38 protein-coding genes and 1 tRNA gene are annotated in these 46473 nt (G+C 72.8%); 17 read left to right on the top strand and 22 right to left on the bottom strand.

Annotated elements, in window-relative coordinates; genetic code table 11:
• Window positions 1-135: 135 nt before the first annotated feature.
• Window positions 136-1740 (bottom strand): protein kinase, encoded by a 1605-nt coding sequence (locus tag ACFVFR_RS28485; protein ID WP_383706835.1) that lies wholly within the window; start codon window positions 1738-1740, stop codon window positions 136-138.
• Window positions 1741-2047: 307 nt separating this feature from the next.
• Between ACFVFR_RS28485 and ACFVFR_RS28480 the strand changes: the two genes are divergently transcribed.
• Window positions 2048-3703 carry a protein kinase gene (locus tag ACFVFR_RS28480; protein WP_383706833.1) on the top strand — a complete coding sequence of 552 codons (1656 nt, stop codon included), beginning with the start codon at window positions 2048-2050 and terminating at the stop codon, window positions 3701-3703.
• Window positions 3704-4028: 325 nt separating this feature from the next.
• Here the strand turns inward: ACFVFR_RS28480 and ACFVFR_RS28475 are convergent, their stop codons facing one another.
• The 9 genes from ACFVFR_RS28475 to pdhA all read right to left on the bottom strand — a co-directional run bounded on the left by ACFVFR_RS28475 (window position 4029) and on the right by pdhA (window position 19760).
• Window positions 4029-4586 carry a bacterial proteasome activator family protein gene (locus ACFVFR_RS28475; protein WP_383706831.1) on the bottom strand — a complete coding sequence of 186 codons (558 nt, stop codon included), beginning with the start codon at window positions 4584-4586 and terminating at the stop codon, window positions 4029-4031.
• Window positions 4587-4652: 66 nt separating this feature from the next.
• A complete protein-coding gene (locus ACFVFR_RS28470; protein ID WP_383706829.1) occupies window positions 4653-5600 on the bottom strand; it encodes a hypothetical protein in 948 nt (315 codons plus the stop codon).
• A gap of 2078 nt (window positions 5601-7678) precedes the next feature.
• Window positions 7679-8659, bottom strand: coding sequence for an NAD(P)H-quinone oxidoreductase (locus ACFVFR_RS28465; RefSeq protein WP_383706827.1), 981 nt, complete (start codon window positions 8657-8659; stop codon window positions 7679-7681).
• A gap of 87 nt (window positions 8660-8746) precedes the next feature.
• Window positions 8747-9802 carry a potassium channel family protein gene (locus ACFVFR_RS28460; RefSeq protein WP_383706825.1) on the bottom strand — a complete coding sequence of 352 codons (1056 nt, stop codon included), beginning with the start codon at window positions 9800-9802 and terminating at the stop codon, window positions 8747-8749.
• Entirely contained in the window at window positions 9799-13080 is a 3282-nt protein-coding gene (locus ACFVFR_RS28455) for a molybdopterin-binding protein (RefSeq protein WP_383706823.1), read from the bottom strand. Before ACFVFR_RS28455 ends, ACFVFR_RS28460 begins: the two co-directional genes overlap by 4 nt.
• Before the next feature lie 1541 nt (window positions 13081-14621).
• Window positions 14622-15563 (bottom strand): NTP transferase domain-containing protein, encoded by a 942-nt coding sequence (locus ACFVFR_RS28450; RefSeq protein ID WP_383706821.1) that lies wholly within the window; start codon window positions 15561-15563, stop codon window positions 14622-14624.
• Window positions 15564-15868: 305 nt separating this feature from the next.
• On the bottom strand, window positions 15869-17542 hold the full coding sequence (locus ACFVFR_RS28445; RefSeq protein ID WP_383706819.1) for a dihydrolipoamide acetyltransferase family protein: 1674 nt from the start codon (window positions 17540-17542) through the stop codon (window positions 15869-15871).
• Complete coding sequence (locus tag ACFVFR_RS28440; RefSeq protein WP_383706817.1) at window positions 17542-18624, bottom strand: alpha-ketoacid dehydrogenase subunit beta; 1083 nt, start codon at window positions 18622-18624, stop codon at window positions 17542-17544. Before ACFVFR_RS28440 ends, ACFVFR_RS28445 begins: the two co-directional genes overlap by 1 nt.
• The gene (gene pdhA, locus ACFVFR_RS28435; protein ID WP_383706815.1) at window positions 18621-19760 is read right to left on the bottom strand and encodes a pyruvate dehydrogenase (acetyl-transferring) E1 component subunit alpha; all 1140 of its coding nucleotides are present in this window, start codon (window positions 19758-19760) and stop codon (window positions 18621-18623) included. Before pdhA ends, ACFVFR_RS28440 begins: the two co-directional genes overlap by 4 nt.
• A gap of 174 nt (window positions 19761-19934) precedes the next feature.
• Between pdhA and ACFVFR_RS28430 the strand changes: the two genes are divergently transcribed.
• On the top strand, window positions 19935-20429 hold the full coding sequence (locus tag ACFVFR_RS28430) for an Lrp/AsnC family transcriptional regulator (RefSeq protein ID WP_383706813.1): 495 nt from the start codon (window positions 19935-19937) through the stop codon (window positions 20427-20429).
• Between the two features lie 151 nt (window positions 20430-20580).
• Here ACFVFR_RS28430 and ACFVFR_RS28425 read toward each other — a convergent pair whose 3' ends face one another.
• On the bottom strand, window positions 20581-21168 hold the full coding sequence (locus ACFVFR_RS28425; protein WP_383706811.1) for a TetR/AcrR family transcriptional regulator: 588 nt from the start codon (window positions 21166-21168) through the stop codon (window positions 20581-20583).
• A gap of 2 nt (window positions 21169-21170) precedes the next feature.
• Window positions 21171-22793, bottom strand: coding sequence for a 3-hydroxyacyl-CoA dehydrogenase (locus ACFVFR_RS28420; RefSeq protein WP_383706809.1), 1623 nt, complete (start codon window positions 22791-22793; stop codon window positions 21171-21173).
• 173 nt (window positions 22794-22966) lie between these two features.
• Here ACFVFR_RS28420 and paaN point away from each other — a divergent pair, with 173 nt between their 5' ends.
• Window positions 22967-24688, top strand: coding sequence for a phenylacetic acid degradation protein PaaN (paaN, locus tag ACFVFR_RS28415; RefSeq protein ID WP_383706807.1), 1722 nt, complete (start codon window positions 22967-22969; stop codon window positions 24686-24688).
• Between the two features lie 210 nt (window positions 24689-24898).
• Here paaN and ACFVFR_RS28410 read toward each other — a convergent pair whose 3' ends face one another.
• Window positions 24899-25327: a MarR family winged helix-turn-helix transcriptional regulator gene (locus ACFVFR_RS28410; RefSeq protein WP_383706805.1), complete on the bottom strand. Its 429-nt coding sequence runs from the start codon at window positions 25325-25327 to the stop codon at window positions 24899-24901.
• A gap of 194 nt (window positions 25328-25521) precedes the next feature.
• On the opposite strand from ACFVFR_RS28410, the gene ACFVFR_RS28405 reads away from it, so the two are divergent.
• Both ACFVFR_RS28405 and ACFVFR_RS28400 read left to right on the top strand, forming a co-directional pair.
• Window positions 25522-25926, top strand: a complete 405-nt coding sequence (locus tag ACFVFR_RS28405) for a DMT family transporter (protein WP_383706803.1) — start codon at window positions 25522-25524, stop codon at window positions 25924-25926.
• A gap of 20 nt (window positions 25927-25946) precedes the next feature.
• Window positions 25947-26267 carry a DMT family transporter gene (locus ACFVFR_RS28400; RefSeq protein ID WP_383706801.1) on the top strand — a complete coding sequence of 107 codons (321 nt, stop codon included), beginning with the start codon at window positions 25947-25949 and terminating at the stop codon, window positions 26265-26267.
• Window positions 26268-26309: 42 nt separating this feature from the next.
• On the opposite strand, the gene ACFVFR_RS28395 is transcribed toward ACFVFR_RS28400, so the two are convergent.
• From ACFVFR_RS28395 to ACFVFR_RS28385, 3 genes are read right to left on the bottom strand one after another with little or no spacing between them, the layout of a single operon-like run.
• A complete protein-coding gene (locus tag ACFVFR_RS28395) occupies window positions 26310-27005 on the bottom strand; it encodes a TrmH family RNA methyltransferase (RefSeq protein WP_383706799.1) in 696 nt (231 codons plus the stop codon).
• A complete protein-coding gene (locus ACFVFR_RS28390) occupies window positions 27002-28477 on the bottom strand; it encodes an HTTM domain-containing protein (RefSeq protein WP_383706797.1) in 1476 nt (491 codons plus the stop codon). Before ACFVFR_RS28390 ends, ACFVFR_RS28395 begins: the two co-directional genes overlap by 4 nt.
• Window positions 28474-29172: a DUF5819 family protein gene (locus ACFVFR_RS28385; protein ID WP_383706795.1), complete on the bottom strand. Its 699-nt coding sequence runs from the start codon at window positions 29170-29172 to the stop codon at window positions 28474-28476. The genes ACFVFR_RS28390 and ACFVFR_RS28385 overlap by 4 nt, the downstream gene beginning before the upstream one ends.
• A gap of 630 nt (window positions 29173-29802) precedes the next feature.
• Between ACFVFR_RS28385 and paaA the strand changes: the two genes are divergently transcribed.
• Genes paaA through ACFVFR_RS28360 form a run of 5 tightly spaced genes read left to right on the top strand, consistent with a single transcriptional unit; the run spans window position 29803 to window position 33458 of the window.
• The gene (gene paaA / locus ACFVFR_RS28380; RefSeq protein ID WP_383706793.1) at window positions 29803-30828 is read left to right on the top strand and encodes a 1,2-phenylacetyl-CoA epoxidase subunit PaaA; all 1026 of its coding nucleotides are present in this window, start codon (window positions 29803-29805) and stop codon (window positions 30826-30828) included.
• Window positions 30825-31112, top strand: coding sequence for a 1,2-phenylacetyl-CoA epoxidase subunit PaaB (paaB, locus tag ACFVFR_RS28375; RefSeq protein WP_383706791.1), 288 nt, complete (start codon window positions 30825-30827; stop codon window positions 31110-31112). Before paaA ends, paaB begins: the two co-directional genes overlap by 4 nt.
• Window positions 31109-31825, top strand: a complete 717-nt coding sequence (paaC, locus tag ACFVFR_RS28370; RefSeq protein WP_383706789.1) for a 1,2-phenylacetyl-CoA epoxidase subunit PaaC — start codon at window positions 31109-31111, stop codon at window positions 31823-31825. Before paaB ends, paaC begins: the two co-directional genes overlap by 4 nt.
• Window positions 31819-32340: a 1,2-phenylacetyl-CoA epoxidase subunit PaaD gene (paaD, locus tag ACFVFR_RS28365; protein ID WP_383706787.1), complete on the top strand. Its 522-nt coding sequence runs from the start codon at window positions 31819-31821 to the stop codon at window positions 32338-32340. The genes paaC and paaD overlap by 7 nt, the downstream gene beginning before the upstream one ends.
• The gene (locus ACFVFR_RS28360; RefSeq protein ID WP_383706785.1) at window positions 32337-33458 is read left to right on the top strand and encodes a 2Fe-2S iron-sulfur cluster-binding protein; all 1122 of its coding nucleotides are present in this window, start codon (window positions 32337-32339) and stop codon (window positions 33456-33458) included. The genes paaD and ACFVFR_RS28360 overlap by 4 nt, the downstream gene beginning before the upstream one ends.
• A 114-nt stretch (window positions 33459-33572) precedes the next feature.
• On the opposite strand, the gene ACFVFR_RS28355 is transcribed toward ACFVFR_RS28360, so the two are convergent.
• The 3 genes from ACFVFR_RS28355 to ACFVFR_RS28345 all read right to left on the bottom strand — a co-directional run bounded on the left by ACFVFR_RS28355 (window position 33573) and on the right by ACFVFR_RS28345 (window position 36777).
• Window positions 33573-33917, bottom strand: coding sequence for a rhodanese-like domain-containing protein (locus ACFVFR_RS28355; RefSeq protein ID WP_383706783.1), 345 nt, complete (start codon window positions 33915-33917; stop codon window positions 33573-33575).
• 326 nt (window positions 33918-34243) lie between these two features.
• On the bottom strand, window positions 34244-35089 hold the full coding sequence (locus ACFVFR_RS28350; protein WP_383706781.1) for a hypothetical protein: 846 nt from the start codon (window positions 35087-35089) through the stop codon (window positions 34244-34246).
• A 44-nt stretch (window positions 35090-35133) separates the two neighbouring features.
• Complete coding sequence (locus ACFVFR_RS28345; RefSeq protein ID WP_383706779.1) at window positions 35134-36777, bottom strand: DUF2252 domain-containing protein; 1644 nt, start codon at window positions 36775-36777, stop codon at window positions 35134-35136.
• A gap of 293 nt (window positions 36778-37070) precedes the next feature.
• On the opposite strand from ACFVFR_RS28345, the gene ACFVFR_RS28340 reads away from it, so the two are divergent.
• Entirely contained in the window at window positions 37071-37463 is a 393-nt protein-coding gene (locus ACFVFR_RS28340; RefSeq protein WP_383706839.1) for a MarR family winged helix-turn-helix transcriptional regulator, read from the top strand.
• 951 nt (window positions 37464-38414) lie between these two features.
• Here ACFVFR_RS28340 and ACFVFR_RS28335 read toward each other — a convergent pair.
• Complete coding sequence (locus tag ACFVFR_RS28335) at window positions 38415-38786, bottom strand: winged helix-turn-helix transcriptional regulator (protein WP_383706777.1); 372 nt, start codon at window positions 38784-38786, stop codon at window positions 38415-38417.
• Window positions 38787-38977: 191 nt separating this feature from the next.
• On the opposite strand from ACFVFR_RS28335, the gene ACFVFR_RS28330 reads away from it, so the two are divergent.
• Window positions 38978-39628 (top strand): FMN-dependent NADH-azoreductase, encoded by a 651-nt coding sequence (locus tag ACFVFR_RS28330; protein WP_383706775.1) that lies wholly within the window; start codon window positions 38978-38980, stop codon window positions 39626-39628.
• A gap of 84 nt (window positions 39629-39712) precedes the next feature.
• Here the strand turns inward: ACFVFR_RS28330 and ACFVFR_RS28325 are convergent, their stop codons facing one another.
• Window positions 39713-39916 carry a hypothetical protein gene (locus ACFVFR_RS28325; RefSeq protein ID WP_383706774.1) on the bottom strand — a complete coding sequence of 68 codons (204 nt, stop codon included), beginning with the start codon at window positions 39914-39916 and terminating at the stop codon, window positions 39713-39715.
• A 49-nt stretch (window positions 39917-39965) separates the two neighbouring features.
• Window positions 39966-40049, bottom strand: a tRNA-Leu gene (locus ACFVFR_RS28320).
• Between the two features lie 382 nt (window positions 40050-40431).
• Between ACFVFR_RS28320 and ACFVFR_RS28315 the strand changes: the two genes are divergently transcribed.
• The 5 genes from ACFVFR_RS28315 to ACFVFR_RS28295 are packed head-to-tail and all read left to right on the top strand — an operon-like array spanning window position 40432 to window position 46344.
• Window positions 40432-41304, top strand: coding sequence for an FhaA domain-containing protein (locus ACFVFR_RS28315; RefSeq protein ID WP_383706772.1), 873 nt, complete (start codon window positions 40432-40434; stop codon window positions 41302-41304).
• Window positions 41305-41314: 10 nt separating this feature from the next.
• Window positions 41315-41830 carry an FHA domain-containing protein gene (locus ACFVFR_RS28310; RefSeq protein WP_383706770.1) on the top strand — a complete coding sequence of 172 codons (516 nt, stop codon included), beginning with the start codon at window positions 41315-41317 and terminating at the stop codon, window positions 41828-41830.
• Between the two features lie 36 nt (window positions 41831-41866).
• The gene (locus tag ACFVFR_RS28305; protein WP_383706837.1) at window positions 41867-43444 is read left to right on the top strand and encodes a Stp1/IreP family PP2C-type Ser/Thr phosphatase; all 1578 of its coding nucleotides are present in this window, start codon (window positions 41867-41869) and stop codon (window positions 43442-43444) included.
• Between the two features lie 21 nt (window positions 43445-43465).
• Window positions 43466-44881 (top strand): FtsW/RodA/SpoVE family cell cycle protein, encoded by a 1416-nt coding sequence (locus ACFVFR_RS28300; RefSeq protein WP_383706768.1) that lies wholly within the window; start codon window positions 43466-43468, stop codon window positions 44879-44881.
• Complete coding sequence (locus ACFVFR_RS28295) at window positions 44878-46344, top strand: peptidoglycan D,D-transpeptidase FtsI family protein (protein ID WP_383706766.1); 1467 nt, start codon at window positions 44878-44880, stop codon at window positions 46342-46344. Before ACFVFR_RS28300 ends, ACFVFR_RS28295 begins: the two co-directional genes overlap by 4 nt.
• The last annotated feature ends 129 nt before the right edge of the window (window positions 46345-46473 follow it).

Here is a 46473-nt window from a genome sequence, read left to right as displayed (position 1 = left end):
GGGGCCCCCCCCCCCCGCCCCCCCCGCGGGGGGGGCCGCCGCCCCCCCGCCGCGAGGATGCCGGTGGCCGGGCCGGCCGGTCGAGGGCCGAGACGAAGGCCGGAGCCGGGGGTGCCGGCCGGTCGGGGGCGTCGGCTACACGCCGCCCTCGCCACCGCCGGGGCTGCCCTCGCCCTCGCCCGGGTCGCCCGTCGGGTCGGTGCCGCCGGTCGCCGGGTCGGTGGTCGGCGTCGTCGGCGGGTTGGGGTCGTCCGTGGTCGGGGTGTCCGTCGGCTCGGTCGCGCCGTCGGTGGGCTCGGTCGTCGGGTTCTGCGTCTGCGGCGGCGTCGTCGGGTTCTGGGTCTTCGGCGGCGTCGTCGGGTTGCGCGTCGGCGGCGGGGTCCAGCCGCCGGTGCCGCCCGTGGAGGTGTCGTCGGTGGCCGTCGGCTCCGTCGGCTCCTTGGTGGGCTTCTTCGTCGGCTCCTGCGACTTCTTCTCGGTGGCCGACGGCGACACCGTCGTACCCGGCGTCTTGTCGCCCCCGTCGCCACCGCTCAGGTTGACCGCGACGACGATGCCCACCACGACGGCGATCAGCGCGAGCGCCGCGAGCAGCCAGGTCCGGTTGCGCCGGCCACCGCGCGGGCCACCGTCGAACCCGCCGTCGTCGTCCCGGCCGGGGCCGATGAACACCGGCTGCTGCGAGGTCTCGCCGTGCCCCGGGTGCGGCATCGCGGAGGCGCCGGGCGAGCCCATGGCGGGCGTGGCGGCGCCGAGGTGGCTGACGGGACCGGTGTTCCAGGTGCCGGTGTAGCCGCCCTCCTCGTGCAGCATCTGGAGCGCGTACTGCACCAGGCCGCGCATCTCCTCGGCGCTCTGGAACCGGTCGTCCGGGTCCTTGGCCAGCGAGCGCATCACCAGCCCGTCCAGCTCCGGCGGCACCCCTTCGGTCACCTCGGACGGCGGGACCGGGGCGTCCTGGACGTGCTGGTAGACCACCGAGAGCGGGGTCTCGCCGGTGAACGGGGGACGCAGCGCGAGCAGCTCGTACAGCAGGCAGCCGGTGGCGTACAGGTCGGAGCGGTGGTCGACGGCCTTGCCGAGCGCCTGCTCGGGCGAGAGGTACTGCGGGGTGCCCATGACCATGCCGGTCTGCGTCATGGTGCTGGCCGCGCCGTGCAGCGCGCGGGCGATGCCGAAGTCCATGACCTTGACGGCGCCGCCGTTGGTGATGATGACGTTGGCCGGCTTGATGTCACGGTGCACGATGCCGTGCTGGTGGCTGTACGCGAGCGCCTCCAGCACACCGGAGACGATGATCAGCGCCTGGTCGGGCGGCGGCGCCTCCGCGTTGAGCAGGAGTTCGCGGATGGTGTGGCCCTCGACCAGTTCCATCACGATGTAGGGGACCACGTGCTGTCGGCCGCCGGCGCCGACCAGGTCCTCGCCCGAGTCGTACACCGCGACCACCGCGTGGTGGTTCAGGCCCGCGACGGACTGTGCCTCACGCGTGAAGCGCGCCTTGGAGACCGGGTCCTCGGCGAGGTCGGCCCGCAGGAGCTTGACGGCCACCGTGCGCCCCAGGCGCACGTCCTCGGCGGCGAACACCTCGGCCATGCCGCCCCGGCCGAGCTTGTGCGTCAGCCGGTACCGTCCGTCGCCGATCAACCCACCGTTGCCCCAAAACTCCGGCGAATCGGACATTCCAATTCCAGTGGCGTCAGAATCGGAGGGCCCCTGAGCGCCCTGGGTCTGTGCCATCAGTCCTCGCCGTCGTTTCTATCCACTCGCACGGGCTAGGGTTCCCCAGGCCAGCGGCCGGGGGTCGTACTTCGCTAGGGCACGCTACAGGCTCCGGGCGGTCCACCGGTTCGTGATGGACCGGCCATCAAACCCGTTTCGGGCGGAGCCTGGCAAATCACGTGACGGCTTCTTGCGCATCCGGTCACGGAACGGGCACGCGGCTTGACGTGTCGCCCCCCTGGGGCAGACTTGGCCGAGATCTAGGGATCACTACGCAGGTGAAAAGCCAAAAGGCAAGGGCAGTGCGCCAAGGGGGAAGTACACGATGAGCCAGCACGGCGCACAGGGCCGGTACCAAGGCCACTCCATCGCCGGCGGGCGCTACCAGCTTCAGGACCTCCTGGGCGAGGGCGGAATGGCCTCCGTGCACCTGGCCTACGACGCCGCCCTGGACCGCCAGGTCGCCATCAAAACCCTGCACACCGAACTCGGCCGAGAGCAGTCGTTCCGCGAACGTTTCCGTCGCGAGGCCCAAGCCGTCGCCAAGCTGTCACACACCAACATCGTCTCGGTCTTCGACACCGGCGAGGACGAGTTGGACGGCGGCCTCATGCCGTACATCGTCATGGAGTACGTCGAGGGCCAGCCGCTGCGCTCGGTACTCGACGCGGACGTGCGGCAGTACGGCGCGATGCCCGCCGACAAGGCCCTGAAGATCACCGCGGACGTGCTCGCCGCGCTTGAGGTCAGCCACGAGATGGGCCTGGTGCACCGCGACATCAAGCCCGGCAACGTGATGATGACCAAGCGCAACGTGGTCAAGGTCATGGACTTCGGCATCGCCCGCGCCATGCAGTCGGGCGTCACCTCGATGACCCAGACCGGCATGGTCGTCGGCACCCCGCAGTACCTCTCCCCCGAGCAGGCCCTGGGCCGTGGCGTGGACGCCCGCTCCGACCTGTACTCGGTGGGCATCATGCTCTTCGAGCTGGCCACCGGGCGCCTCCCGTTCGACGCGGACTCGCCGCTGGCCATCGCGTACGCGCACGTACAGGAGGAGCCGGTCGCGCCGTCGAGCGTCAACCGCTCGCTCACCCCGGCCATGGACGCGCTCGTGGCCCGCGCGCTGAAGAAGAACCCGAACGAGCGCTTCCCCACCGCGGAGGCCATGCGCGACGAGTGCGCGCGCATCCTGGGCAGCGGCCAGTCCGGCGCCGCCCCCGCCGTGATCACCGGGGGTGGCCCCCAGCGCAGCGGCGCCGGTGTCGGCTCGGCCGTCTTCCCGCCGGTGGACCAGCGGGCGGCGCCGCCCGCCCAGCCCAGCGTCCAGACCCCGTACCAGCCCCCGCAGGCCGGCTACCAGAGCGGCGGCTTCGGCCCCAGCACGCCGCCCCCCAGCCCGTACGCGCCGCACCAGCCCCAGCAGGGCGGTTACGTCACTCCCGCCTACGCCACCGGCGGCCACGGTGCCCCGGCGCCCGCCCCGGCCCCGTACGTCACCCCGCAGAACCACGCGAGCGGTGGCGGTCAGGGCGGCGACGGCGGTGGCAGCAAGAAGGTCGTCATCAGCTCGGCCGTGGTGGCCGCGGTCGCGGTCATCGCCGTGGTCGCCGCCTTCGCGCTCAAGGGCGGCGGCGGGGGCGACGGCAAGGAGGAGAAGGCGAAGCCGACGGAGACGACCGTCGCGGCCGACTTCAAGGAGGGCGACACGTCCAAGACGATCGACCCGGAGAAGTGCACCGACGCCTACGAGGCGCCGGACAAGCCGGGCTCGTTCATCATGCCGGAGTTCCAGTACCTCTACATCGACTCGGTGAAGGACTGCCTGAAGAAGGCGGGTTGGAAGTACGAGGTCGTCCCCATGAACGAGAACACCTGGGGCAAGGGCACCGTCATGGAGTACACCTTCGACCAGCGCGAGCCCTTCAACCCGGACGAGGACAAGGTCGAACTGAAGGTCTCGACGGGCAACCCGGAGTAGGCCCGCGCCGACCGGCGCCGCGCGCCACACCCGAAGCGGTCCCCCCGACCCACGACGGTCGCGGGGACCGATCCGTTTCCCGGGGACGTCGCGCCCCGCGGGTCACGTGATCGGCGCGCCGCGTACGGGCGGGTGGGCGCGGCCGGCGCGGGCCGGGTGCGCGGGCACGCACGCACGCGTGACGGACCGGGCGGACACCACGGCCCGGCCCGGCGCACGGGGCCGGGCCGAACGGCGGTACGCGTCGTCGGCGGGCCGCGACGGGCGAGCGGTGCGCCGCGCGCCACCTGGTCGGGGCGCGGGCGTCGGCGGCCGGGCGGAGGGGTCAGAGGTAGGGGCCGGAGCGGGCGCCGCCGGGCGGCTGGGTGCCGTCGTCCTCGTCGCCGCCGCCCATGCCCGGCGGCAGCGCCCTGCGCATCTGCTCCAACTGCGCGCGGGCCGCCATCTGCTGGGCGAACAGCGCGGTCTGGATGCCGTGGAAGAGCCCCTCCAGCCAGCCGACCAGCTGCGCCTGGGCGATCCGCAGTTCGGCTTCGGTGGGAATCGTCTCGTCGGTGAAGGGCAGCGAGATCCGCTCCAGCTCCTCGATCAGCTCCGGCGCGAGACCGTCCTCCAGCTCCTTCACGGAGCTGGAGTGGATCTCCTTCAGCCGGACCCGGCTCGCCTCGTCCAGCGGGGCCGCCCTGACCTCCTCCAGAAGCTGCTTGATCATGCTGCCGATGCGCATGACCTTCGCGGGCTGCTCGACCATGTCCGTCACGGGCACCTCGCGCGACTCGTCGCCGCTCTCGCTCGAGCCGGTACCGCCCAGAGCCATCCCGTCCGGACCGACGACCAGGACGTGCGGGCTCTCCTGCGACCGTTCGTTCATCGGCTGGTTCATGGCTCCCATTGTTCCGTACGTCACGCCGACCGCCCGGTGCGGGGGCGTCGTCCGGCCACCGCGCGCTCAGTGCCGGCGCAGCCGCAGCCCGAAGTAGGCCAGGCCAAGGCCCGTGAGGGCCATTCCGGTGCCGAGGGGGAGGACGCGCAGCACCCGGTCGTCACCTGACGCCGTGGCCCGCTGACCGCCCCCGGCCGCCCCCTGGCCGTCCCCCGCCGTGCCCGGCGGGGCCGACGGCAGCAACGGCACCGGCGGGCCGCCCGGCAGCTCCCAGCCCGTCAGCGGCCGGCCCGCCTCCGCGTGGTCGCGCGAACCACCCCAGGGTGGCCGGCCCTCGGGCGCGAGGGGCGCGATGGAGGGCTGGTCGGAGCCCGGCTCCCGGCGCGCGTCCCGGGAGTCGGGAGGCTCGGAGGAGTCCGCGCCCGGCCCCGTGGACGGGCCGGGGGAGACGCCCGTGGGCGGCCGCCCGTCCAGGGGTGCCGTGGACGCGTCGGCGTCACCCGCGTCCGCACGGCCGTGGCCGTCACCCTCGGGGGCCAGGCCGTGGTCCCGGTCGCGGTTCTCATCCTGGTCCTGGCCGTGGTCGCGGTCGTGGTCACGGTCGTGGTCGCGGTCCCGTTCGCCGTCGTGGTCGCGGCCCTGGTCACGGTCGCCGTCGAGGATGCCGTCGTGGTCGGTCCGGCCGGCTGACCCGGGCTCGTCCGGGCCGGTGCCGGGTTCCCGCGCGGGCCACGCGTCGGTGTCCCCGGGCCGCCGCTCACCGAACGGATCGGCCTGGTCCGGGCGCGGCGTCGAGGTGGGCCCGGTCGGTCGGCCCGGCCGCGCCGAACCGTCACCCGTCACGGCGTACGGCGCCAACCGCCCGGGATGCGCCCGCCCCTCCCCCGCCCCACTCCCCGCCAGCCGCGCCCCCGACGGCTCCGGCGGCCCCACCGGCACGGCGTACCCCGGCCCCGCCACCACGAGCACCAACACCCACACCCCACCCAACAGCCACCCAAGACGCTCGCCCACATGGCGGTTACTCCCCCGAGGTCCCTCGGGCCGGGTGGCCTTGACGAGACCCCCGGGCCGGGTGGCCTTGACGAGACCCTCAGGCCGGGTGGCCTTGGGGAGGCCCTCAGGCTGGGTGGCCTTGGGGAGGGGGACTTTGGGGGCTGGGCCCCTGTGTCGGGCCTCGGGGTGGAGGGCCTTGCAGCGGGGGCTTTGCGGAGCTGGGCCCCTGTGCTGGGCCTCGGGCCGGGAGCCTTCAGGCCGGGTGGCCTCGGGGAGGGGGGCCTCGGGGAGGGGGGCCCTGGGGAAGGGCCTCTCTCGGTGGGTGGGCTGGGGGTGAGTGGCTTCGGGGGGCGCGCCCTCGGAGTGGGGTTCAGGTCGGGTGGCCCCGGGGTGAGTGGCTTCAGCGGCTGCGGTCCCGGGCCGGGCCTCGCCTTGGGCGGCCTCGGGGGCTGCGGTCTCGGGCCCTGCCTCGCCTTGGGCGGCCTTGGGGTGGCGGCTCTCGGGGGGCGTGCCCTCGGGGGCTGGGCTCTTGTGCCGGGCCTCGGGGCGAGTGGCCTCGGGGGCCGCGCCTTCGGGGTGGGGCTCGCGGTGGGGCACACCAGGGTGAGTGGTCTCGGGGGCTGTGGTCTCGGGCCGGGCGGTCTCGGGGCGAGGCGCCTTGGGGTGGCGGCTCTCGGGGGCCGCGCTCTTGGAGTGGGGCTCGCGGTGTGAGGCCCCGGGGTGGGAGCTGCCTGTGGGCGGTGTGTCCCTGGGGGCTGTGCTCCTGGGGTGGGTTGGTGTGGCCCGGGTGGGGGGCGGGTTGGTTGCGGTGGAGGGGGTGTGGCGGGGTGGGGTGGGTGGTCTGGCTGGGGTGGGAACGTCTGGTCGGGGAGCGTTCTCGTGACGCGAACGGTGCCGGTGTGCTGAGACCACGGCCGTGTCCCTTCGGTCCCGTCATCCATCGACTGACGGCCTCAGCGTCACACGGGGGCAAAGGCTCGGCATCTCGGGTCGCCGGTACGCGGAGGGCTCGTCACCCCGGCCCGTCGGCGCGGTTCGCGGCGCCGGAGAGGGCCCTGGGCAGCGGAGAGTTGGGGCGCCGACGGCGTGGGAGGGGAGACGTACGGCGGGGCCTCGCACGAGGGCGTGCGGGGGGCGTACGGGGACGGGGGGATCACGGAGGGCGGGCGGGGGTGTCTCGCGTGGGGCGTACGGGCGGGGGCGGCGGCTCGCGTGGTGGTGGCGTATCGGCGCGGTGGGATGTCCACGGCGGTTGGCCGGTGGACCACGTGGCGGTTGGCCGGTGGCCCACGTGGCGGTGGGTGGTGGCGTACCGGCGGTGGGTGGTGGCGTTACCGGCGGTGGGTGGTGGCGTACGTGGTGGTGGGTGGTGGCGTTACCGGCGGTGGGTGGTGGTGCGCGGCAGTGGTGGCGCGCATGGCGGTGGGTGATGGTGCGCGCGGGGGCGGCGCGCGTCTGGTGGGGCGGTGTGGACGACGGGGGGGGTGGTTCGCTGACTCGTCGCGTGCCCCGCGAGTGGGGGCGTACGAGGTGGGTGGTGGGTGTGCCGCGAGGTGACGCGTGCGCGAGGTGGCGGGTGGTTCTCGGCGGGGCCACGCGTCGCGCTTCGGGGTGGGATGTCGCTGGTCAGGGGCCGGGAGCGGGGGCCGAGGGGGCCGCGCCCTCCCCCGGGCCGCCAGACCGCCAGGCGAGAGGCCCGGGGGCGAGGGGGCCGGCGGCCCGGGGGCATGGGATCGGGGGCCGGGGCACGGGGGCATACTCCCCGGGGCACGAGGTCGAGAGGCCCGAAGCGCGGCGGCTCGTACTCCCCGGGGCACGGAAACACGTACTCCCCGGGGCACGGCATCTCGTACTCCCGAGGGTGCGAGGGCACGCACTCCCGGGAGCACAAGCTCACGTGCTCCCGAGGGCACGAGGTCTCGGGGCCGGGGCTGGCAGGGCCCCGAAGGCACCGGGCCACAGGGCCAGAACGCCACGGGGCCCGGGGGCCGGGGGCCGGGCCACAAGGCCAGGAGGCCACAAGGCCAAGAAGCCAAGAAGCCAGGGGGTCAGGGGGTCAGGGGGTCAGGGGGTCAGGGGGTCAGGGGGTCAGGGGGTCAGGGGGTCAGGAGGATCTTGCCTACGTGGGTGCTGCCCTCTACTACGCGGTGGGCCTCGGGGGCCTGGTGCATCGGGAGCGTGCGGTCGACCACGGCCCGGACCCGGCCGCTCTCGATCAGCGGCCACACGTGTTCCCGGACCGCCGCGACGATCGCCGCCTTCTCGGCCAGCGGGCGTCCGCGTAGCGACGTGGCGGTGACCGCGCCCCGCTTGCCGAGCAGCGCGCCCAGGTTCAGTTCGCCCTTCGCCCCGCCCTGGAGGCCGATGATCGCGAGCCGGCCGTTGACGGCGAGCGCGCGGACGTTCGCGTCCAGGTACTTGGCCCCGACGATGTCGAGGATGACATCCGCGCCCGCACCGCCCGTCGCGGCGCGCACCTCGGTCACGAAGTCCTGCTCCCGGTAGTTGATCAGTACGTCGGCGCCCAGTTCCGCGCACGCGGCCAGCTTCTCCGCGCTACCGGCCGTCACCGCGACCCGCGCGCCGACCGCCTTCGCGAGTTGGACGGCCATCGTGCCGATGCCGCTGGAGCCGCCGTGTACCAGCAACGTCTCACCGGGACGAAGGTGAGAAATCATGAAGACGTTGGACCAAACGGTGGACACGACCTCGGGCAGGGCCGCCGCCGTCGCCACGTCCATCCCGGCCGGCACGGGCAGTACCTGCCCGCTCGGCACCGCCACCTTCTCGGCGTACCCGCCGCCGCTCAGCAGCGCGCACACCTCGTCGCCGACCGCCCAGCCGCCGCCCGCGCCCGGCCCGACGGCGACGATCCGGCCCGCGCACTCCAGGCCCGGATACGGTGACGAGCCGGGCGGCGGGTCGTAGAAGCCCTGCCGTTGCAGCACGTCGGCGCGGTTGACGGCGCTGGCCGCCACCTCGATGAGGACCTCGCCCTCGGCGGGCTCGGGGTCGGGGACCTCGGCCCAGACGAGGGCCTCGGGTCCGCCTGGCTCTGGGATCGTGATCGCACGCATGCTCGCGAGGCTACCCGCGCGGCCCACTCCCACTCGGGGCCGCGCCACGGCCTCCCCCGGTAGGGGCCCGAGGCTGGTCGGTGAGGGTTACTCGGCCGGTGGCCGGGCGCGTACGACCACGATCAACCGGTCGGTGGCCTGCAACGGGCTCGCCTCCGGGTTGTCGTAACCCAGCAGTCGGTGGCCGCGCAGCACCGTCACCACCAGGTCGTCCGTCTCCCGCACCTGCTTGCCGACCTCCGACTTGACCACCGGCCGCTCCACCAGGTCGAGGCCGCTGCCCTGCTGGATCAGGTCCTCCATCACGGCGCCGGCGCTCGGGCTGTGCACGGAGAGGCCGAGCAGCCGGCCGGCCGCGCTGGCGCTGGTGATCACCGCGTCGGCGCCGGACTGCTTCAGCAGCGGCGCGTTCTCCTCCTCGCGGACGGCGGCGACGATGTTGGCGCCCTTGTTCAACTGCCGCGCCGTGAGCGTGACCAGCACCGCCGTGTCGTCGCGCTGGGTGGCGATGACGAACTGGCTGGCCCGCTGCCCCTCCGCGCGCAACAGCACGTCGCTGCGGGTCGCGTCGCCGACGACACCCGCGAACCCCTCGGCGTTGGCCGTCTCGATCACCTTGTGGTTCGGGTCCACCACCACGACCTGCTCCTTGCGCAGCCCGGTCGCGCACAGCGTCTGTACGGCGGAACGCCCCTTGGTGCCGAAACCGACGACGATGGTGTGGTCGCGCAAGGCGCTCCTCCAACGGTTGAGACGGAACTGCTCGCGGGTGCGCTCGGTGAGCACCTCCAGCGTCGTACCGACCAGGATGATCAGGAACAGCACGCGCAGCGGCGTGATCAGCAACACGTTGGTGAGCCTGGCGCCGTCACTGTGCGGCACGATGTCGCCGTACCCCGTGGTCGAGAGGGTGACGGTCGAGTAGTAGACGGAGTCGAGGAAGTCGACGGAGCCGTCGGCGTTGTCGTGGTACCCCTCGCGGTCCAGGTACACCAGCAACACCGTCACGACCATCACGAGCAGCGCGACCAACAGCCGCCGCCCGACCTGCCGCAGCGGCCCCGCGGGGAAGCGCGGCAGCTGTACGTGGTGGGAGACGGGTTCCTGGTTACGCGCCACCGCGTCGTGCGAGGGCAGCTTCACTCGGTTCCTCCGGGCGGCCGTACATCGGGGGTGCTGGTGCTTCCGGGACGCGGGGCGAGCGGTGAGCCGACACCCCACGCGTCCGAGGTGAACCCACCCGGCCACCCACCCGGAGCCCCCAACGTAGCCGAGCCCGTGACCGCGCCAAACGCCCCGGTGGCGAATCGCCCCCCGCCAGCCCCCACCCACGGGTGGCGGGCCCTGACGAGCCCGGGGCGAGTGGGAGCGGGGTGGCCCACGGAGGGGCCCGGCTGGGTGGGAGTGGGGTGGCTCGCGGAGAGGCCCGGCTGGGTGGGGGTGGGGTGGCCCGTGGTGAGGCCAGGCTGGGTGGGAGTGGGGTGACCCACGGAGGAGCCCGGCTGAGCGGGAGCGGGGTGACCCACGGAGGAGCCTGGCTGAGCGGGAGTGGGGTGACCCACCGGGGGCCCGGGTTGTGTGGCAGCGGGGTGCGGGCCGGGGGCGGGGTGTTCCACGGAGGAGCCCGGCTGAGCGGGAGCGGGGTGGCTCGCGGAGGGGCCCGGCTGGGTAGGCCCCGGCTGACCAGGGGTGAGTTGTCCGGGGGTGGCGGCCGGTTGGTCGCGTACCGGCGCGGTGCCGGGAAGGGGGTGCCCAGCCCCGGGCTCCGGCCAGCCGGCGTTGAGTTGCTCGGGGGCGGGGGCGAGTGTCGGGCCGGAGGCGAGGTGCCCGGAAACGCGTCCCGGACGCGTGCGCGCGGGGTGCCCGAGGTCGGGTGGGCCGGCGAGCGTCGACCGCCCGGGAGCGGATGGCCCGGGGGCGGGAGCCGGCTGCCCCGGGGCGGATGGGTCGGCGAACTTCGGCTGGTCGGGAGTGGGAGGCTCCGGCATGGGTGGGGCCGAGGGCGTCGGCTGGCCAGGTGCCGGCGAAGCGCCGGAAGCGGGGGCCCCAGCCGCGACCCCCGACTGCTCGCCAGCGGGTCGTCCGGCCCCCCACCCCGCCGGGTTACCACCGCCGGATTGCCCTCCCCCGGGCCCCGGCTGACCTGGGGTGGGGCGCCCTGAAGCGAGCGGGTTCACAGAGGTGGGGCACCCGACGAAAGACCCCGACTGCCCAAGCGAAAAGTGCCCCGGGCCCAGCGGGTCAGCGACTGCGAGGTCGCCGAAAGCAGGCGGGTTCACGGAAGTGGGGTACCCGACGAAAGGCACCGCCTGCCCGGACGGAGAGTGCCCCGGGCCCAGCGGGTCAGACGCTGCGAGGTCGCCGGAAGCAGGCGGGTTCACGGGGGTGGGGTACCCGACGAAAGGCACCGCCTGCCCGGACGGAAAGTGCCCCGGGCCCAGCGGGTCAGACGCTGCGAGGTCGCCGGAAGCAGGCGGGTTCACGGAAGTGGGGCACCCGACGAAAGACCCCGACTGCCCGGACGAAAAGTGCCCCGGGCCCAGCGGGTCAGCGACTGCGAGGTCGCCGGAAGCAGGCGGGTTCGCGGGGGTGGGTGGCTCGGGGGTGGGTTGCTCGGCGGGCGGGGTGTTGGTCGGCCTGGGTTGCTCGGCGGGTGACCCCGACCGGTCGTACGCCGGCGGGTTGGTGGCCGTGGGCCCGCGCGGCGTCGGCGTCTCGGAGGTGGGGTGGGCGCCCACCCGCGTCGCGCCGCCGGTTGGGTCTTCCATCGGGCTCGTGATGCCGGGCCAGTGGCCGACACCACCGGCGTCCGCCCACGGCAGGCCCAGCACCTCGACCTCGTCGCCGCGCGCCACGCCACCGGGCGGGATGACGGCCATGCCGTCCGCGACGGACACCCCCCGCAACATCGCCGGCCCGCTGAAGTGCAGCGGCACCGCCGCTCCGGCCCGCCGACGTACCGGCACCAGCCGCGTGTCACGCGGGTGCCAGGGAACCTCGTCCGCCAACGGCATCCACGTCGACGGGCCACCCGACCCGACGACCCGTCCCGGCCGCCCGCCCGACCCGCGACGCTCGGCCGGAGCCCCGGAGGCCGACCCCGTGAACCGACCGCCCTCCTCGCCCACCGGCAGCCGCCGAGTGGCCGCCCACCCGTCGGAGTCACGCCGGCCCGCACCCCGTCGGTCAGAATCCCGCTGATCCCCGCCCCAGTGCGGGGACACGTCACGGTCGGCGCCCCGACCATCGGCGGCGTACGCCCCACCACTCCGCGCGCCCCCCGCGCCCGCTCCCTCCGACCGCGTACGCCCGGGCGCCGGATCGTCGGGCCGTGGGCGGGCGGCGAGCGTGCGCAGCAGCGGCTCGGCGAACGTGAGCAACCCGGACACCGCGGCCAACGGGTTGCCCGGCAGGCCCACCAGGTGTCGGCGCTCGTCCAACCGGGCCAGCACCATGGGGTGGCCGGGGCGGACCGCGACCCCGTCGACCAGCAGACGTGCGCCGAGCCGCCGCAGCACGGGGTGGACGTGGTCCACCGGCCCACCCGCCGTACCACCCGTGGTGATCACCAGGTCGGCGGGAGAGTTCCCGATCGCGGCGTGCAACGCCTCCGCGTCGTCCCCCAACCAGCGGGTGGCCAGCACGTCCGCGCCGAGCGCCTGGAGCCAGGGCCCGAGCATCGGGCCGAGCGCGTCGCGGATGAGCCCGTCGTGCGGCAGCCCCGAACGCAACAACTCGTCGCCCAGCACCAGCACTTCGGCCCGTGGCCTGCGTACGGTCAGCAACGCGTCGTACCCCGCCGCCGCCGCGAGCCCCACGACGGCCGGCGTCACCAGTGTCCCGGCCGGCAACAACCGGTCGCCCCGACCACACTCCTGGCCTCGCGGCCGGATGTCCTGCCCGGGTTGCACGGGGTGCGCGGGCGACGCGTACAGCCAACCGTCCGCGCCCCCGGGCCGACCGCTCGCGCCGGACCCGGGCCCCGTCGTGGGCGCGGGCGCGCTCGCGGACTCGGTCGCGGGCTTCGTTTCGGAGGCGCCCCTCGCGCCGGGCTCGGCCCCGGGGTCGACCTCCGTACCGTGTTCGCTGCGCAGTACGGCGGTGGCCCCCGGCGGCGTCCTGGCCCCGGTCGCGATCCGCACCGCCTGGCCGTCCGCCAGCGGCTCCGGGCGCGCGTGTCCGGCCAGTACGCCCCGGCCGCGCGCCGGCAACCGCCAGGGGCCGGGGCCCGCGAGCGCCCAGCCGTCCATGGCCGAGGTATCGAAGGGTGGCAGGTCGGTCAGCGCGGTCAACGGCTCGGCCAGCACCCGGCCCAGCGCCGCGCCCAACGGGGTCGCCGTCGCGGCCAACGGCGCGCTCACCGCACGCGCCGCGATCGTACGAGCCTCGGGCCAACTCGCGGCGGCCCCACCGTGCCCCACCCGACCCGCGCCACCCGGTACGTCGACGTGCCCCGCGCCACCGGTGTGCCCGGCTCCGCCCACGTCGGTGGCCTCACACGGATGAACGGACCGGTCCGAACCAGCCGCGCCACTAACGGGGTTGGCCGCACCGACGGGGCCACTCGCGGTGCCCGGCCGACGCGTGCCGCCCCGTCCGTCGCCAGCACCACGCCCGTCGCCGGCACCGCCACCGTCGACCGAGCCGAAACCGGCCGGGCTGACCGAGCGTCCTACGCCGCCCGACCCCGCGATGTCGCCGGAACCCACCGCCGGGTACGGCGCGCCACCGTCACCGTCCCGAACGCCACTGGCGTCACCCGCGCCAGGACTGGCCTGGTCAACCGGGTCACGCGCCTCGTCCGAACACCACGAAGCGCCGCGACCACCGCGCGCCTCGCCGCCGCTACCCGCCCCCGGTCCGACCGTGCTGACCAGGCCGCCACCGACGCCCGAGCCGTCAGAATCGCCTGCCCCACCCGAAGAACGCGGGCCACCACACCCATCGTGCACACCCCCCGGGCTGGCTGGGCTGGCTGGGCTGGCTGGGCTGGCTGGGCTGGCTGGGCTGGCTGGGCTGGCTGCCGAGCCTGACACGGGGGCGGTACCCGGAGCGTCGCCCCCGCGCGAATCCGTACCACCGACAAGACCAACACCATCGCCAGCCCCGGCACCGCCGACGACCCGCACCGCGCCCCCAACGCCGACACCGCCGCCAGCACCGCGGTCAGCACCAGAGGCACCGCGGTCAGCGCCAGAGGCACCGCGGTCACCAGCAGCAGCACTGGCACCAGCGCCGATGCCAGCCCCACTGTCGGCACCAGCACAGCTGTCGGCACCAGCACCAGCACGGCTGTTGGCACCAGCACCGGCAGGACTGTCACCAGCGGCATCGCTCGCGACGGAACCACTCATCCCGGCCGACCCACCGACGCCCCCACTCACGTCGGCGGGGAAGACATCGGCGGCGGGGGCGGTGGAACCAGTGCCCGTTCCGAAACCGGAGACCCCACACCCCACACCGCGACCAGCCCCCTCACCACCGCCCGAACCCACACCCACCCCGCCTCCGCTCCCGCTCCCGCTCCCGAATCCAGCATCAGCGCCGTACGAAGCGTCGCCCCCCGGCACCTCGGCGGCGGCGGCCCCGGCGCGGTCGGCGGTCCGCTCCACGCCGTCCGTCCGGGACGGTTCCGGCACCTGCGAGGCCGCGCGCCGCTGGCCGCGCCCCCGCGACACCCTGTCCGTCCCGCCCGGACCCGTGCCGTCGACGTCTCCGGCGCGGCCACCGCTCCGGGCCCGCCCGGACCCGGGAACCTGGCCCGCGCCGTGATCGCGACCGGGGTCGGCGCCCGCCCCGTCCGCCGCGCCCGGGCTCGCGTCCGCGTGCCGGGCGGGCTCCAGCCGCTCGCCCGGTCGTACGGCCCGACCCGAGGCCGCCACGGCGAGCGCTTCCTCCGTCGCGCGTTCAAGGGCCGCTTCGGCACTCTCGTCGCCGGTCGGGCCCGAACGTTGTCGGCCGCTCATTCCGCTGACCGCTCCGGGGCTCCGGTCGCACCGGGCCCCTCGGGGCCACCCGCGCCCGGGACCACGGGGCCGGGCTCCGTGTCCTCGGTCGCGGCCGTGCCCGTGCCGCCCTCGGCGCTCTCCCGCGCCCAACGCGCGGCCAGCGCCACCGCCTTGCGGGTCGCCTCCGCCACCGCGTCCGGACCGCCGTCGGCCGCGCGGCCGGCCGCGTACCCCACGAGGAAGGTGGTCAGCGGCGCGGCCGGCCGGGCCACGCCGTGTGCCGCGTCTCTGGCCAGGTCGAGCAGGGCCGCCGTGTCGACGTCGAGGTCGATGCCGAGTTCCGCTTTGACTGTGTCGATCCATTCATCCAGCACACGGCCATGCTCCCTGATCCTCGCCCGCGCGGCGCCCACCGCGTCCCAGGTGTCGCAGTCGAACGCGGCGTCGGCGTACTGGGGCAACCCGCGCAGCCGCAGCTCACCGGTCAGCAGTCGCAACGGCAGCCCGGACAACCGGCCGTGCTCCGCGTACAACAGGCCCAGCTCACGGCGCAACGGCTCGGCCCGGTACGCCGCGGCCAACGGCTGCTCCCGCCCCCGCGCGTCGACGAGCTGCGCACCCTCGTCACCGGGCGGGATCGCCAGCAGGGCCCCCACCGTCTCGCGCGTCATGAACGGCAGGTCGGCCGAGAGCACGAGCACGACCTCGGCCGTCGTCTCCCGCAGGCCAGCCGCCAGTCCCGCCACCGGCCCGCCGCCCGGCGGGTCCTCGCGCACCCAGCGGACGGAGCGCACCGTCGGCCGTCGCGGGCCGACCACGACCGTGCGCCCCGCGTCGCCACACGCGCCGAGCACCCGGTCGAGCAGCGAACGTCCCCCCACGCTCAGCGAGGGCTTGTCCGCTCCCCCGAGCCGTCGCGCGGCACCACCGGCCAGCACGACGGCGTCGTACGTCACCCGCTCATCCGTTCACCCGTCATGCCCCGAGTATGGCCGCCCACCACGTCACCTCACAGAGCCCTCCCCGCCCCGCTCGCCCCACAAGAGCCTTGCCGTCAGGCCCGCCCCGCGACACCGGCCGAGCCCCAGCCCGGCGTCGGCCGCGCGCGGCCCCAACTCCCCAGCCCACGCCCGTGGCCCGGGGCGGGACGGGTCGGGTCGGGCTGGGTCGGGGCGGGCTGGGTCGGGGCGGGCTGGGCCGGGTCGGGCCGCGCGCCCGCCGTACCGCGACCGCCCGCGCGCCCACCCGCCGGGCCCGTGCGCTACAGCGTGCGCAGCAGCACCGCCGGCTGCTCGACGCAGTCGGCCACGTAGCGCAGGAACCCGCCCGCGACGCCGCCGTCACACACCCGGTGGTCGAAGGTCAGCGAAAGCTGCACCACCCGGCGTACCGCCAGCTCACCACGGTGTACCCAGGGCCGGTCGGCTATGCGGCCCACACCGAGCATCGCCGCCTCGGGGTGGTTGATGATCGGCGTGGATCCGTCCACACCGAACACCCCGTAGTTGTTGAGCGTGAACGTGCCGCCGGTCAGCTCGGCCGGGGTGAGCCGCCCCGCCCGCGCGCTCTCCGTGAGCCGGGCGAACTCCGCCGAGAGGTCCACCACGTCCCGCCGGTGCGCGTCGCGTACGACAGGCACCATCAGGCCACGGTCGGTCTGGGCGGCGAAGCCCAGGTGCACCGCGGGGAGCCGGACGATCTCGCGTGCCTCGGTGTCCACCGTGGAGTTCAGCTCGGGGAAACGGGCGAGCGCGGCCGTGCAGATCCGCGCCAGGACGGCCAGCAGCGAGACCCTGGGGTCCCCCGCCTCGTTCATCGCGGTCCGCGCCGCGAGAAGCTCGGTCGCGTCGGCGTCCACCCAACACGTCGCCTCGGGGATCTCCCGACGGCTACGGGAGAGCTTCTCGGCCACCGCCCCGCGCACCCCGCGCAGCGGTATCCGCTCCGCCCCCAGAGCACCGTCATGCCCGTGCCCGTGCCCCAGCGCCCCCGACCCGCCGGCCGGCACCCGCTGCCGCTCCGCTTCCAGCGCCGAGACCGCCCGGGCCGCGCCGCCCGCCCGCTCGCCGGCCAGCCCCGGACGGGCCGCCGCGTCCGGTGCCCCGGCCGCCGCGACGGCCCGCTCGACGTCCGATCGAAGGATCAGCCCGTCGGGTCCGGTCCCCGCCACCGCGCCCAGGTCGAGCCCGTGCTCCCGGGCCAACCGGCGTACCAGCGGCGATATCACCGGCACCAACCGCCTCGGGGGAACGACGCCGTTGGCCGCGCCGACCTCGGCTGTCGCGACTGAACCGGTCGCCGTCGCCCCGGCTCCTGGCGTCGCGTCGCTCGGCCCCGCAGCGCCCCGGGCCCCAGGCCGCGCGTCGACCTCGCGCGCCGCCTCGTCCCGTCCGTCCGGCGCGCTTCCGGCGGCCGGACCCGCGTCCCGTGGCGCGCCCGTGGCGACGCCCACCGATTCGGGCACGCGGGCGACCGGGGTCAGCTTTCCGGCGCGCAGCCGGCGCCGCCGCGCGGCCGGCGCCCCCGTCCCGTAACCCACCAGGACGTTCCCCGAGCCCTCCGCGCCGTCGGCGCCGTCCCCCGAGATCCCGGGGTCGGTCGTGTCGGCGGAGTCCGCCGCACCCGGGCCGCCCGCACCCGGGCCGGCCGTGCTCGGGCCGCCCGTGCTCGGGCCGGCCGGCTCGGCCGTGTCACCCACCGCCACCGTCAGCAGTGCCGCGCCGACCGGCAGTTCGGTGCCTTCCTCGCCGAACCGCGCGGTGACCACGCCCCCGTACGGGCAGGGCACCTCCACCATCGCCTTCGCGGTCTCGACCTCCACCACCGGCTGATCGACCGCCACCACGTCGCCGACGGCCACCAGCCAACGCACGATCTCCGCCTCGGTCAGCCCTTCCCCGAGGTCGGGGAGGGCGAATTCGCGGACCACCGCCATCAGCGCACACCCCCAGCGCGTCCCTCGGTCCCACGCTCGCGCCCCGGCTCCGTCGTCCAGTCGGCCTCCCACTGAAGGCGCGCGACCGCGTCCAACACCCGGTCCACACCCGGCAGGTGGTGCCGTTCCAGCATCGGGGGCGGATAGGGCACGTCGAAGCCCGCGACCCGCAACACCGGCGCCTCCAGATGGTGGAAGCACCGCTCCGTGACCCGGGCGGCGATCTCCCCGCCGGGTCCGCCGAACCCGGTGGACTCGTGGACGACGACGGCCCGGCCCGTGCGGCGCACCGAAGCGCACACCGTCGCGTCGTCGAAGGGCACCAGCGAGCGCAGGTCGACGACCTCCAGGTCCCAGCCCTCGGACCGCGCCGCCTCGGCGGCCTCCAGACAGACCGGCACCGAGGGGCCGTAGGTGATCAGGGTGGCGCTGCGGCCCGTACGACGGACCACCGCGCGCCCGATCGGTGCGACCCGCTCCGGCCGCTCGGGCACCCAGTCGGCCTTCGACCAGTACAGCCGCTTGGGCTCCAGGAAGACCACCGGGTCGTCGGAGGCGATGGCCTCGCGCAGCAGGCCGTACGCGTCGGCCACGGTCGCCGGCGCCACCACGTGCAGGCCGGGCGTCGCCATGTAGTACGCCTCGGAGGAGTCGCTGTGGTGCTCGACGCCACCGATGCCACCGCCGTACGGGATGCGGATGGTCAGCGGCATCGGCAGCGCGCCCCTGGTGCGGTTGCGCATCCGCGAGACATGGCTGATCAGTTGCTCGAAGGCGGGATAGGCGAACGCGTCGAACTGCATCTCGACGACCGGCCGCAGCCCGTACATCGCCATCCCGATCGCCGTGCCCAGGATGCCGGCCTCGGCCAGCGGGGTGTCGGTGCAGCGCTCCTCGCCGAACTCGTCGACCAGCCCGTCGGTGATCCGGAAGACACCGCCGAGGCTGCCGACGTCCTCGCCCATCACGTGCACGGTGGGGTCCTCGGCCATGGCGTCGCGCAGGGCCCGGGTCAGCGCCTGCGCCATACTGGCGGGCTTGTGCCCGGCCTTGCGGGTGGTGGGGACGGCCGCGGTGGTCATCGTTCCTCCTCCGGGTCGAGCTCGGCGTCGAGCTCCGCGCGCAGTTGGGCCGCCTGCTCGTGCAGTTGGCTCGTCTTCTCGGCGTACACGTGCGCGAACAGGTCCATGGGTTCGAGCGCCGGGTCCGCGTTCATCCGCTCGCGGAGGCGGGCCGCCATCTGCTCGGCGGCCTCGCGCGCCTCCCCTATGGCCTCGTCCGTCAACAGCTCGCGCGCTCGCAGCTCGTGCTCCACCAGCTCGATCGGGTCATGCGCACGCCATGCCTCGACCTCGGAGTCCGCGCGGTAGCGGGTGGCGTCGTCGGCGTTGGTGTGCGCCTCCACGCGGTAGGTCACGGCCTCGATCAGGGTCGGCCCGCCGCCCGTACGCGCCCGCTCGACGGCCTCGGTGAGCACCTCGTGCATGGCCAGCGCGTCGTTGCCGTCGACGAGTCGCCCGGGGACGCCGTACCCCACTCCCTTGTGCGCGAGGGAGGGAGCCGCGGTCTGCTTGGCCAGCGGCACGGAGATCGCGAAGCCGTTGTTCTGCACCAGGAAGACGACGGGCGCCTGCCAGACGGCCGCGAAGTTCAGTGCCTCGTGGAAGTCGCCCTCGCTGGTGCCCCCGTCGCCGACCATGGCCAGCGCCACCACGTCGTCGCCCTTGAGGCGCGCCGCGTGCGCCAACCCGACGGCGTGCGGGAGCTGGGTGGCCAGCGGCGTGCACAACGGCGCCACCCGGTACCGGCTCGGGTCGTAGCCCGTGTGCCAGTCACCGCGCAGCAGGGTCAACGCCTCGACGGGGTCCACCCCGCGCGCGATGACCGCGAGCGTGTCCCGGTAACTGGGGAAGAGCCAGTCCTGGTCGGCCAGAGCGAGACCCGCCGCGATCTCGCACGCCTCCTGGCCGGTCGAGGAGGGGTAGACGGCCAGCCTGCCCTGCCGGGTCAACGCCGTGGCCTGCGCGTTGTACCGACGGCCCCGGACCAGTTCGGCATAGAGCCTGAGCAGCAGCCCCGAATCGGCCTCGGCCACGGCATCGGTACCAAGAACTCGGTACGGCTCCGCGTCGGGGAGCAACGGTGCGGGGTCGGTACGAGGCCGCCACGCCGGGGGCGGGGTGGGCCGATGGGAGCCGGGCTGCTCAAGGACCGTCATGTCGAGCACCTCCTCATGGGGCTGCGTCCGAGTACGCGATGCGCCATCGCGCCTTCCCTACCGATTGTTCGGTCGCCTCGTCATTTTGGCTACAGGCGGGCCTAGCCTGTGGACAAACGGTTATCCACAGCCTGAGATAAACGCAGTGCGTCCAAGGAGGGGAGGCGAGAGCCCATGTCAGACGAACAGATGGCCAACCCGAGCGAGCAGCCGCCCGCACGGCCGCTCGACCCGATCGACCGCGACATCCTGCGGATGCTCCAAACGGATGGCCGCGCCTCCGTACGTTCGGTAGCCGAGCGTGTGCACATCTCGCGTGCCAACGCCTACGCCCGCGTCAACCGGCTCATCGACGACGGCGTCATACGCGGCTTCAGCGCCCGCGTCAACCAGGAACGGGCAGGTCAGGGCGCCTCCGCCTACATCACCCTGAAGATCGTGCAGAACTCCTGGCGCACCGTCCGTGACAAGCTCCAGGAGCTACCGGGAGCCACCCACATCGCCCTGGTCAGCGGAGACTTCGACGTCCTGCTCCTGGTCCACACCGCCGACAACCGCGCCCTGCGCGAACTGGTCCTCACCCGCATCCAGGCCATCCCCGAGGTCCTCAGCACCCGCACCCTGCTGGTCTTCGAGGAGACCGACCTGGGCCTGGACACGGAGATCTAGTCGGGCGGCACACCCGTCCCGGGCCCCAGCCGATCCCCCGACCGCCTCAGCCACCCCACAGCGCGTCGCCGCCGGAGTCGCGCGCCCGCCACGGCCCGTGCGACCCGTGCGACCTGCGGCGCGACCGGTCCGCCGGTCCGCGTCCGCGACCTCACACCCGCAGCCCGGCGAACGCGGTCCGCACCACGGCCTCGGCCACCTCGTCACTGGTCGCCGCGCCGCCCCGACCCGGCCGGTACCACTCCACGATCGAGTTGATCATCCCGAAGAGCAGTCGGGTGGCCAGCCGTACGTCCACGTCCGGGCGCAGGTCACCGTCGGCCGCGGCCTGCTTCAGCAGCTCGGCCACCTCGTGGTCGAACTCGCGCCGCCGCTCCATGGCCCACCGCTCGGTGTCGGTGTTGCCGCGTACCCGCAGCAGCAGCGTCACGTACGGCAGCTCGGCCATCAGCACGTCGGCCGTGCGCCGCACCACGTACTGCAACCGGTCGATGGCCTCGCCCTGGAGTGCCGCGGGCTCCTGGAGAATCCCGAACAGTCCGTCGAGCGCCCGGCTTATGGCCCGCCGCAGCAGCTCCTCCTTGCCCTTGACGTGGTGGTAGATCGAGGACTTGGAGATGCCCGCGGCCCGCGAGAGGTGCTCCATGGAGGTGCCGTCGTATCCGCGCTCGTTGAACACCTCGACGGCGACCGCGAGCAGCGATTCGGGCGTATAGGTGTCGCGCTTGGCCATGGCCACGATTAGAGCAGGTCACGGCGTGCTGACGCACGGCGGACCAGGAGGGGCGACGGCGCGTAGCGCCCGGTGGGGTAGGCGGTGTGCAGATGATCAAGCACGCCCCGCACCCATGCGGCGCCCAGTTCGTCGCCCCACTCCAACGGGCCGCGCGGGTAGTTCACCCCCTTCCGCATGGCGGTGTCGATGTCGTGGGCCTCGGCGACATGTCGGGCCTGCGCGTCGGTGGCGAAGTCCACGAGCATCGCCACCGTGCGGGCCACGATCAGGCCCGGTACGTCGTCGATGACGCTGACGGTCTTGCCCAGCGCCTGGAAGAGGCCGACGGCTGCCTCGACCGAGGCGGGGCGCGCGGCATCGGACGCGGCCAGCGCGACGCGGGTGGCGGTGCGGTAGTCCAGGGCCAGATCGAAGCGCAGGGTGTCGGCGAACGGGGATGCCGAGGCGGTTGAGCCGTCGGTGAGGCCGAGGCGGGCGCCGCCCGGCAGCTCGACGAAGCCCGCCTCGCCGTCGGCCCCACCCTGGTAGCTGACCTTGATCCCCGCGTGGGATATGAGTTCGGGCAACACCGCCGCCGGCCCCAGGTCACCGTGCACGACCACCGCCTCGGGGGGCGGCTGCGACGCGGCGGTCCGCGCGGCGGGCCGCCCTACCGGCGGCTCGGCGCCGGAGCCGTCGGCGTACGTGAACCATCCGCGGCCCGTCTTGCGGCCGTGCAGCCCGGACTCGACCAGCCGCCGCTGGGCGAGCGAGGGCGTGAACTTCGGGTCCTGGAAGAAGGCGTCCCACACGGACCGGGTCACGGCCTCGTTCACGTCCTGACCGATGAGGTCCGTCAGCTCGAAGGGGCCCATGCGAAAGCCGCCCGACTCACGCAGCACGGCGTCGATGGTGGCGGGATCGGCCGCCCGCTCCTCGTAACAGCGCAACGCCTCCGCGTAGAAGGGGCGGGCGACGCGGTTGACGATGAAGCCGGGTGTGTCGGCGCAGCGCACCGGCGTCTTGCCCCAACCGGCGACGGTCTCGTACGCGAGGTCGGCGGCGGCCTCGTCGGTGGCGAATCCGCGCACCACCTCGACCAGCGGCAGCAGCGGTGCCGGATTGAAGAAGTGCAGGCCGACGAGCCGCCCAGGGTGCTGGAGCGTGCCCGCGACCGCGGTGACGGACAGCGAGGACGTGTTGGTGGCGAGCAGGCAGTCAGCGGTCACGACGCGCTCGAGCTCGGTGAACAGCTCGCGCTTGACCGCGAGCTGCTCCACCACCGCCTCGATGACCAGGGCGGCGTCGGCCAGTTCGGGCAGGGCGTCGGCGGGCAGCAGTCTGGCGCGGGCGAGGTCGCGCTGGGAGGCGGGCAGCCTGCCCTTGTCCACCAGCCGGTCCAGGCGGGCCGCGATGGCGTCGGCGGCCTGCGCGGCGCGGCCGGGCAGCGCGTCGTACAGCCGCACCGGGTGCCCCGCGACCAGGGCGACCTGCGCGATGCCCTGCCCCATGGTGCCGGTGCCGACGACGGCCACGGTCCGGCTTCGCGCGATCCCCGGAGCCGCTGCCGGGCTGGTCCCGGGCGTGGCGACAGGGGGCTCAGGGGCGGTTTTGCTGGTGTGGGCGGCGGCTCCGGATGCGGTGCTCATGTCGTTGATCCTCCCCGAAGATGGGTCCACGCGTCGGTTATCCACAGGCCCAATCCGGGCGTCTTTCGATGTTTGTCCACAGGTTCCTCGGACCCCCTTGTCCCGACCGATCGTTCGGTTAATCTAGCTCTGTGTCCCCCGTCCCGCCCAGCTCGCCGAGGAGTTGGTCCTCCATGACCACCGAGCTCACCGCAGCCCAGTTGATCGAGAAGCACCGCCCCACGCTCGACAGGGCGCTGGAGGCGATCGGCACGCGCGCGTACTGGTCACCGCACCCCGAGCACCCGAAGGCGTACGGCGGCACGGACGAGGCCGGGCGCACCACCCTGAGCGCCGGCGAGGGCCAGGCGGCCTTCGACGCGTTGCGCGGCACCCGCTTCGAGCTGTCGCAGCCGGGCACGGACGAGTGGGTGGGCGACGAGGTGTCCCCGTACGGCATCGAGCTGGGTGTGCTGTATCCGCATCCCGACGTCGATGTCCTGCTCCCGGCCATGCGGGCCGCCATCCCCGCCTGGCGGGAGGCCGGCCCGGAGACCCGCGCCGTGGTGTGCCTGGAGATCCTGGCCCGGATCAACGCCAGGACGCACGAGTTCGCGCACACCGTCATGCACACCTCGGGCCAGGCGTTCATGATGGCCCTCCAGGCGGGCGGGCCCCACGCGCAGGACCGCGGGCTGGAGGCGGTGGCGTACGCCTACCAGGAGCAGGGGCGCGTCCCGGGGGCGGCGACCTGGTCCAAGCCGCAGGGCAAGCGGGACCCGCTCCACCTGAACAAGGAGTTCACGTCGGTCCCCCGTGGTATCTCGCTGCTGATCGGCTGCAACACCTTCCCCACCTGGAACGGCTACCCGGGCCTGTTCGCGTCGCTGGCGACCGGCAATCCGGTGCTGGTCAAGCCGCACCCGCGGGCCGTGCTGCCGCTCGCGCTGACCGTGCGGGTCGCCCGGGAGGTGCTGTCCGAGGCGGGCTTCGACCCCAACCTCGTCGCGCTGGCCGCCGAGCGCGCCGGCGAGGGGCTGGCCAAGACGCTCGCCGTGCGCCCGGAGATCCGGCTGATCGACTACACGGGCTCGACGGCGTTCGGTGACTGGCTGGAGGCCAACGCCCGGCAGGCGCTGGTCTTCACGGAGAAGGCCGGGGTCAACTCCGTCGTCGTCGACTCGACGGACGACTACAAGGGCATGCTGAGCAACCTGGCGTTCTCCCTCTCCCTGTACAGCGGCCAGATGTGCACCACCCCGCAGAACATCCTCATCCCCCGCGACGGCATCCAGACCGACGCGGGCCCCAAGACGTACGACGAGGTGGTCAGCGACCTCGCGGGCGCCGTCGACGGGCTGCTCGGCGACGACGCGCGGGCCAACGCCCTCCTGGGTGCCATCGTGAACCCGCAGGTCAAGGAGCGGGTCGAGGGAGTCGCGGCGCTGGGCGAGGTGGCTCTGGCCTCGCGCGTGGTCGCCCACCCCGACTTTCCCGGCGCCACGGTGCGTACGCCGACGATCGTCAAGGCCGACGGGGCCCGCAAGTTCTGGGAGAGCCCGGACGCGGACGCCGCCTACCTCTCCGAGTGCTTCGGCCCGATCTCCTTCGCCGTGGCCGTCGACTCCACACCCGAGGGTGTGGAGCTGCTGCGGCACACCATTCGCCACAAGGGCGCGATGACCGTCGGCGCGTACACCACGTCGGCGGAGATGGAGCGGCTGGCCGAGGAGGCATGCCTGGAGGAGTGCGCCCAGCTCTCGCTGAACCTGACGGGTGGCGTCTACGTGAACCAGACCGCCGCCTTCTCCGACTTCCACGGCTCGGGTGGCAACCCGGCGGCCAACGCGGCCCTGTGCGACGGCGCGTTCGTGGCCAACCGCTTCCGCACGATCGAGGTGCGCCGCCCGGCGTGATCGCGTCCCGTGCCTCCGCCGGTTCGGCGATGCCACCGGCGGGGGCGCCTTGGGGGGCCGTGACGACGGCAGCCTCGCCGCAGCCGGCGTCCCGCCTGCCCTTGGCGCCCGACCAGGAGGTCCGGCCGCTCCCTGGGCACCGACGCCGAGGGCGAATGCCCGTTCAGCGAGCCGCGACGCGAGGCGACGCGTGCCCTGCCCGCACCGTGCCTAGGCCGGTTGCGGCGAAGCGGAGCGCAGGGCTTTGACGAGGGCGCCCAGTTCGGGGTCGTTGGCGGCGTCGGCGAGCGCGGCGGCGAGTGTGGCCTCGTACGTCCCCCGCGCTTCGGCGTGACGCGCGCGACCGGCGTCCGTGATGACGGTGTAGACGCCCCGCTTGTCGTCCGCGCACAGGTCCCGGAAGGCGAAGCCGGCCGCGTTCAGACGTCCGGCGAGCCGGGTGGTCGAGCTCTGGTTGAGTCCGACCCTGGCCGCCAGTTCCTGCATGCGGAGCCCGGACGCGGTGGCCGACGTCAGGTGCCCCAGCGCGCGGTACTCCGAGAGACCGAGGCCGTGCTGGCGTTGTAGGGCCACGGAAAGCCGCTGCTCCACGCGCGCGTGGAGGGCGAGGACGCCGCCCCACAGCAGTTCGTCACCCATCGAACCCTCCCGCAACCCAGGCCACTTGACATGAGGTTACCCGTAGAGACAAACTCCCGAGAGAATTTGCACATACATACAATCTACCTCTTCGACGCTACCTCACCGCACCCTCGGGCGCCCCCTTCGTACGCGCCCCTTCCGCCGCCCGCCCCGCCTCGTACCCGGCCCATCACCGCCCAGGGAGCACCGCCGTGGCCTGGATCTACCTGCTCATCGCCGCCGTCTTCGAGGTGGTCTTCGCCCTCAGCACCAACGCCACCGAGGGCTTCACCCGGCTGTGGCCCTCACTGCTCACCGTCGCCGCCGCGACGTGTGGCGTGTTCTTCCTGAGCCTGTCCCTGAAGACACTGGACGTGGGCGTCGGCTACACCATCTGGACCGGCCTCGGTTCGCTCGGCGCGCTCAGCCTGGGCGCGGTCCTGTTCCACGAGGGGCTCGGCCTCGGCAAGGTGATCTCCTTCGTGGCCATCGTCGGCGGCGTGATCGGCCTCAAGCTCGCCGACGGCTCCACCCCGGACACCACCGAACCACGGTCCGCGACCCCGCCGGGCCCGACCGGAGGCGCGGACCCCACCAGCGCGCCGGCCGCTCGCTGAACGGCAAGGAGCCGACCGTCATGGCCTGGACCTATCTGCTGATCGCCGCCGTCTTCGAGGTGGCCTTCGCGCTGAGCACCAACGCTTCCAAGGGCTTCACCCGGCTGTGGCCCTCCGTCACCGCCATCAGCACCACCGTCGTCAGCGTGTACTTCCTGAGCCTGTCCCTGAAGACGCTGGACGTGGGCGTCGGCTACACCATCTGGACCGGCCTCGGTTCGCTGGGCACCGTCACGCTGGGGGCGATCCTGTACAAGGAGCGGATCACCACCCCGAAGGTGATCTCCTTCATCGCGATCATCGGCGGCGTCATCGGCCTCAAGCTCTCGGCCGGTGCCTGAGCCACCCGCTCGACGCGGCGGGGCCGCGCCCGACTCCCGAGGTCAGTCGGCGATCGTCGCGTGTACGCGCACCCAGGAGTGCATGGCGATGGCCGCCGCCGCACCCGCGTTGATGGACCGGGTGGAACCGAACTGCGCGATCGAGCACACCATGCTCGCCCGCTCCCGTGCCTCCGGGGTCAGCCCGGGGCCCTCCTGCCCGAACAGCAGCACACAGCGCCGTGGCAGCTCGACGCGCTCCAGCGCCACGGCGCCCGGCAGGTTGTCGATCCCGATGATCGGCAGGTCCTCGCCGGCGGCCCACGCCGTCAGGTCGGCGGTGTCCGGGTGGTGCCGTATGTGCTGGTAGCGGTCGGTGACCATGGCCCCGCGCCGATTCCAGCGCCGGTTGCCGACGATGTGGATCTCCTTCGCCAGGAAGGCGTTGGCCGTCCGCACGACGGAACCGATGTTGAAGTCGTGGCTCCAGTTCTCCACCGCGACGTGGAAGTCGTGCCGCCGCGTGTCCAGGTCGGCGACGATCGCCTCGTGCGTCCAGTAGCGGTAGCCGTCCACGACGTTGCGACGGTCCCCCTGCGCGAGCAGTTGCGGGTCGTAACGATCGCCGGTGGGCCACGGTCGCGGGTGCGGCCCCACCCCGATCCGCGGCTGGAAGCCCTCGTCGTACTGGAGCGGCTCGTCCCCGTCGACCGGGGGAACGGGCTGGTCCGAGGCGTGGGATGAGGTCTGGCTGGTCACCCCACGAGGGTACGGTCCGCCGGCGCCCGAGCGTCGCGACCGACCGCCAGGGGCGCGCGCCGGCGCAGCCGGTGCCGGGTCCGCTGGATGACGGAGCCGAGCCAGCGCAGGAAGTTCGTCGGCAGGAACACCGCGTCCGCCGCGATCATCGCGAGGGAGAGGAAGGGCAGCCCGAGCACGATGGCTATGCCGATGTGCTCCAGCATCATGACCGCGAGCAGAACGTTCTTGGCCCGCCGGTTGAGCAGCGCGAAGGGGAAGGCGACCTGAACGAAGACCGTGCCGTAGCTGAGCAGCATGACCATCGTCCCGCTGCTGCCCAGCACGTCGGTCAGGGCGGGCCAGGGCGAGAAGTAGTCGAGGTGCAGCGGGTAGTGCACGGCGGTGCCGTCCTGCCAGCGGGTGCCCTGGATCTTGTACCAGCCGGCGGTGGCGTAGATCAGACAGACCTGGCCCATGATCACGACCAGGGCCGCGTTGTGGGCGAGGTTGCCGAGCGCCTCCAGCACCGTGCGCGGTTCCCCGGGCGCGTACCGGCACACGGCCCACCATGCCGCGTGGGCGGCCCACAGCCCCCAGAAGACCAGCGCCCAGCCGGCGCTGAGCTTGCCCAGCGCGGTGACGACGGCGAGCGTGGTGCCGAGCAGCGTCCAGAGCACGACACCGGTGCCGTCACTCCCCAGCAGACCCGTGTGACGCGAGGGGTCGGTGGGGCTGGCGCGCCGCATGGCGCCGGGCAGGTCCCCGGGTGTGCGTGCCGTGACGGTCGGGCTCGTCGGATGGCCGTCGGCGCCTTCCGCGCGTGGACGCGGTGGCTCGTGCGCCGGCGCACCGGGCTTCGCGAACGCCCCCAGGCGCTTGGCCGGCCCGCCGTCCGCCGACTCCACCGCCGCCCTGGGGCCCGGCACCCGCCCTACCGCCCCCGCCGGGCTCCCCTCCCCGAAGGAGTGGGAGGTCGGCGCGTTGGCGGACCGGAGTTCCCGCGCGGCACGGCGGGCGTCCAGCGACCACACCTGTCCGCATCGGGTGAGGACCAGGTAGATGGCCATCAGGTGGATGATGTTGTCGCCGCCGTCGCCCACGAAGACGTTGCGGTTCTGCAGCGAGAGCACGCCGACCATGAAGAGCACGGACATCGTGCGCGTACGCCACCCCAGCATCAGCAGCGCGCTGGAGATCACGGCTATCGCGTACACGGCCTCGAACCACGCCTGGCCGTCCGACCACATCAGCGTGGTGAAGGAGCCCGTCCCGTCGATGAGCTGGCGCGCCATGTCCGGTGCCCACGGGCTGTCCGGCCCGTACAGCACCTGGCGGTGGGGCCATTCGCGCAGCAGGAACAGCAGCCAGGTGAAGGAGAACCCGATCCTGACGATGGCGCTCTGGTACGGACCGAGCGCCCTGCCCGTGATCCTGGCCTGGCCACGGGCCGCGGCACTCTCCAGCCGGCCTCCCAGCGTGCGGAGGTTCACCGGTCGCTCTCCTTGGCCTGGCCGCTCCGGGACGACCGTTCGCCGAGCGCCACGCCGCCCCCCGGCTCGCCGTCGGGCAGGTCGTCGCGCGTGACGGTCCACCACGGAAGCACCCGGTAGACCGCCTTGACGTCGATGCTCTCCTGGCTCCAGGAAGGCGGCGCGACGGGCTTGGTGGCCGACCGCACCTGCACCCGCTCCACGCTCCCGCCCTCGTGCTCCGATCCAAAGCGGTGCGCCACCATGCGGCGAACGTACTGCTCGGAGAGCTGACCGCGCAGTCCGATCGGCTGCTCCCGCGCGTCGTGCGAACTGGAGTAGAACTCCCAGGCACGGCGCAGCTGGTTCTGCTGCGAGTGGCTGGGCAGCGGATTGTGCCGGATGGCGGCGCCGTCCTGGGCCGTCAGGTTGGTCCAGGAGGTGACGGCTTTGCCGCCCTCCGGCGTGCGCACCTCGGCGCGCGCGTACACGGCGACGTTCTGCTGGAGTGGATTGGGCGCGAAGAGCTTCCAGTTCTGCTCGAACTCCGGATAGATGTAGTCGCCGATCGCCTCACTGTGCTTTCGGCTGACCGTGTTTGACGGCGCTACGTGCAGGAACGACATCGCCAGATGCACGGCGACGGCCACCACCGCCACCGCTATCGCCACCCCGATGACGGCCTGCCCCGGCAACGAGAGACGGCCCCGCCCCACGTCACCGGCGGAGCGGGCGGCGAGAGGGTCCGCGGCGACCACCCCGGGCCAGGGGCGGGGGCGCGGTCTGACAACGGCGCCACCACCCGGGCCGTCGTCGAGGTCGGAGCGCGCTCCCGACCCGTGCCCCAGCCCGGCGTCGGCGTCGGGGCACGCTCGCGCCCCGTGGCTCGGCAACGCGCCCACCGGCGCGTCACCGGCGTCCGAGCCCGTCTCTCCGCCCGCGGGCTCGGCAACGCCCTCCGGCGCGGCACCGGCCGCCTCCGTGACCTCGGGTGCCGCCGCGCGCGGCGGCACCGACCCCGCGTCCGGCCCGCACGCATCCGGCGCTGCGCCGCCCGCGCCGGCCTGCTCAGGCCGTTCGGCTCGCTCGTCCGGTTGCATACCCACCCCGTTTCCCATCCTGGCGGCGCACCGCACCGCTCCCACATACGCCCGGAGACGGTACCTACGGTGCCTCACTCAGCACAGCACCTCCGAGTTATCCACAGCCTTGACACCGATTGAGGCACCGGAGACCATTGAACCGAACGATCGGTCGGTCGGCTGATGGGTTCGGGCGCCAGCTCGCGGACGCATCGACCGACGAGGTCTCTCGACGACCTGCGGGTCGGGTGGCGAGGAGCGGACATGACGACGATGGCGCCGGACGCCGGCACACAGGACGACGCGGCTCACGAGGCACGGTTCAACGAGGCGGTAGCCGCCGAGGAGCGCATCGAGCCGCGCGACTGGATGCCCGACGCCTACCGGGCCTCGCTGGTGCGGCAGATAGCTCAGCACGCCCACTCCGAGATCATCGGCATGCAGCCCGAGGCCAACTGGATCACCCGGGCGCCCTCGCTGCGTCGCAAGGCCATCCTGATGGCCAAGGTGCAGGACGAGGCGGGCCACGGTCTCTACCTCTACAGCGCCGCCGAAACCCTGGGCACCAGTCGCGACGAACTCCTCGACCGCCTCCACGCCGGTCGCCAGAAGTACTCCTCGATCTTCAACTACCCCACCCTGACCTGGGCCGACGTCGGCGCCATCGGCTGGCTCGTGGACGGCGCCGCGATCACCAACCAGGTCCCCCTCTGCCGCTGCTCCTACGGCCCCTACGCCCGCGCCATGGTGCGCATCTGCAAGGAGGAGTCGTTCCACCAGCGTCAGGGATACGAGCTGCTCCTCGCCCTCAGCCAGGGCACCGAAGCACAGCACGCCATGGCCCAGGACGCCGTCGACCGCTGGTGGTGGCCCTCCCTCATGATGTTCGGCCCGCCCGACGACGAGTCGGCGCACTCCGCCCAGTCGATGGCCTGGCGGATCAAGCGCCACTCCAACGACGAGCTGCGCCAGCGCTTCGTCGACATCTGCGTCCCCCAGGCCGAATCCCTGGGCCTCACCCTCCCCGACCCGGACCTGACCTGGGACGAAGAGCGCGGACACCACACGTTCGGCCCCATCGACTGGACCGAGTTCCGCGAGGTGCTGCGCGGCAACGGACCGTGCAACGAGCAGCGCATCAGCCAACGCCGCGCGGCCCACGACGAAGGGGCCTGGGTGCGCGAGGCGGCCTCGGCGTACGCGGCCAGGCACGACGGGCGAAGCGGGCACGGCCACCACGCGCCGCAGGCCCCACAGCAGCACGACGTACAGGAAGAGGACATCGCATGAGCTCGGCGGACTGGCCCCTGTGGGAGGTATTCGTGCGCAGCAGGCGCGGCCTGAGCCACACACACGCCGGAAGCCTGCACGCACCGGACGCCGCCATGGCCCTGCGCAACGCCCGCGACCTGTACACCAGGCGCTCGGAAGGTGTGTCCGTGTGGGTCGTGCCCTCCACCGAGATCACCGCCTCGTCGCCGGACGAGAAGGACTCCTACTTCGAGCCCGCGGCCGACAAGCCGTACCGGCACCCGACGTTCTACGACATCCCCGAGGGAGTACGGCACCTATGAACCCCACACCCACAAGCGCGGCGCTGGCCCTGGGCGACGACGCCCTGGTCCTCTCGCACCGGCTGGGGGAGTGGGCCGGGCACGCCCCCGTCCTGGAGGAGGAGCTGGCCCTCGCCAACATCGCCCTCGACCTGCTCGGCCAGGCACGCGTGCTGCTCTCCCTCGTCGGCGACGAGGACGAACTCGCCTACCTGCGCGAGGAACGCGCCTTCCGCAACCTCCAGCTGGTCGAGCAGCCACGCGGCGACTTCGCCGACACTATCGCCCGTCAGCTCTACTTCTCCGGCTACCAACGGCTGTTGTACGAGGAGTTGGCCCAGGGCGACTCCGCCTTCGCCGCCCTGGCGTCGAAGGCGGTCAAGGAAGTCGACTACCACCGCGACCACGCCGAGCACTGGACGCTGCGCCTCGGCGACGGAACGGCCGAGAGCCACCAACGGATACAGCGGGCCCTCGACGGGCTGTGGCGGTACACCGGCGAGGCGTTCGAGCCGATCGAGGGCTTGGACGTCGACTGGGTGACGCTGCGGGAGCGGTGGACGGACCGCGTCACCACGGTGCTCCGGCAGGCCACCCTGACCCTGCCCAGCGGTCCGCAGACGGGCGCGTGGGCCGCCGGCGGCGGTCGCCAGGGCATCCACACCGAGCCCTTCGGCCGCATGCTGGCCGAGATGCAGCATCTGCACCGCAGCCACCCGGGGGCGACATGGTGACGTCCAGCCCCGTGGAGGAAACGCCGTTGGAGCGGAAGCTGTGGGAGGCCGCCGGCGCCGTCCCCGACCCCGAGCTGCCCGTGCTCAGCCTCGCCGAGCTCGGCGTACTGCGCGCCGTGCGGGTCACCGGGCCGGGCCGGGTCGAGGTCGAGCTGACCCCGACGTACACGGGCTGCCCGGCGATCGAGACCATGTCCGCCGACATCGAGCAGGTGCTGCACGCGCACGGCATGCCGGAGATCGAGGTCCACACGGTGCTCTCGCCTCCCTGGACCACCGACGCCATCAGCGCCGACGGTCGTCGCAAGCTCAGGGAGTACGGCATAGCCCCACCGCGCGCCACCGGTGGTCCGGCCACCAGCGGGCCGGTCGCGGTGGACCTGGCCATCCGCTGCCCGCACTGCGGCTCGACGCGCACCAGCCTGCTCAGCCGGTTCTCCTCCACCGCCTGCAAGGCGCTGCGCCGCTGCGAGTCCTGCCTCGAACCCTTCGACCATTTCAAGGAGCTGTCATGAGCGCGGCCCGCCACAGCGCGTTCCACACGTTGCGCGTGACGGCCACCGAACGGCTCACCGACGACGCCGTAGCGATCACTTTCGCCGTCCCGCCCGACCTGCGCGAGTTCTACCGCTACACGCCCGGACAGCACATCGCCCTACGCCGCTTCACCGGCGACACCGAGATACGACGCACGTACTCGATCTGCTCACCGGCGACCGAACCGGCCGGACCGGCGAGCCTGCGGGTGGGCGTACGGCTGGTGGCGGGGGGCGAGTTCTCCACGTACGCGCTCAAGGAACTCGCCGTGGGCGACGACGTGGAGGTGATGGCGCCGACCGGCCGGTTCGTCCTCGATGTCGAGCCCACGCCGGCGGCGGACGGGGAGCGGGGCGACGGTCGGGCGGGCGGCGGCGGGCACTACGCGGCCATCGTCGGCGGCAGCGGCATCACTCCCGTGCTGTCCATCGCCGCGACCCTCCTGGCCCGCCGCCCCACCGCGCGCTTCAGTCTCCTACGCAGCGACCGCTCCGCCGCCTCCACGATGTTTCTGGAGGAGGTCGCCGACCTGAAGGACCGCTACCCGGACCGCCTGCAACTCGTGCACGCCCTCTCGCGCGAGGAGCAGCAGGTCGGCCTGCCGTCGGGCCGGTTGGACCGGGAACGGCTGACCGACCTCCTACCGGCGCTGGTGCCCGTGACAGCGGTGGACGGGTGGTTCCTGTGCGGCCCGTACGGCCTCGTGCGATCCGCCGACGCCGCCCTGCGCGAGCTGGGCGTCCCGCGTGCCCGTGTGCACCAGGAGATCTTCCACGTGGCAGACGAGTCGCTTCCCACCACGAGCAGCGTCGCCCCCGCCCACAGCACGGTGACCGCCACCCTCGACGGCCGGTCGGGCACATGGCCGGTGGGCGAGACGGAGTCGCTGTTGGAGACGGTGCTGCGCAACCGGGCCGACGCGCCCTATGCCTGCAAGGGCGGTGTGTGCGGCACGTGCCGGGCCTTCCTGGTCTCCGGCGAGGTCCGTATGGACCGCAACTTCGCGCTGGAAACAGAGGAACTCGACGCGGGGTACGTCCTGGCCTGCCAGTCCCACCCGGTCAGCGAGCAGGTCGAACTCGACTTCGACCGCTGAGCGACCACCCGCCGCACCGACCGTACGCCCCGGCCGCTGACCCGCCCGCGCGACACCAGCCCAGGCGGCCGGGGCCTCGACGTCCGGCCGCCCTCCCGCGGGTGCGCCCGCGCGCTACAGCACCGACGCGGGCTGCTCGCCGTCACTCACCATCGGACGGCCCGCGGCCTGCCAGGCCAGCATGCCGCCACCCACGTTGACGGCGTCCAGACCCTGCGCCAACAGGTACTGCGCCACCCGCGCGGACCGGCCGCCCACGCGACACACGACATGCACTCGGCGGCCGTCGGCAGCCGCCTCGGTCAGCTCACCGAACCGTTCCACGACCTCGCCCATCGGCACGTGCAACGCGCCCTCGGCGTGCCCTGCCGCCCACTCGTCGTGCTCACGGACGTCCAGCAGGAACCCGTCGGCCGGTACCGCCGCGGCCTCCACCTCCGGCATCTGGCCAAACGACATCAAGGCACCTCTTCTTCGTTCGATCTCTGGGAGCTCGTCCAGTCTCCCTCACCCATCCTGCCGGCCCCGGTCCTCCCCAATCGACCCACGGCCAAGGGCCGGTCCCCGGGCCGGGGACGGGGCGAGGACGGGACAAAGGCGGGGGCGGGGACGGGGGCTCCAGATCGACCGGCTCCGCCTGCTCCCTCCCCCCACCCCCCTCCCGCCCCCTCCCCTCTCCTGCCCTCCCCCTCCCTACGCCCGGCCAGGCTCAGGGCCGGCGGGGCGCACGGCGGGCGACGCTCGCGCCCGCTGCCCGGGGGCGGTGAGGCTCGGGGCGGAGACCGCTAACCGAGGAGTCCCGTCAGACGAGCCTCGCGCTCGGCGACCTGGGCGAGCAGTTGCTCGGCGATCTCTTCGAGCAGGCTGTCCGGGTCGTCCTGAGCCATCTTGATCATGGCGCCGATAGCGCTGGACTCCAGCTCCTCCGCCATGGTCGCCAGCAGTTCCTTGCGGGCCGCGAGCCATTCAAGCCGCGCGTAGAGCTCCTCGCTGCGGCTGGGCCACCGGGGCTCGGGCGGCGGGCCCGCCTCCCACTCCTCGGCGAGTTCGCGCAGTTCCTCGGCGTTGCCGTCCGCGTACGCGGCGTTGACGCGGACGAGGAACGCCTCCCGCCGCTCCCGTTCGGCTTCCTCCCGGGCCAGGTCGGGGTGAGCCTTGCGGACCAGGTCACGGAAGACGCGGCGGGCCTCCTCGCTGGGCCGGACCCGAGGCGGCGGCTGGACCGGACGTTCGGTGAGCATCGACTGGGCCTCGGGCGAGATCCCGTCGGAGTCCATCCAGCCTTGGAACAGCTCCTCCACCTGGGGCATGGGCAGCACCAGCGAACGCGCCTCGCGAGCCCGGCGCAGGTCTTCCTCGTCACCCGTCTGCGCCGCGATCGCTTCGGCGATCAGCGCGTCGAGCTCGTCCAGCCGCGTGTACATAGGGCCGAGCCGCTGGTGATGCAGCCGGGAGAAGTTCTCGACCTCGACCCGAAAGGTCTCCAGCGCGATCTCGAACTCGATCAGTGCCTGCTCGGCGGCCCGCACCGCGCGTTCCAACCGCTCCTCGGGGCGTGGCTGGCCCCCCGGCGCCGACTCTGGTGCCTGCTGGCGCGCTTCCTGGTTCGCCTGCGCTTCGGGGTTCGTCACACGGCCAGCCTACGGGCCGCCTGGTCAGCCGCGCCGCGACCGGTTCACACGCCCAGCTCGGCCGCTATCCGCCCGGCGCGGACGGCGGCGAGCAGGTGTGCGTGGTCGGCCTCGGTGCGGTCGGCGTAGGCCATCGCGAAGGCCGCCATCGCCTCGTCCAGTTCCTCTGCCTTGCCGCAGTACCCGCTGATGACGCGCGGATCCGCACTGTGCGAGTGGGCACGGGCCAGCAGTGCGCCCGTCATCCGCCCGTAGTCGTCCAACTGGTCGGCGGCCAGCGCGGCCGGATCCACGCTTCCCTTGCGGTTGCGGAACTGCCGCACCTGGTACGGCCGTCCGGCCACCGTCGTCCAGCCCAGCAACTGATCACTGACCACCTGGATGTGCTTCTGCCCGAGGACCACACGCCGCCCCTCGTGCCCTGCCTCGGACTCGACTCCGCCCGTCGCGGTGCGCTCCGCGACCGGGCCCGCCCCCCGGTCACCGGTCGTGGCGACGGGCCGGGGGGCGGCGCTCCACCGTGGATCCAAAGTGATCTTGCTTACATGTGGCAGCAGCGCCGACGACCTGGCCTCCTTCACCTGCAGGACCAGTGGCTCCCCCCGGTGGTCGAGCAGCAGCACGACATACGAGCGGGTGCCGACGCTGCCGGTGCCGACCACGCGGAACGCCACGTCGTGCACCACGTACCGGGACAGCAGCGGCAGCCGGTCCTCCGGCAGCGTGCCCAGGTAGTCGCCGAGTGCCAACGTCACGGCCGCGGCCTCCGCGTCGGGCACGCGGCTGAGCACCGGCGGCGCGTCCACGAAGCGTCGTCCGCCCTCGGGGGTCGCCTCCGTCGAGCGGGCCGCGAAGCGCGCGCTCGTGTTGCGCCGGGCCTTCTCCGAGACCCGCTCCAGCGTGCCGAGCAGGTCCCTGGCGTCCGTGTGGGACACGAGTTCCTCGTCGGCGATGGCGTTCCACGCCTCGGCGGTCGGCAACTTGGCCAGCAGCCGCATGGTGCGGCGATAGGCACCCGCCGCGTCCCGGGCCGCCGCGCGGCACACCTCCTCGTCCGCACCGGCCTCGCGCCCCGCCAGCACCAGCGAGGTCGCGAGCCGCTTGAGGTCCCACTCCCAGGGGCCGTACACCGTCTCGTCGAAGTCGTTCAGATCGATGACCAGCCGGCCCCGGGCGTCCCCGTACAGCCCGAAGTTGGCCGCGTGCGCGTCCCCGCATATCTGTGCGCCGACGCCGGTCACGGGGCCACCCGCCAGGTCGTACGCCATCAGCCCGGCCGCGCCGCGCAGGAACGCGAAGGGGGAGGCCACCATACGGCCGACACGGATGGGGACCAGGTCGGGCAGTCGGCCGGCGTTGGACTCGCGTACCGCGGTGACCGCGTCGGGGCGGCGCTCGTCGGGGACGAAGTGGCCGTGCGCGGGGCGCGGCAGCCGCTCCCGCAGGGCCTTGCCGGCGCGTCTGCCCAGGCCGGCGCCGTCGCGTCGGGCGAACCCCGGCACGTGGGGCACCCGCTCACCGTCACCCGAGGGGCCGGCCCACTCGCCGGGCCGCCCCGGAGAAGCGGGCACGTCGGCCGCCGCGTGCCTTGACTCCGCGCTCGGCTCCGCGCTGACCGGGCGTCCCTCGCCGATCGACGCGCGCGCCGCGCTCTTCGCCGCCGCGTCAGAACCGCTCTCAGCAGCCATGTGCTCGACCTCCCCAGCCCGTGGCGCACCGGACGTGGTGCGTGTGGTTGAACCGTACAGACAGGGTGGAAGGGGGGTGACGGGCTGTGGATAACTCTGGGGCAACGCGCTCGAACAGGGGCGGCACACCCGCCTGACGCCGGCCGAGGCCGGCTCTGACCAGGGGGAACACCAGCCGGTAAGAAAGTCCTACTGTGGGAATCGCCCTCGCGCGAAGGCACCGCGTCGAGGAGGACGAGGAGAGGAGCAGCGGGGTGGACCGTGACGCCTCCGTGGAGACCATCCGGCGCGAGATGACCACCTTCGCCCGACGGGCGCGCGCCGTCGCGGCGCGCATCCACCCCGAACTGTCGCTGGTCTCCTTCATCCTGCTCGCACACCTGGAGGACGCCGACGGCTGCCGCGCCACCGACCTCGCGGCGCACTACCTGCTGGACAAGTCCACCGTCAGTCGCCAGCTCTCCGCCCTGGAGCGACTCGGCTACGTCGCCCGTCGCACCGACCCCGACGACCACCGCGTACAGGTCCTGCACCTCACCCCGTCCGGCACCGAGGTGCTACGCGGCGTGACGGCCACCCGCCGCGCCCTCATGCACCGCCGCCTCGCCGACTGGGACGCGGCCGACCTGGAGCGGTTCGCGACGTACCTGAGCCGCTACAACGCCACCAGCACCCCCCTCGACTGACCCCACCCCCAGCCCACCCCAGCTCACGCCACTTCACCGGACACGGCCCCGACACCCGGCACGCGGCCCGAACCGAAGCCCCAGCACCCGGCACGCGGCCCCCGGCACGCGCGGCACCCGGCACGCGCCGAAACCCTGGGCATCCAGCACCCAGCGCGAGAAATCCAGCACGAGTGAACCAGCCCAACCCGACGGCGACCACGACCACGCGCCCCAGGCCCCCGCACCCCCACGGCCATCGACACACCCGCCCCGCGCCACACACCCACACCACGCACCACGCGAATCGCCAACCGCCAACCGCGTCACGCCTCGCCACCCGCGCGGGCCGACGCGGTTTGGTGAAGGGGGGTCCGGACCGGGCGGCCCCGCGCTGTACCCGATGGCGCGCTACGCGGACACGTGGACGATGGGCCGGCCCGGCGGAGCGAACCCGCCAACAAGGCCGGCGCGAACCCGCCGTACGCCCACCGCACACGGCACCAGCCGTACGTGACGTAAAACCGCCCCCCACACACAGCCGCACGCGGCGACAGAAACCCACCCCCACGCGCAGCGACCAACACCCGCACCGCCGAACACCCGCGCCCCACTCGCACCCCTGGCAACCACCCACGCACACCCACCCACGCGCGACCGCAAGGCCACCACCACCAGAAGCACCCCACCCACAAAGCCGCCCACACCCGGCCGCCACCCGACAAAGCCGCAGGCCACCCACGCCTCCAGGCCACTCACACCCGTGACGGCTACCCACGCCCACCCGGCTACCCGGCCACCCGGCCACCCGCGACGAAGCCGCACGCACACGAACCACAAGCACAAGGGACACAGACCACAGACCACAGACACACAAGCCGCAAGCCGCAAGCCGCCGCAGGCAACACCCGTCCGTCACGCGTGCCCCAGCACCCGGCCCGCCGCCAGGGCGCACCCGCCCCCGGCCTCCCGTTACGTACGGAAGCGATCAGGACACTGACCGCCGTCGGGCAGGTACGTCTCCGCCCACTCGCCGAGCGCCCTGAGCGCGGGCTCCATCGCGGCGCCGCCCTCGGTGAGCCGGTAGAAGACCCGCAGCGGCGGGCCCGCGTCCACCTCGCGGGAGACGAGACCGACGGCGGCCAGTTCCGAGAGCCGGTCGGACAGCATGCGTTCGCTGATGCCGGGGATGGCCCGGCGCAGTTCGGCGAAGTACCCGCCACCACCCATCAGCGTGGCCACGATCAGGCCCGTCCAGCGCTTGCCGAACAGGCCGAAGACGCGCGTCACCCCGGAGTCGACCTGTCGACAGCCTTGCTCGGTGTGCTCGGTGGCGTCCGTCATGGCTCCAGCGTAGTGGCCCGATCTCTTCGTAGCTATAAAAAAGTAAGCTGCTGTGCTAACAATAGGAACGTACGGAAGTTCAGCCCGCTGCGAGCGGACTGGACCGAGATGTGCGCGCCGGCGCTGCCGGACCTATCTCCTCTTGCTCACTTCCTGCCGCTCCCTGGCCGTATGAATCACGGAGGCACGCCATGCCCACTCTGCTGCACCTCGACTCGTCGCTCTATCCGCTCGACGGCTCCGCATCGCGCGACGTGGCCGCGTCCTTCCGCAAGGCGTGGGAAGAGCAGCACCCGAACGGCACCGTCATCTACCGGGACCTGGACGCCAACCCGCTGCCGCACCTCGACGTGACGTCCGCGACCGCGGGCTTCTCCGACCCCTCCGAGCACACCCCCGAGCAGCGGGCGGCCTTCGCCGTTCGCGTCGAGCTCGCCGAGGAGCTGGAGCGGGCGGACGCGGTGCTCATCGGCGCCCCGATGTACAACTTCACGATCCCCTCCACGCTCAAGACGTGGCTGGACCAGGTGATCATCGTCGGCCGGACGGCGGGCGAGGCACCGACGGCCGCGGGGACCCCGGTCACGGTGGTGGCCAGCCGCGGTGGCTCGTACGCGCCGGGCACCCCGCGCGAGAGCTTCGAGTTTGTCCAGAACTACCTGGAGAAGGTCCTGAACGGCATGCTCGGCCTGGATGTGGACTTCATCGTCCCCGAGCTGACCCTGGCCCGCAGCACGCCGGCGATGGCGGACCTCGTCGAGCTCTCCGACGCCTCGCGCGTCAAGGCCCACGAGGACGCCGTGAGCAAGGCCAAGGCCCTGGCCGCCCGCGCCGCCGCCTGACCCGCCCGGCACGCGACGGGGTCGTACGAACCGGGCCCTGAGCCCGCGCCGTACGACCCCGCCCACCTCTCGCCCCGCCCCCCGCTACACGCGGGCCCTGGCCGGCGCCGGGGCCGGCCACGACGGCGCCACCGGGCAACGGCCCGGCGGCAGTCCGGCCCACGACGCGAGATCAGCGCCGGGCCCGGGGACGACACGTCCGAACAGGACCAGCACAGCCGCGACCACGCCGATGGCGATGGCGATGGCGATGGCGATGGCGATGGCGATGGCGATGGCGATGAACAACGAAAGAACCCCCGCTCCGGATTTCTCCGAAGCGGGGGTTCTTCTTCTGTGCGCGAGGGGGGAGTTGAACCCCCACGCCCTTTCGGGCACTGGAACCTGAATCCAGCGCGTCTGCCTATTCCGCCACCCGCGCATGGGTGTCGCCGTTGAGACTCACTCACCTTAAGTGGTGTGACCGCTCCGATCGAAATCGACCGGGAGAGACCATCCGCTTTCGGTGGGGGCGCCTTCCGACATCCAGAAGATTAGCACGCTGGCCGGGGTGCCCTCACATCCGTTGTCGGCGCCTCATCGACCACGAGACCGGCCGGCCGGCCCGGGGACCCGCTCGGTTGCGGGACACTAGCTCTGAGGCACATCTACGATCCCCGGTGAGGGGGACACTCCGCTGTGAGGGGTGACACTCCTCGCACCGGGCCAGGAAGGGGAACCAGCCGATTTCCCGACGCGTGGATACGATCAGTAAGCAGTATCAAGACGACACGACCGAGGAAGACTAAGGAAGGAGGTGCCCCGTGGGAGTACTGAAGCGCTTCGAGCAGCGTCTCGAAGGTCTCGTGAACGGCACCTTCGCCAAGGTGTTCAAGTCCGAGGTCCAGCCGGTCGAGATCGCGGGCGCGCTCCAGCGTGAGTGCGACAACAACGCCACCATCTGGAACCGGGACCGCACCGTCGTCCCCAATGACTTCATCGTCGAGCTGAGCACGCCCGACTACGAGCGGCTGAGCCCGTACTCGGGGCAGCTCGGCGACGAGCTGTCCGGCATGGTCCGCGACTACGCCAAGCAGCAGCGCTACACCTTCATGGGCACCATCAAGGTGCACTTGGAGAAGGCCGAGGATCTCGACACCGGCCTGTACCGGGTGCGCAGCCGCACCCTGGCCGCCAGCCAGAGCCAGAGCCCGCAGCCGGGCCCGGCCCAGACACCGCCGCCCGGCGCCCCGCAGGGCCCGCCCCCCGGGCAGGGCCCGGGACTGCGCGCGGTGCCGCCCCACGGGGGGCACCCCGCGTCGGGCGGCCCGCCGCCGATGCCCAGCGCCCCACCGCCCGGCGCGCGTCCCGCGCCACGGCCGGGTCAGCCCGGCGCGGGGTCCCACTCCGGTGCGCAGACGCGGCGGTGGATCGAGATCAACGGCACCCGCCACCAAATTTCCCGGCCCACTCTGGTGCTGGGCCGCAGCACCGACGCTGACGTGCGGATCGACGATCCGGGCGTCTCGCGCCGGCATTGCGAGATCCGGGTCGGAACGCCCTCGACGGTCCAGGATCTGGGATCGACCAACGGCATCGTGGTAGACGGACAGCACACCACGCGCGCTACGCTCCGCGACGGCTCCCGCGTCGTCGTGGGCAGCACCACCATCGTTTACCGGCAAGCCGAAGGGTGAAGCGGGGGCAATGTCAGAGCTGACCCTCACGGTCATGCGGTTGGGTTTCCTCGCCGTACTGTGGCTGTTCGTCATCGTGGCCGTACAGGTCATCCGCAGCGATCTGTTCGGTACGCGGGTGACCCAGCGCGGGTCGCGGCGTGGCGCCGACCGGGCGCCGCGGCAGCAGACGACACCGCCACCGCAGCGGCAACAGTCCAGCGGCCGGGGGGCCAGCCGACAGCGGCGCGGCGCCCCCACCAAGCTGGTGGTGTCCGAGGGCACTCTCACCGGCACCACCGTCGCCCTCCAGGGGCAGACGATCTCCCTCGGTCGGGCCCACGACTCGACGATTGTGCTGGACGACGACTACGCCTCCAGCAGGCATGCCAGGATCTACCCAGACCGTGACGGGCAGTGGATCGTCGAGGATCTCGGGTCCACGAACGGTACGTATCTCGACCGGACCCGGCTCACCACGCCGACGCCGATTCCGCTCGGTGCGCCGATCCGCATCGGCAAGACCGTCATCGAGCTGCGGAAGTAGTAGGAACATGACGACCGGAGGGTGGGCACCGTGCGGATGTACCCGGAGCCGACGGGCGAGGTGCGCATGAGTCTGTCGCTGCGTTTCGCCGCCGGCTCGCACAAGGGCATGATCCGGGAGGGGAACGAGGACTCCGGCTACGCCGGTCCCAGGCTGCTGGCCATCGCCGACGGCATGGGCGGGCAGGCGGCCGGTGAGGTCGCCAGCTCCGAGGTGATCTCCACCCTCGTCCAGCTCGACGACGACGTGCCCGGCTCCGACATCCTCACCTCGCTAGGCAACGCGCTGCAGCGGGCCAACGACCAGCTTCGCGTCATGGTCGAGGAGGACCCGCAGCTCGAAGGCATGGGCACCACGCTCACCGCGCTGCTGTGGACCGGCCAGCGGCTCGGCCTCGTCCACGTCGGCGACTCCCGCGCGTATCTGCTGCGCGACGGCGCCCTGACCCAGATCACCCAGGACCACACGTGGGTGCAGCGGTTGGTGGACGAGGGGCGGATCACCGAGGAGGAGGCCACCACGCACCCGCAGCGCTCGCTGCTGATGCGGGCCCTGGGCAGCGGCGACCACGTCGAGCCCGACCTGTCGATCCGCGAGGTGCGGGCCGGCGACCGGTACCTGATCTGCTCGGACGGGCTGTCCGGCGTGGTCAGCCACCAGACCCTCGAAGAGACCCTGGCCAGCTACCAGGGGCCGCACGAGACCGTGCAGGAGCTGATCCAGCTCGCGTTGCGCGGCGGCGGCCCCGACAACATCACCTGCATCGTCGCCGACGTCCTGGACGTGGACGGCAGCGACGCGATGGCCGCCCAGCTCAACGACACCCCGGTCATCGTCGGCGCGGTCGCCGAGAACCAGATCCAGCTCAGCGACGGCGGCGCCGCGCAGACCCCGGCCGGACGCGCCGCCGAACTGGGCAGAAAGCCCGTTCCACCGCAGGCCACCAGCGAGGAGGCGGGCGGCTTCGGCCCGCCCGGCAGCGGCGAACCGGCCATCGGCCGCCCCGTCGACGGCGCCTTCGGCGGCTACGGGGACGACGCGGCGCTCACCAAGAGCGGGCGCACCAAGTGGCTCAAGCGCTCGGCGTACATCGCGCTGGCGCTGGCCGTGGTCGGCGGCGGGTTGTACGGCGGCTACCGCTGGACCCAGACCCAGTACTACGTCGGCGCCAGCGGCGACCACGTGGCGATCTACCAGGGCATCAGTCAGGACCTGGCGTGGATCAGCCTGAACAAGGTCCACCAGGACTACGACGACACCAAGCTCCGGTACCTGCCGATAGACCAGCGCACCCGTGTCGAGGACACCATCGCGGTGAGCGACCTCGGTCAGGCGCAGAAGAAGGCCAAGCAGTTGGGCCTGCTCGCCGGCACCTGCCAGAAGCTCGACCAGCAAAAGCGTGCCCAGGAAGAGCGCAAGAAGGCCGAGGACCAGCAGCAGGACCTCGGCAAGGAAAGGGAGCGGGCCGGCGACGGCGTCGAGGCCCGGACCGGCAAGGCCAACGAGCAGCCCCGTACCGACAAGACCACGACGTCTCCCACCCCGACGCCAAGCCCCTCGCTGTCCCCGGCGGAGCAGGAGCTGGCCGACGAGTGCGGCGGCACCCAGCAGTGAAGCGGTAGGGGGCCGCCAGCGATGAGCAGCAGTACCACCAGCACGACCACGATCAGTACGGCCGGGCCGCCCAGCCGCCGCAACACCGAACTCGCGATGCTCGCCTTCGCGGTGATCATCCCGGTGTTCGCGTACGCCAACGTGGGTCTGGCCCTGAGCGACGAGATGCCCTCGGGCATGCTGAGCTACGGCCTGGGCCTCGGGTTGCTCGCCGGCGTCGGACACATCGTGGTCCGCAAGTTCGCGCCGTACGCCGACCCGCTGCTGCTGCCGTTGGCCACGTTGCTCAACGGGCTGGGCCTGGTGCTGATCTGGCGGCTCGACCAGTCGGAGCGCCTGGCGCGCACCGCCGCGGCGCAGGGCTTCTCCTACCAGGCGTCCGCGCCCAACCAGCTCATGTACTCGGCGATGGGCGTGGCGTTCTTCGTCGCCGTGCTCATGCTGCTCAAGGACCACCGCATCCTGCAGCGCTACACGTACATCTCGATGGCCGGCGCGCTGATCCTGCTGGTGATGCCTGTGTTCTTCCCGGCCAAGTTCGGTGCCCGCATCTGGGTCACCGTCGCCGGGTTCTCCATCCAGCCGGCCGAGTTCGCCAAGATCGTGATCGCGGTGTTCTTCGCCGGCTACCTCATGGTCAAGCGGGACGCGCTGGCGCTGGCCAGCCGCCGCTTCATGGGCCTGTACCTGCCGCGCGGCCGTGACCTGGGGCCGATCCTGGTCGTGTGGGCGATGAGCATCCTGATCCTGGTCTTCGAGACCGACCTGGGTACCTCGCTGCTGTTCTTCGGCATGTTCGTCGTGATGCTGTACGTGGCCACCGAACGCACCAGCTGGATCGTCTTCGGACTGCTGATGTCGGCCATCGGCGCGGTCGGCGTGGCCACCTTCGAGCCACACGTGCAGCAGCGTGTGGACGCCTGGCTGGACCCGTTCGCGGTCTACGACACCGGGCAGGGCACCGAGCAGATCGCGCAGGCGCTGATGGCGTTCGGCTCCGGCGGCGTCATGGGCACCGGCCTGGGCCAGGGCAACTCCGACCTCATCGGCTTCGCCGCCAACTCCGACTTCATCCTCGCCACCGTCGGCGAGGAACTGGGGCTGGCCGGCACGATGGCCATCCTGCTGCTGTACGCGTTGATCGTGGAACGGGGCGCGCGCACCGCGCTGGCGGCCCGTGACCCGTTCGGCAAGCTGCTGGCCATCGGCCTGTCCGCGGCCTTCGGCATCCAGATCTTCGTCGTCGCGGGCGGCGTGATGGGCCTGATCCCGCTGACCGGTATGACCATGCCGTTCCTGGCGGCGGGTGGTTCGTCCGTGATGGCCAACTGGGCGCTCATCGCCATCCTGATCAAGATCAGTGACACCGCGCGCCGCCCGGCCCCGGCTCCCGCCCCGTCCCCCGACGCCGAGATGACCCAGGTGGTCCGACCGTGAACAAGCCCCTGCGCCGGATCGCGATCTTCTGCGGGCTGCTGGTTCTCGCCCTGCTGGTGCGCGACAACTGGATTCAGTTCGTCCAGGCCGACGAGTTGGCGGACCACAAGCACAACCGTCGCGTGGAGATCGCCCGCTACAGCCAGCCGCGCGGCAACATCATCGTGGACGGCAAGGCCGTCACCGGTTCCAAGGAGACCAACGGGACCGACTTCAAGTACAAGCGCACGTACCACGACGGCGCGATGTGGGCGCCGGTCACCGGCTACGCCTCGCAGGTCTACGGCGCCACGCAGTTGGAGAACCTGCACGACGGCATCCTCACCGGCGACGACGACCGGCTGTTCTTCAACCGCACCCTCGACATGATCACGGGCAAGAGCAAGAAGGGTGGCGACGTCATCACCACCCTGAACGCCAAGGCCCAGCGGGCCGCCTTCCAGGGGCTGGGGGACAAGAAGGGCGCGGTCGCCGCGCTCGACCCGCGCACCGGCAAGATCCTCGCCCTGGCCTCCACCCCGAGCTACGACCCCACCAACATCGCGGGCGGCTCCAAGAAGGACGAGGAGGAGTGGAAGCGGCTGGACGAGAAGAACAACAAGGACGTCCCGATGCTCAACCGGGCGCTGCGCCAGACGTACCCGCCCGGCTCCACGTTCAAGGTCGTCACCGCCGCCGCCGCGCTGGAGGACGGCCTCTACGACACCATCGACGAGAAGACCAACTCGCCGCTGCCGTGGAAGCTGCCGCTGACCGCCAACCAGGACCTCGACAACGAGGGCCCCATCCCGTGCAAGGACGCCTCCCTCAAGCTGGCGCTCCAGGTCTCGTGCAACACCGTCTTCGGCAAGATCAGCGATGACCTCGGCAACGAGAAGATGATCAAGCAGGCCGAGAAGTTCGGCTTCAACGAGACCGTCGACACGCCGGTGCGCACCGCCGAGAGCATCTACCCCGAGGACAACCGGCCGCAGAACGCGATGGCCGGCATCGGCCAGGCCAGCAACCGCGCCACGCCGCTCCAGATGGCCATGATCACCGCCGCGATCGCCAACGACGGCAAGCTGATGAAGCCGTACATGGTGGACAAGCTGCGCGCCCCGAACCTCAACGTGGTCGAGCAGACCGAGCCCGACGAGATGTCGCGCCCCATCTCCTCGGACACCGCGCACAAGCTCCAGGACATGATGGAGAACGTCGTCGAGAAGGGCACGGGCACCAACGCCCGCATCCCCGGCGCCACCGTCGGCGGCAAGACCGGCACCGCCCAGCGCGGCGTGGCCAACAGCCAGAAGCCGTACGCCTGGTTCATCTCCTACGCCAAGGGCGAGGACGGCTCTCCGGTGGCCGTCGCCGTGGTCGTCGAGGACTCGCGGGCCGAGCGCGGCGACATCTCCGGTGGCGGCCTCGCGGCCCCGATCGCCAAGGCCGTCATGAAGGCGGTACTCGACAGCGAGAAGTAGGCCGCGACAGCGAGAAGGACGCGAGGTGGTGGGGGGGCCGGGCGAGGACCCGGCCCCCCCACCCCAGCGCCACAATAAAAAAAACAACCCACACACCCCCCAACAGACGCCGGATCGAGAGGAGGACGT

Source organism: Streptomyces sp. NPDC057702 (genome assembly GCF_042799315.1).
In the GTDB taxonomy this organism is placed as follows: Bacteria; Actinomycetota; Actinomycetes; order Streptomycetales; family Streptomycetaceae; genus Streptomyces.
The sequence above is the reverse complement of the archived record's forward strand: the minus strand, read 5'-3'. Positions and strand labels throughout refer to the sequence as shown.

Excerpts from the sequence above, each read along its gene's own strand:
- ACFVFR_RS28485 (WP_383706835.1), bottom strand. The coding sequence starts at position 1,740 with ATGGCACAGACCCAGGGCGCTCAGGGGCCCTCCGATTCTGACGCCACT.
- ACFVFR_RS28480 (WP_383706833.1), top strand. The coding sequence starts at position 2,048 with ATGAGCCAGCACGGCGCACAGGGCCGGTACCAAGGCCACTCCATCGCC.
- ACFVFR_RS28475 (WP_383706831.1), bottom strand. The coding sequence starts at position 4,586 with ATGAACCAGCCGATGAACGAACGGTCGCAGGAGAGCCCGCACGTCCTG.
- ACFVFR_RS28465 (WP_383706827.1), bottom strand. The coding sequence starts at position 8,659 with ATGCGTGCGATCACGATCCCAGAGCCAGGCGGACCCGAGGCCCTCGTC.
- ACFVFR_RS28445 (WP_383706819.1), bottom strand. The coding sequence starts at position 17,542 with ATGGCGGTGGTCCGCGAATTCGCCCTCCCCGACCTCGGGGAAGGGCTG.
- ACFVFR_RS28440 (WP_383706817.1), bottom strand. The coding sequence starts at position 18,624 with ATGACCACCGCGGCCGTCCCCACCACCCGCAAGGCCGGGCACAAGCCC.
- pdhA (WP_383706815.1), bottom strand. The coding sequence starts at position 19,760 with ATGACGGTCCTTGAGCAGCCCGGCTCCCATCGGCCCACCCCGCCCCCG.
- ACFVFR_RS28430 (WP_383706813.1), top strand. The coding sequence starts at position 19,935 with ATGTCAGACGAACAGATGGCCAACCCGAGCGAGCAGCCGCCCGCACGG.
- ACFVFR_RS28420 (WP_383706809.1), bottom strand. The coding sequence starts at position 22,793 with ATGAGCACCGCATCCGGAGCCGCCGCCCACACCAGCAAAACCGCCCCT.
- paaN (WP_383706807.1), top strand. The coding sequence starts at position 22,967 with ATGACCACCGAGCTCACCGCAGCCCAGTTGATCGAGAAGCACCGCCCC.
- ACFVFR_RS28410 (WP_383706805.1), bottom strand. The coding sequence starts at position 25,327 with ATGGGTGACGAACTGCTGTGGGGCGGCGTCCTCGCCCTCCACGCGCGC.
- ACFVFR_RS28400 (WP_383706801.1), top strand. The coding sequence starts at position 25,947 with ATGGCCTGGACCTATCTGCTGATCGCCGCCGTCTTCGAGGTGGCCTTC.
- paaA (WP_383706793.1), top strand. The coding sequence starts at position 29,803 with ATGACGACGATGGCGCCGGACGCCGGCACACAGGACGACGCGGCTCAC.
- paaB (WP_383706791.1), top strand. The coding sequence starts at position 30,825 with ATGAGCTCGGCGGACTGGCCCCTGTGGGAGGTATTCGTGCGCAGCAGG.
- paaC (WP_383706789.1), top strand. The coding sequence starts at position 31,109 with ATGAACCCCACACCCACAAGCGCGGCGCTGGCCCTGGGCGACGACGCC.
- paaD (WP_383706787.1), top strand. The coding sequence starts at position 31,819 with ATGGTGACGTCCAGCCCCGTGGAGGAAACGCCGTTGGAGCGGAAGCTG.
- ACFVFR_RS28360 (WP_383706785.1), top strand. The coding sequence starts at position 32,337 with ATGAGCGCGGCCCGCCACAGCGCGTTCCACACGTTGCGCGTGACGGCC.
- ACFVFR_RS28355 (WP_383706783.1), bottom strand. The coding sequence starts at position 33,917 with ATGTCGTTTGGCCAGATGCCGGAGGTGGAGGCCGCGGCGGTACCGGCC.
- ACFVFR_RS28345 (WP_383706779.1), bottom strand. The coding sequence starts at position 36,777 with ATGGCTGCTGAGAGCGGTTCTGACGCGGCGGCGAAGAGCGCGGCGCGC.
- ACFVFR_RS28340 (WP_383706839.1), top strand. The coding sequence starts at position 37,071 with ATGACCACCTTCGCCCGACGGGCGCGCGCCGTCGCGGCGCGCATCCAC.
- ACFVFR_RS28335 (WP_383706777.1), bottom strand. The coding sequence starts at position 38,786 with ATGACGGACGCCACCGAGCACACCGAGCAAGGCTGTCGACAGGTCGAC.
- ACFVFR_RS28330 (WP_383706775.1), top strand. The coding sequence starts at position 38,978 with ATGCCCACTCTGCTGCACCTCGACTCGTCGCTCTATCCGCTCGACGGC.
- ACFVFR_RS28310 (WP_383706770.1), top strand. The coding sequence starts at position 41,315 with ATGTCAGAGCTGACCCTCACGGTCATGCGGTTGGGTTTCCTCGCCGTA.
- ACFVFR_RS28305 (WP_383706837.1), top strand. The coding sequence starts at position 41,867 with ATGTACCCGGAGCCGACGGGCGAGGTGCGCATGAGTCTGTCGCTGCGT.
- ACFVFR_RS28300 (WP_383706768.1), top strand. The coding sequence starts at position 43,466 with ATGAGCAGCAGTACCACCAGCACGACCACGATCAGTACGGCCGGGCCG.